This window comes from Promicromonospora thailandica, from assembly GCF_024171955.1.
Classification (GTDB): domain Bacteria; phylum Actinomycetota; class Actinomycetes; order Actinomycetales; family Cellulomonadaceae; genus Promicromonospora; species Promicromonospora thailandica.
In genome coordinates, this window is the sequence record NZ_JAMTCS010000005.1 from 1 (window position 1) to 57,671 (window position 57,671).

Here is a 57,671-nt window from a genome sequence, read left to right on the forward strand (position 1 = left end):
CATCACGCACCCGTCCGGGTGCTGGTGCCGGTGGTGACGGCCGGTTCCAGGGTGCGCAGGGCGTCCAGGCCGGCCATGGCCGACTCCGGGGTCGGGTCGCTGATGTCCCCGGCGATCCGACCGTCGGCGATCAGCACCACCCGGTCCGCGTACGCGGCAGCCGAGGGGTCATGGGTCACCATGATGATCGTGCGCCCCAGCTCCCGCACCGAGCGGCGCAGGAAAGACAGCACCTCGGCCCCCGAGCGCGAGTCCAGGTTCCCGGTGGGCTCGTCGGCGAAGACCACCTCCGGCTGAGCGATCAACGCCCGCGCGATCGCCACCCGCTGCTGCTGCCCACCGGACAGCTCCCCGGGACGGTGGGTCAACCGGCCCGACAGGCCCAGCGTCTCCACCAGGGTGGCCAGCCAGGCCTGGTCCACCCGCCCGCCGGCCAGCTCCACCGGCAGGGTGATGTTCTGCTCGGCGGTGAACATCGGCAGCAGGTTGAACTGCTGGAACACGAACCCGACCCGGTCACGCCGCAACCGGGTCAACGCCTTGTCGCCCAGCCCGGTGATCTCGGTCTGGCCCAGGAACGCCTGACCCCCGGTAGCCGAGTCCAGACCGGCCAGCAGGTGCATCAGCGTCGACTTGCCCGACCCCGACGGGCCCATGATCGCGGTGAACCGGCCCTGCTCGAAGTCCACGTCCACCCCGTCCAGAGCCCGCACCACCGCCTCACCACGGCCATACGTCTTGGTCAGGTCACGGGCCCGCACGGCACGGCCGGAACCGTCCGGGGCCGGGGCCGGGTCGCCGGCCGGGACGTACACGGTGGTGTCCACGAGATTCTCCTCGGTTCGATGCTGCGGGTGCTGCGGGCTGTCGCGGGTGCGGTTCGCCGTGGCGCTGCGTGCCGCGGCCGGGGCGTCACGCCCCGTCCGCCGCCCGGAAGTGGTCCGGCCTGCACCGGGGTGGGCCCCGGTTCGGCCGGCACCACTGAACCTACGGAGTCGCAGGTCTCGGGGACATCGGGCGTCGGCCTGATCCTTCACCCATCACGTCATCCCCTGGTCGTACGTCGCGTCGGGTCCGGGTAGGGGCACTCCCCCAGGGGTTGTGCCGTAGCGAGCGCGACGGCGCCCCTGTGGAGGCCAGGGTTGTGCACAGGTCACCCCGGATCGGTCCCCGCGCTCCCGGGCCCGGGGTCAGGCTGGGCGACATGAACGTGCTCGGGCTGTCGTCGTCCCCGCCCGTGCCGGTGCCCTCGTCCGCGGCGCCGGTACGGGCGGCGGTGCCTGCTGGGGTTGTGCCCGCCGAGGTGGTGCCCGCTCGCACCGGGGGTGCCGTGCGGGTGACGCTGCACCCCGGTGAGGACGTGCTGCTCAGCCCAGGCGCGCGGCTGGGCGAGGTACGGGCGCCCCTGGCGGCGCTCCTGCGCCGCCCGGAGCTGCGGTACGCGACGCTCGTCGTGGACGGCGAACGGCTCACCGACGAGCGGGTCGTGGGCGACCGCCCCCTGCTGCCGGGGGCGGTCGTCCGCACGGAGCCGCCCGGCCCGACCGGGAGGGTGCCGGAGGCGGGGGACACGGAGCTCGCCCGCGCCGCCTGCGCACCCTGGCTCGTCGTGCGCGTGACGGGTGCCGACGCCGGTGCCGTGGCCGGTGCGGCCGGACCCTGGCGGGCCCTGCTCACCTGGGCGCGGCTGCGCCGCGACGGCCGGCTCGTGCTCCGGCGCAACCACGGTCCCGCGGCCTGGCTCGCCCCTCCCGGCGCGGCGCCACGGGGCGGCCTGCCGTGGGCGTACGCGCTCCTGCCCGCGCTGGCGTCGCTCGGCCTGGCCGCTGCCCTGCGGCAACCGCTGCTCGCGGTGTTCTCCCTGCTCAGCCTGGTTGTGGCCGCGCCACAGCTCCGGGCCGCGCGGCAGCAGAGGGGCGGCTCCCCGGTCACACGCCCCCTGCCGGGCCCGGCCGGGGGCCTGCTCTGGGCCTACGCCGCCCTCCACGTCTCGTCAGGGGCCTGGGAGACGGCGCGCGCGGCGTGGTCGGCCGGGCCGGGGCCGGACCGGCACGGAGCCCCACCGCCGACACCCGACGACCTCGTCCCCGGTCTGCTCCGTGTGCCGCCGGGTCCGGGCGCGCACCTGCGCTCCGTGCCCGACGGCGACCCCTGGGAGGCCCTGCTGCACGACGGCGCCGTCGCGGTGCTGGGCCCCGACGCCGCCGCCCGGTCGGTCGCTCGCGCGCTCGTCGCCCGGCTCGCCGCGCGCGGCGCACAGGTGCTCGTCCACGGTGAGGTCCCGGGCTGGTCCTGGACGCGCTGGCTCCCGCCCGGCGGCCCCCGGGTCGTGGTCCGCGGAGCCACCCGCGGACCGATCGAGGACCGCGTCCCGGCCCCGGACCTGGTGGTCTCGGTGGGTGTGCTGCCCGCGGGGTGCCGCGCCGTCGTGCGCGTGCTCGACGCCCGCCGCGTACGCATCACCGGGCCCGACGGGACCACCCGCGTGGCGCCGCTGGTCGGCGTCACCGCCGAGCGGGCCGAGCAGCTGGCCCGGCTGCTCGCCGGTGCGGCCCGGCTCGGCCGTACCGCGACCCGGGGGCACACGGGCCTGCCCGGCGTGGTCCCCCTCACCGCGGTGCACGGCCTCGGCCGGACGCCGGACCCGGCCGCTCTCGTGACCCGCTGGAACGCGTCGCCCGACTGGTCGGTGCCCCTGGGCGTGGGCACCGACGGCACGTCGGTCCACCTCGACCTGGTGCGCGACGGGCCGCACCTGCTCGTCGCCGGCACCACCGGCTCGGGCAAGTCGGAGCTGCTGCAGACGCTCGTGCTCGGCCTGGCCCTGATCCGGTCGCCCGCCGACCTGTCCCTGGTGCTGGTGGACTTCAAGGGCGGGGCGAGCCTCGCGGCCTGCTCCGGGCTCCCGCACGTGGTGGGCCAGGTCACCGATCTCGACCCGGGCCTGGCGGGGCGAGCGCTCGCGGGCCTCCGCACCGAGCTGCGTCGCCGCGAACGCGTCCTGGCCGCTCACGGCGTTCCCGACGTCGCCCTGCTGCCGCGGGGCATCCTGCCCCGGCTCGTGGTGGTGATCGACGAGTTCCGCGCTCTGGCCGACGACCTCCCCGGCTTCCTGCCCGCCCTGCTGCGGACCGCCGCACAGGGCCGGTCGCTCGGGGTGCACCTCGTGCTGGCGACGCAGCGGCCTGGCGGCGCGGTGGGGCCGGACCTGCGCGCCAACCTCGGCGCGCGGGTGGCCCTCCGGGTCACCGACGTGCCGGAGTCGCGCGACGTGATCGACCACCCCGGCGCCGCGCACCTGCCCGTCACGACACCGGGCCGGGCCCTGCTCCGCCTCGGCTCGGCGCCGCCGGTGCCGTTCCAGTGCGCGCACGTCGCCGCGCCACACCCCGCCGAGGTCCCGCTGGTGCGCCGCGCCCCGTCCGGCGGCGCCGGCCGCGCCGTTCCCGAAGTGCCGCCCTCGCACGGTGGGCGGGACGGCGCGCAGCCCACCGCCCCCGGGCCCGACCCGGCCGGACTCCTGGTCACCGCCGTGCGGACCGCCGCCAGCCTGCTCGGGCACGTCCCGGGCACGCCACCGTGGCTGCCGCCGCTGCCCCGCCGTGCCACCCGCGCCGGCCTGCCCCCGCGCCGCCGCCGCGACCGCCACGGATTCGCGATCGCGCTCGGGGACGATCCCGGCCACCAGCGCCGCACCACCGTGGTGTGGAACCCGGCCGACGGGCACCTCGGGGTGCTCGGCCCCGCCCGCTCCGGCCGGACGACCGCCCTGGTCACGGTGGCTCTGGACGCGCTGGAACAGGGCTGGGCGGTGCACGTCGTCACGCGCGACGCCGCGGCGTTCGCCGTGCTGCACGACCACCCGGGTCACCGCGGCACCCTGCACCCCGACGACCTCCCCGGGGTGGCCGCGCTGCTCACCGGCCTGTCGGCCGGATCGCCCGCGACGACGGCGTCCCCGGAGCCGGCGTCCGCGACACCGACGTCCGCGGAGCCGGTCCGGACGCTCGTGGTCGTCGACGGCGCCGAGGACCTGCGGGGCGCGCTGCCGGCCGCGGCGCTGCGGTCCGGGCCCGCGTTCGCGGTCTCGGCGGACGGCCCGACCGTGGGCGGCCTGGCTGCGCGGGTGGGGCCCCGGCTGGTGCTGCTGGGGACCGACCGCGCCGCCGACGTCGTGCTGGGGGCACCCGCGACGCTCGCCGGGACGGGCGGGCCGCGGGGACGGGCGGCATGGTGCGACCGTGCGGAGCCGGTGCTGTGCCAGGTGCTCGAGCCGTGGAGGCTCGAGCCGTGAACCGGTCCGCGGAAGTCAGTCGGCGGAGCCGGTCCCCGCCGTCGCAGCGACCACCGACGGCGTCATCAGCAGCACCACCACGGCGATCGCGACCACGAGGGCGAGCCAGCCGCCCGCCAGGGCGAGCCCGGTGCCGCTCCCGACAGCGGCCACGGCGCCGATGACCTGGAAGAGCTGCCAGGTCATGACCGGTCCGCGACCCCATCGCCGACCTGCGAGAAGAGCCCTCGAGGAGGCGACGAGAACCCAGGAGACACCCAGCAGGAAGACAACCAGAAAGAGGCTCACTCCCAGTGACGTGGAACCACCCGTAAGGAGTTCGCCAAGTAACACCACGGCGAATGCCACGAGGCCCAGCACCTCAACGACGACGCCGATCACGAGGGCACGGAGAAACGCCGGAACACGATGCGCGAAAAAGGCTTCCAGTACGGGCACGACGGACTAGGATACTGGTGAGCGGGCAATTCACAATAGTGTGACGGATACCTCAGGGTTCACGGCTGAGAAACTTCGCCGTAACCCCTTGTGCGAGCGTTCACGAGCGTGTGAACCTAGATGCAGCAATCCACACACACCTCGAACAGACCCCCCGTCGGTCGCCGCTGGCGCACAGAGATCGAAAACGATCCCCTCCAGACCTGGGCGCCCCAGACGCACGACGACGATGCTCCCATGTGGCGAGCCGGACGGCGGGTAGTTCCTTCCAAGGAGTACGTGACCATGGACTGGCGCCACCGCGCAGCATGCCTCGAAGAGGACCCCGAACTGTTCTTCCCGATCGGCAACACGGGCCCTGCCCTGCTGCAGATCGAGGAGGCGAAGGCCGTGTGCCGTCGCTGCGACGTCGTCGACACCTGCCTCAAGTGGGCGATCGAGTCCGGCCAGGACGCCGGCGTCTGGGGCGGTATGAGCGAGGACGAGCGCCGTGCGCTCAAGCGCCGCACCGCGCGCGCTCGTCGCGCCGGCTGACCCTCCCGCAGCGGTTTCCGTGAGCCGCGCCTGAGCACTCCCCCTCCGCTCAGGCGCGGCTCACGTGTTTTCGGGGGCGCACGTCTGCGGGGCGCGCGGCGGCATGCCGAGGCCCCACCGGTCAGGAGCGTCCGGAGTCGCCCGCCCGCAGCACCAGCTGCAGCTCCACCTGGGTGCCGCCGCCCTCCCGGGCCGACCACTCGATGGTCCCGCCGAGCTCGTTGGTGACGAGAGTCCGCACGATCTGCGTGCCGAGACCGCTGCCGGGGCCGCGTCCCCCGTTCCCGCCGTTCTCGGGCAGCCCCACGCCGTCGTCCGCGACGACCACCCGCAGGTCGGCGTTCTCGCGCTCCACCACGATCTCGACCGTGCCCGACGTGCGGCCGACGAACCCGTGCTCGACCGCGTTGGTGACGAGCTCGGTGAGCACGAGGGCGAGCGGCGTCGCGTCCTGCGCCGGCACCATGCCGAACGACCCCGTCCGCACGGTGCGCACCGACGTGCCCGCCGAGGCGACGTCGGCGGTCAGCCGCAGCGCCCGGCCCACCATGTCGTCGAGCTCGACCTGCTCGTCGAGCGTCTGCGAGAGGCTCTCGTGCACCAGCGCGATCGTCGACACGCGCCGCATCGCCTCCTCCAGCGCCTCCTTGGCCGCCGGCACGTCCATCCGCCGTGCCTGGAGCCGCAGCAGCGCGGCCACGGTCTGCAGGTTGTTCTTCACGCGGTGGTGGATCTCGCGGATCGTCGCGTCCTTGGTGATCAGCTCGCGCTCCCGACGGCGCAGCTCGGAGACGTCGCGGCACAGCAGCACGGCACCGATGCGCTGCCCGCGGTCGGTCAGCGGCATGGCCCGCAGGGAGAGCGACACACCGTGCGCCTCGATGTCGGTGCGCCACGGCGCACGGCCCATCACCACGAGCGGCAGCGACTCGTCCACGGGCTGCAGCTGCTCCACGAGGTCCGCCGTGACCTCGACCAGGGACTGCCCCACGAGCGGCCCGATCACCCCGAGCCGGTGGAAGCACGACAGGGCGTTCGGGCTCGCGTACAGCACCTCGCCCTCGGAGTTCAGCCGGATCAGGCCGTCACCCACGCGCGGTGCGCCGCGGCGCGACCCGGTGGCCGCGTTGGGCAGCGGGAACTCGCCGCGCGGGATCATCGCCACGAGGTCGTCGGCGGCCTCGACGTAGTTCAGCTCGAGGCGCGACGGCGTCCGCCCCGAGCCCAGGTTGGTCTGCCGCGCGATCACGGCGATCGCCGTGTCCTTGTGGACCACGGGGATGGCCTCCTCGCGCACCGCGTACGCCCCGAACCAGCGGGGTTCGCGGGCGCGCTGCGCCTTGGCCTCGTCCATCGCCCGGGCGAGCTGAGGTCGCTGCCCCTCGGGCGCGAACGAGCCGACGATGTCGTCGTAGTGCACCGTCGCGCCCGTCGAGGGCCGGCACTGGGCGACCGCCACGAACCGCCCGTCGTCGGTGGGCAGCCACAGCACCAGGTCCGCGAACGCCAGGTCCGAGACCACCTGCCAGTCGCCGACCAGGAGGTGCAGCCACTCGACGTCGGCCGGCTCGAGGTCGGCGTGCTCAAGGATCAGGTCACTCATCGCGGACACGCGCCCCAGCCTAAGCCGTCACCGTTCCGTGGCCCGTCGGTAGCCCGCCGGTGGTGCGTCGGTGGTGCATCGCGTGCCGAAGGCCCCGTGCCCGGCGGCTGCGCGCAGTGCGTCGGTTAGAGTTCCACCACCGGCATGCCCCGTCGGCCGCGAGGAGGAAGCCCGTGCACCTGACAGTGGACCTGACGTTCCCCGCGAACATCGACGACGTCGCCACGATGCTCGCCGACGAGTCCTTCGTCCGGTGGCGCGCCCAGCGTTCCACCGGTTCCGTGAACGGCGCGGTCGAGCAGGCGGACGTCACCGGCACCGCCGAGGACGGCTTCACCGTGGTGGTCCGGCGCACGCTCCCGACCGACATCATCCCCGTGCAGGCCCGGCCCTTCGTGGGCGCGCACCTCGAGATCCGCCAGGCCGAGGCGTGGGAGGCGGCGTCCGAGGGCCGGCGCACCGGCACGGTCGCGGTCGAGATCCTGGGGGCGCCGGTGCGGGTCACCGCCACGGCGACCCTGACCACGCTGCCCGACGGCGGTACGCGGCTCACCTACGCGGGCGACGTGCGGGCGACCGTACCCCTGTTCGGTGCGGTGATCGAGGAGGCCGCCGTCACCGCGGTCCGCACCACCCTCGAGACCGAGGCCGAGGCGGGCCGCGACTGGCTCGGCGGACGGCGCACGGGAACGGCCTGAGCCGGTGCGCATCGGGTGGGCCGCCGGGACCGACGTGAGATCGGCCCTGCCGCCCACCGACGACGTTGTGCGAACATTCGTGTCTGATGTCCGCATTCTGTGCGCGGATATCGCACCCACCCCTTGACACGCTTGAGTCCTGACCACTGAGGAGTCCCAGTGCCCAGCAACATCGGACCGGTTCGACGCACCGCCGCGCGACGGCGCGCGGCCGTCGCCGCGCTGACGGTCTTCGTCCTGCCCCTCACGGCGTGCGGGTCGCTCCTGGGGCAGAGCCCCGCGGGCGACGACGGCGCCGACGGCCCGATCACCCTCACGGTGGCCACGTTCAACAACTTCGGCTACACGGACGAGCTCCTCGCCCGGTACACGGAGGAGAACCCGAACGTCACCGTCGAGCACGTCGTGGCCCCCACCTCGGACGAGGCCCGTCTGCAGATGCTCAAGGCGTTCACCACCGGTGACGGCTCCGAGCTCGCCGACGTGGTCGCGGCGGAGGTCGACTGGATGCCCGAGCTCATGGAGCACTCGGACCTCTTCGAGGACCTGACCGACCCCGAGGTGACCAAGCGCTGGGTGGACTGGAAGGTGGCCCAGGCCACGACGCCCGACGGCAAGCTGCTCGGCTACGGCACCGACATCGGCCCCGAGGCCATCTGCTACCGCTCCGACCTGTTCGAGGCCGCCGGCCTGCCGACCGACCGCGAGGCCGTGGCGCAGCTGCTCGGCGGCAAGAACGCGACGTGGGAGCGCTACTTCGAGGTGGGCCGGCAGTTCACCGCGCAGTCCGACGCCGCCTGGTTCGACGGCACGACCGGCACCTTCCAGGGCATGGTCAACCAGCTGCCCGCCGCGTTCGAGGACCCGGCGACCCGCCTGCCCACGGAGCTCGCGATCAACAACGAGGTCCGGGCGATCTACGACCAGATCACCGGTGCCGTCTCGGACGGCCTCTCGGCCGGCCTGGAGCAGTGGACGCCCGAGTGGACCGCCGGCTTCCAGAACAACGCCTTCGCGACCATGCTCTGCCCGGGCTGGATGATGGGGCCGATCGAGTCGTACTCCCCCGGCGTGCAGGGCTGGGACGTGGCCAACGTCTTCCCCGGCGGCGGCGGCAACTGGGGTGGCTCGTTCCTCGCGGTCCCGTCGGCCGGCGCCTACCGCGACGAGGCCAAGAAGCTCGCCGCGTGGCTCACCGCACCCGAGCAGCAGACCGCGGCCTTCACCGAGGCCGGCGCGTTCCCGTCGCAGCTCGAGGCGCAGGGGTCCGAGGCCGTCCAGGGGTACGTGAACCCGTTCTTCAACAACGCCCCGGTGGGCAAGATCTTCACCGAGCGCGCCCAGTCCATCGACGGCGCGCCGTACAAGGGCCCGTACTACTTCGCCATCCGTGACGAGGTCAACAACGCCCTGGCCGCGGTCGACGCCGGCAGCAACAGCCCCGAGATCGCCTGGAACCAGGCGGTGCAGACGACCAAGGACATCCGGATCAAGCAATGACCGGACCACGGTTCGCCCGCTCCCTGCCTTGACACGACGTGGTGAGCGGCGCAACCATCAGTGCCCGTGGGAGCGCTACCACCCCAGATGCTGGAAGCGCTCCCAGCACCGGTACGGCGCCGTGCCCGCACGCGACCACACCGAGCTCGAACCCTGTACGACCCGTTTCCCGCACGACACATCGCACGACAAGGGAGTCCCCAGTGCTGAGCAGTACCCGACCCATGCGGCGCCCCGTCGCCCGTACCCTCCAGGCCACCGCCGGCGTCGCCGCCGTCGCCCTCGCCCTCACCGCCTGCGGCGGCGGGTCCGACCAGGGTTCCGGCGAGGACGGTCCGATCACCCTCACGGTCGCGACGTTCAACGACTTCGGCTACACGGAGGAGATGCTCGACGCGTACACGAAGGAGCACCCGAACGTCACGGTCGAGCACGTCAAGGCCGCCACGACGGACGACGCGCGCAGCAACATGACCACGAAGCTCGCCGCCGGTGGCGAGGGTCTGGCCGACATCGAGGCCATCGAGGTCGACTGGCTGCCCGAGCTGTCGCAGTACCCCGACCTGTTCACCGACCTGGCCGACCCCGAGCTCGAGGGCCGCTGGGTGGACTGGAAGGTGCAGCAGGCCACCACGCCCGAGGGCAAGGTCATCGGCTACGGCACCGACATCGGGCCGGAGGCCATCTGCTACCGGTCCGACCTGTTCGAGGAGGCCGGCCTGCCGACCGACCGCGAGGAGGTCGCGGAGCTGCTCGGCGGCGAGGACGCCACGTGGGAGGACTACTTCGCCGCGGGCCGCAAGTTCGTCAAGAAGTCCGACGCCGCCTGGTACGACAGCGCCGCGGGCACCTTCCAGGGCATGATCAACCAGCTCCCGGCCGCGTTCGAGGACCCGGAGTCTGGCGAGCCGACCGACCTGGCGGAGAACACCGACGTCAAGGACATCTACGACGAGATCACCGCGTCGGTGGACGACGACCTGTCGGCGGGCCTCGAGCAGTGGGGTGACGACTGGGTGGCCGGCTTCCAGGCCGACGCGTTCGCCACGATGCTGTGCCCGGCGTGGATGACCGGTCCGATCGAGCAGAACTCCGGTGGCATCGAGGGCTGGGACATCGCCGATGTCTTCCCCGGTGGCGGCGGCAACTGGGGCGGTTCGTTCCTGACCGTCCCCGCCTCCGGCAAGAACACCGAGGCCGCCAAGGAGCTGGCCGCGTGGCTGACCGCTCCGGAGCAGCAGACCAAGGCGTTCGAGACCTCGGGCACGTTCCCCTCGCAGATCGAGGCGCAGGAGTCCGAGGCCGTGCAGAGCTTCACCAACGAGTTCTTCAACGACGCCCCGGTGGGTCAGATCTTCTCCACCCGCGCGCAGAAGATCGAGGGCGCCCCGTACAAGGGTGCGCACTACTTCGCCATCCGTGACGAGGTCACCAACGCGCTGAACCGGGTCGACCTGACCAAGTCGCAGACGCCCGACGAGGCCTGGGACGAGGCCGTCGAGAAGGCCGCAGCCCTCGGCTGACGCCGTACCCCCTGACGTGCCGGGCACACAGGTCACCCCCCGTGACCTGTGTGCCCGGCACGTCGCAGGAAGTGACCACACCGATGACGCGGCAGAAGACCGGGAAGATGACATGGCTGTCCTGACACCTCAACGATCGGCACCCGATGCGGGTGCGGCCGGGCGCGAGCCGCGCCGGCTGGGCTTCTCCCAGCGGCTGGGCCGCTGGGACGTGAAGCTGTCCCCCTACCTGTACATCTCACCGTTCTTCATACTGTTCGCGGTCACCGGCCTGTTCCCCCTGGCCTACACCGCCTACGTCTCGGTGCACGACTGGTCCCTGCTGGGCGGTCAGGGCGACTTCGTCGGCCTGACCAACTTCTCCGACGTGCTGGCCCAGCCCACGTTCTGGAAGTCCCTGGGCAACACCCTGTCCATCTTCGTGCTCTCCTCGGTGCCCCAGGTCCTGGTCGCGATCACGATCGCGGCCCTGCTGGACCAGAACCTGCGCGCCGCGACGTTCTGGCGCATGGGCGTCCTTGTCCCCTACGTCGTAGCACCCGTCGCGGTCTCGATGATCTTCGGCCGCCTGTTCGCCGACCAGTACGGCCTGATCAACTCCATCCTCACCCTGATCGGGATGGACCCCATCGCCTGGCACGGCGACCGCCTGGCCAGCCACCTCGCCATCGCCACCATGGTCAACTACCGCTGGACCGGGTACAACGCCCTGATCTTCCTCGCAGCGATGCAAGCCGTGCCCCGCGAGCTGTACGAAGCAGCCGTCATCGACGGCGCCGGCCGCATCCGCCAGTTCTTCTCCGTCACCGTCCCCCAGATCCGCGCCACCATCATCTTCGTGGTCATCACCTCCACCATCGGCGGCCTGCAGATCTTCGACGAGGTCCGCATGTTCGACGTCTACGGCCTGGGCGGACCCGACCAGAACTGGATGACCACCGTCGTCTACCTCTACGACCTGGCCTGGGGCGACCAGCACTCCCTCGGGCGCGCCTCCGCCGTGGCCTGGCTGCTGTTCCTGCTGATCATCCTCATCGGCCTGATCAACTTCCTGGTCACCCGCCGCATCTCCACATCGGACGCCGCCCCGAAGACCACCCGCAAGAGCAGCACCAGGGGGAACGCATGAGCTCCGTCGCCGTCACCGCCCAGACCGCAGGCCCCGCAGCCGCCCGCGCCGCCGCCCGCCGCCGGGCCCGGAAATCCTCCGGCGGTACCCGCCGCGCCGGCTGGATCGTCTACACCCTGCTCGGCATCACCCTGCTCATCTCCGCCTTCCCCCTGTACTTCACCCTCCTGCTCGGCTCGTCCGACCCGGTCGAGATCTCCCGCAACGCCGTACCCCAGTGGCTGCCCGACACCTCTCTGTTCACCCAGTTCGCCACCGTCATCTCCTCCACCCAGATCAACTTCTGGACCGCGCTGACCAACTCCCTGATCATCGCCGTCCTCGTCTCCGCCAGCGTGGTCCTGTTCTCCACCCTGGCCGGATACTCCTTCGCCAAGCTCCGCTTCCGCGGCCGAGGCCCCCTGCTGGTGTTCGTCATCGCCACCATGGCCGTACCCACCCAGCTCGGCGTCATCCCCCTGTACATCCTCATGACCGACCTGCACTGGATCGGCAAGCTCCAAGCCGTCATCGTGCCCGCCCTGGTCACCGCCTTCGGCGTGTTCTGGATGACCCAGTACCTGTCCGAATCCCTGCCCTACGAGCTCATCGAAGCCGCCCGCGTCGACGGCGCCTCTATGATCCGCACCTTCTGGTCCATCGCCCTGCCCGCAGCACGCCCCGCAGCCGCCATGCTCGGCCTGTTCACCTTCGTCCAACAATGGACCAACTTCTTCTGGCCCTCCATCGTCCTGAACTCCAACAACCCCACCCTGCCCCTGGTCGTCAAATCCCTGCAGTCCAACTACTTCGTCGACTACTCCCTGGTCATGGGCGGCGTCTTCCTGGTCACCCTGCCCCTGCTCATCATCTTCATCTTCGTCGGCAAACAACTCGTCGCAGGCATCATGCAAGGAGCAGTGAAGGGATGAGCCAGATGATCAGCGGGCTGAACCAGAGCTTCAAGACCGACCCGGCGGCTCCCCGCGTGCCCGCCCCGGGCATCGCGCTGCCGTACACGCCGACCGCGCCGCGCACCACGCCGTCGGCCAACGCGACCGGGACCGTCGCCTTCCCGGACGGGTTCCTGTGGGGTGCGGCCACGGCCGCCTACCAGGTGGAGGGCGCGGCGCACGAGGACGGTCGCGAGGACTCGGTGTGGGACGTGTTCGCGAAGGTGCCGGGCGCCGTCCTGAACCAGGAGGACGGCGAGGTCGCGTGCGACCAGTACCACCGCTACCCCGCCGACGTCGCGCTCATGAAGGACCTGAGCATCAAGGCGTACCGGTTCTCGACGTCGTGGTCGCGGGTGATCCCGGGCGGCCGCGAGGTCAACCCGGCCGGCCTGGCCTACTACGACCGGCTCGTGGACGAGCTGCTGGGCGCCGGCATCCTGCCCTGGCTCACGCTCTACCACTGGGACCTGCCGCAGGCGATCGAGGCCGAGTCGAACGGCTGGGTCAACCGCGACACCGCCTACCGGTTCCGCGACTACGCCGTCACGATGCACGAGGCGATCGGCGACCGCGTCGACGTCTGGACCACGCTCAACGAGCCGTGGTGCGCCGCGTTCCTCGGGTACACGGGCGGGCAGCACGCGCCGGGCCGGCAGTCCCGCGAGGACGGCCTGGCCGCCGCCCACCACCTCTCGCTCGCCCACGGCCTGGCCGTGCAGGCGCTGCGCGAGCGGGCGCCGGACGCGAACCTCGGCATCACGCTCAACTTCGAGGTCGAGGACCCGCTGAACCCGGACGACCCCGCCGACGTCGACGCCGCGCGCCGCCTCGACGGCGGGTTCACCCGCATCTTCGCCGACCCGATCCTGCGCGGCGCCTACCCGGCGGACGTGCTGGAGGACGTGCGCGAGTACGGCCTGGAGCGGCACATCCAGGACGGCGACCTCGAGATCATCTCGACGCCGATCGACTCCCTGGGCGTGAACTACTACCACGGCAACGCCGTGGCAGCGACGCCGCCCGAGCGGTCCCTGGACGGCGGGGCCCCGGTCACGCGTCCGTCGTCGAACCCGTTCCCCGCGGGCGACGGCGCGTACACGCACCCGCGCGGCCTGCCCGTCACCGACCAGAACTGGGAGGTGCAGCCCGAGGGCCTCACCCGGCTCCTGCTGCGGCTGCAGCAGGACTACACGGGCCCGCGCGGCATCGCCCTGTACATCACCGAGAACGGCAGCGCCTACGACGACGTCCCCGGCGCCGACGGGTTCGTGGACGACCAGGACCGGCTCGGGTTCATCGACGTGCACCTGCGCGCCGTGAAGGACGCGATCGACGAGGGCGCCGACGTGCGCGGCTACTTCGGCTGGTCGCTCCTGGACAACTACGAGTGGGCGTGGGGCTACGGCAAGCGCTTCGGGCTCGTGCGCGTCGACTACGAGACGCAGGAGCGTACCGTCAAGGCGTCGGGCCGCTGGTACGGTCAGGTCGCACGGGCCAACGCCGTTCCGGATCGTCCGGCGCGCCCTGACGACGACTCGAAGGCGGTTCCCCAGGCGTGACGACCTCAGGCCCACCCACTCTGGACGACGTGGCGCAGGCGGCCGGGGTCTCCCGGTCGACGGCGTCGCGCGCCATCAACGGTGGCCTGCGTGTCTCCCCCGAGGCGCAGGCGGCGGTGGACGACGCCGTCGCCCGCCTCGGGTACGCGCCCAACCGGGCCGCGCGCTCGCTCGTGACCCGGCGCACCGACTCGATCGCCCTCGTGGTGCCCGAGCCGGACCAGCGCATCCTCACCGACCCGTTCCTCTCCGGCACCCTCGCGGGAGTCAGCGAGGGGCTGGCCGGCACCGACCTGCAGCTCGTGCTGCTGCTCGCCCGGCCGGGTGAGCAGCGCGGGCGCGTGGGCCGCTACCTGCGCAGCGGCCACGTGGACGGCGTCATCGTGGCGTCGCACCACCGCGGCGACCACCTGGAGACGGAGCTCGGGCCGGCCGGCCTGCCCGCCGTCTTCGTAGGCCGCCTCTTCGAGCCAGACCCGCAGTTCTCGCGCGGGCTGCGCTACGTCGACGTCGACAACGTCACGGGCGGGCGGCTCGCCACGCAGCGGATGATCGACCGCGGACGGCGCCGCATCGGCACCATCACCGGCCCCCTCGACATGCCCGCCGGGGTGGACCGGATGATCGGGTGGCGCGACGCGCTCCGCGACGCCGGCCTGCCCGACGACGCGGTCGTCGAGGGCGACTTCACGGTGGCCGGGGCCGCGGTCGCGGCCGCGCGGCTCCTGGACCGGCACCCGGACCTGGACGGCATCTTCGCGGCGTCGGACCTCATGGCCGAGGCCACGCTGCGCGTGCTCGCCGACCGGGGGCGGTCGGTGCCCGGCGACGTGTCGGTGGTCGGCTTCGACGACCTGGGCATCGCCGAGACGACCTCGCCGCGCCTGACGACGGTGCACAACCCCGTGGTCCAGATGGTCGGCGCCGCCACGAGCATGCTGGTCGACCTCGTCGCGGGCCGCCCGGTCCGGGACGAGCGCCGCATCTTCGCCCCCCGCCTCATCGATGGCGAGTCCGCGTAGCCCTGCACCGCCGAAGTAGAACCAGGGCGAAGTAGAACCGGGGCGAAGTAGAACGGCAGCGCATCCGTGGATGCGCTGCCGTTCTACTTCGCTGCAGTTCTACCTCGCTGCAGTTCTACCTCGCTGCCGTTCTACTTCGCTGCAGTTCTACTTCGGCGGGGTCGGTCAGGGGCGGCGGAGGTGGCCGTAGCGGTGCATCGTGCGGCTGACCGCCTGCTCGCGCAGCATCGTCAGCAGCTCGCGCCGGCCGCTCGCCAGCACCGGACCGTCCAGCACCGTCACCGAGCCGAGGCGGCTCGCCGCGGCATCCCGCAGCCCCGGCGCCTCGCCCACCACGCGGATCCGGCCGGTCACCTTGCCGTCCGCCACGGCCTCGGCGAACGCCTCGTCCGACGTCTCCGATCCGACGACGGTCGCGGGCACCCCCGCACGCGCCGCGGCCGCCAGCACGCGCTGGACCTCGACGTCGGCCGCGCCGGCCCCGACCCGGACCGTGACACCCGGGACCGGCCGATAACGGAACACGTTCGACTCGACGCCCAGGCCCGACGGGTCGTGCTCCGGGGTGAACTCGGTGACCCAGGCGCGGGCGTCGTCGGCGCGGGCCCACGCGAGCCAGCCCGACGGGTCCTCGGTGCGCGACGGCACCTCGGGCGCGTCCTCCCAGCGGCCGAGCTGCGCGACGTAGTTGGGGCCACCCGCCTTCGCGCCCGAGCCGACCACCGACGCCTTCCAGCCGCCGAACGACTGGCGCTGCACGATCGCCCCGGTGATGTGCCGGTTCACGTACGCGTTGCCGACCTCGACGCGCTCGAGCCAGTGCTCCACCTCGGCGTCGTCCAGCGAGTGGATGCCGCCGGTCAGACCGAAGGACACTGCGTTCTGCAGTGCGAGCGCCTCGTCCAGGGTGCGCGCGGTCATGATGCCGAGCACCGGGCCGAACGCCTCGGTGAGGTGGAAGAACGAGCCGGGCCGGACGCCGTCCCGCACGCCGGGCGTCCACAGGCGGCCCTTGCCGAGGCCCGCCTCCTGCGCCGCGGCGTCCAGGCGACGCGGCCGCACGAGCCAGCTCTCGCCGTCCTCCAGCGTGGTCAGCGCGCGCAGCAGCTTGCCCTGCGCGGGCTCGGTGAGCGGGCCCATCACGGTGGCGAGGTCGGTCGCGGGTCCGACGGCGAGCGACGACACCGCGTCGACGAGCTGCCGCCGGAACCGCTCGCCGGTGACCGTGCGGGGGTCGCCCACCGAGCCGACGAGGATCACGAGCGACGCCGCGGAGCACTTCTGGCCCGCGTGCCCGAACGCGGAGCGGACCACGTCGGCGACGGCCAGGTCGAGGTCGGCCGAGGGCGTCACGACGATCGCGTTCTTGCCCGACGTCTCCGCGAGCACCGGCAGCTGGGGCCGCCACGACGCGAACATCTCGGCGGTCTCGATCGCGCCCGTGAGGATCACGCGGGACACGCCGTCGTGCGTCACGAGGCGGCGGCCCAGGTCGCCGTCGGGCACGCGGACGTACTGCGCGACGCTGCGCGCCACGGCCGGGTCCAGCCCGATCTCCGGTGCCACCTCGTCGAGCGCCGCGTGCACGGCCTCGACCGCGATCTCCAGGCAGCGCGGCGTGGGCGGGGCGGGCTTGGCGACCACGGCGGAGCCGGCCGCGAGACCCGCGAGCACACCACCGATCGGGATGGCGACGGGGAAGTTCCACGGCGGGGTGACCAGGGTGACGCCGTCCGGTGTGAAGTGCGCACCGGACCAGGCCTCCGACGTCGGGTCGAGCGCCTCGGCCGCCTGCGCGTAGTAGGCGGCGAAGTCCACGGCCTCGCTCACCTCGGGGTCCGCCTCGGCGACGGTCTTGCCGGCCTCGTGCACCATGGCGGCCACGAGGTCGGTGCGGGCCGCCTCCAGGTGCTGGGCTGCCGCGCGCAGCACGCGCCCGCGGTCCGCCGGGGAGACCTTGGCCCATGCCAGGCCCGCCCGCTGGGCGAGCGCGACGACGTCGTCCACCTGGGCGGACGTCGCGAGCGGCTCGGTGAGCGCCGGCACGTAGCCCGAGTGGGCGCCCGTGACCTGGAGCGCCCAGGCGCGGTGCTCGGCCACGGCGGGGTCCGTGTCGGCGGCGTTGCGGAACGGCCCGGTCACCGGCTCGGGTGCGCGACGGGGACGACGGCGCGGGGTGACGTCCTCGGGCGTGTAGTGCACGCCCAGCTCGACCGACGCACGGAACGCGGCCTCCTGCCGGTCCATCGCCGTACCCGTGGCAGACGACGACGCCGCGGGCGCGAACGCGGCGTGCAGGAAGTTCTGCTCGGCGGCGTTCTCCTCGAGCCGGCGCACCAGGTAGGAGATGGCGACGTCGAAGTCCTCGTCGCGCACGACCGGGGTGTAGAGCACGACCCGGCCGTGGTCCTTGGCGACCTCGTCGCGGACGGCGGCGGCCTCCGCGGGCGCCATGCCCTGGAGCATCTCGATGTCGAGCGCCTCGGACACACCGCGCGCGCGGCCGAGCAGGATCGCGAGCGCCACGTGGAACAGGTTGTGCGAGGCGGCGCCGATGCGGACGGCGTGCGCGCGCTCGGGGCGCAGGGCGTGGTCGAGCATGCGCACGTAGTTGGCGTCGACGTCGGGCTTGCTGGTGTACGGGGCCTGCGGCCAGTCGTGCAGCGCGGCCTCGACGTGCTCCATGGCGAGGTTCGCACCCTTGACGATGCGGACCTTGATGCGCGCGCCCCCGTCCGCGACACGCTGCGCCGCGAACCCGGTGAGGCCGTCGAGGGCGCCGAGGGCGTCCGGCAGGTAGGCCTGGAGCACGATGCCGGCCTCCAGGTCGCGGAACTCGTCGCGGCCCAGGATGTCGGTGAAGACCGCGGTGGTCAGCGCGAGGTCGCGGTACTCCTCCATGTCGAGGTTGAGGAAGACGCCGTGGTCGCGTGCCGCGCGGTACAGCGGCAGCAGCTGCTCGACGACGCGGTCGCGGGAGCCGTCGAGGTCCCAGGTGACGAGCTGCGCGGCGACGCTGGAGACCTTGATCGACACGTAGTCGACGTCGGGCCGCTCGACGAGCGCGATCGTGCGCGCCAGGCGGGCGGCGGCCTCGTCCTTGCCGAGCACGGCCTCGCCGAGGAGGTTGACGTTGAGCGTGTAGCCCTCGGCCCGGGTGCGGGCCAGGTGGGCGGTGAGGCCGGAGCCGGCGTCGGCCACGAGGTGCCCCACGAGCTGGCGCAGGCGCGCGCGGGCCGCGGGCACCACGATGCCGGGCAGCACGGGGGCGGCGAGCGCGCCGGCGCGGAACAGCGCGCGGTCGGTCGCGCTCAGGAACGAGGCGGCGCCGGCCTTCTTGCCGAGGCGAGCCAGGGCCTTGGCGGCGACCTGGGTGTCCTGGGGCCGGGCGACGTCGTCCACGAAGCCGACGGCGAGCTCGAGGCCCGCGGGGTCGGAGACGAGGGCGCCGAGGGCGGCCGAGGCGCGGGCGACGGCCTTGTCCGTCCTCGAGCCGGCGGCGGTAGCCGGTGTGGCCTGGGCGTCGCCGGTCGCAGCGCCGGTCGCGGTGCCGATCCAGGTGCGGGCGAGGGCGACGGCGTCCTCGACCAGGGTGTCGGCAGTGGGCTCAGCGGCGGGGACGGCGGCGGTCGGCTCGGTCGGGGCCGGCACCACGTCGTCCGGTGCGCCTGTGCCCCCGGTCGGGACGTCGGCAGATGCGGCGCTGTCGCGCCGGGCGGAGGTCTTCATGACACCAGGGTGCACCCGGTGCCGTTCGCATGTATTGGCAGGATCACTCGCTATCCGCACCGGTTTTCGCCAAGGCCCGCGCCGCCTGCCGGCCGGGCGCACCAGTAGCATCGGAGGCGCGATGAGCAACACGTCGAACGGCGCGGCTCGGCCGGAGGCGACGGCCCTGCTGGCAGCGCTGAACCCTGCCATGGTCGCCCTCATGGACGAGCTGTCCGGCGTCATGTTCTGCGCCAAGGACGCCGCCGGGCGGTACGTGGTGGTCAACCAGGTGTTCGTGGGGCGCACCCGCGAGCGCTCGCGGCGCGACGTGATCGGCAAGCGGGCAGTGGACCTGTTCGTGCCCGAGCTGGCCGAACGCTACGAGAGCCAGGACGAGCTGGTGCGCACCACCGACCGGCCGCTGCGTGGCGAGCTCGAGCTCATCCGGCACGTCGGCGGGGCGCCGGGCTGGTTCCTCACCTCCAAGCTGCCGCTGCACGACGAGTCGGGCGCCTACGTGGGACTGGTGTCCGTGTCGCAGGACCTGCGCTCGGGCGACGCCGACGACGCGACCATCCAGGCCATGGCCCGGCTCCGCGGGCAGATCGAGGAGCTGCTGGAGCACGGCGAGGTGCCCTCCGTGGCCGACCTCGCCGTGCTGGCGGGCTGCGCCCCCGCCTCGCTGGACCGGCGGGTGCGGCGTGTGTTCGGCCTCTCGCCGCGCCAGCTCGTGCTGCGGCTGCGGGTCGACCGCGCGGCCCACCTGCTCACCACCAGCGCCGTGCCGCTCGCGGACGTCGCCGCCGCCGCGGGCTTCTACGACCAGCCCTCGTTCACGCGCACGTTCGCGCGGCTGACCGGCGAGACGCCGTCGTCGTTCCGGAGCCGGTCGCGCCGTGACCGGCCGCGCCCCGCGTGAGCCCGGGGTGCGGGTGAGATCGTTTCGTTGAGGGATCCCCACAACGAACACCGGACAACCCAGGCGAGCCGGGACCACGACGCGGTCCGGCGCCGCCGCTTAGCCTCGACGGTATGACGACCCTCGCCTTCCCTCTGGTCCCGCGCTCCAACCCGCGCCGCGTGCTGGCCGACCTGCTGCCGGGCACTGTCGCACGCGACATCGCCCTCGTCGTGGGCGTCGCCGCGCTCACCGCCCTCGCGGCCCAGCTCCGCATCCCCGTCCCCGGCCTGCCCGTGCCCGTCACCGGTCAGACGTTCGCCGTGCTGCTCGGCGCTGCGGCGATCGGGCCGGTGCGCGGCGCGCTCGCGCAGGCGCTGTACCTCGCGGTCGGCCTGGTCGGCCTGCCGGTCTTCACCGGGGGCGCGGCCGGCGTGGAGGTCCTGTTCGGCGCGTCGGGCGGCTACATCGTCGGCTTCGTCGTGGCGAGCATCGTCGTGGGCGCCCTCGCCCGCCGGGGCCTGGACCGCGGCGTGCTCGGCACCGTCCTGGCCTACGCGGCCGGCACGGCCACGATCTACGCGATCGGCGTGCCGTGGCTCGCGGTCACCACGGGCATGGCCCCGGGCGCGGCGCTCATGGCGGGCGCCGTCGTCTTCCTCGTGGGCGACGCGATCAAGGCCGTGCTGGCCGGCGTCGTGCTGCCGGGGGCCTGGAAGCTCACCGAGCGCTGACCCCGCGGGCCTCCGCGACACCGCGCGGAGGCCCGTGCCGGCCCCCTCACCGGAAGTTCTCCGGTCACACACACCGCCGTCGGGCATTCACCCGTATCGAAGCGATACGGTTGATGCCGAGGCGCAAACCCCGCGCCGCGCAACCCGCGCCCCTGCCCCCACCGGACAGGCGCCGTTCTCCCCGGAGGACCCACGTGACGACGACAACGACGTCAGTTCCCCCTGCACCCAGCTTCGCCCCGTCCGACACGCCCGAGGAGGGGTCCGCCCTCGCGACCGCGCACGCGCAGCTCGCCACGGCGGCCGAGATCCTCGGCTACGACGAGGGCCTGCACCGGATGCTCGCCACCCCGCGCCGCGAGATCCACGTCGCGGTGCCCCTGCGCCGCGACACGGGCGAGACCGTGCTGTTCCACGGTTTCCGCGTGCAGCACAACGTCAGCCTCGGCCCGGGCAAGGGCGGCCTGCGCTACCACCCGTCCGTCGACGTCGACGAGGTGCGCGCGCTGGCCATGTGGATGACCTGGAAGTGCGCGGTGGTCAACCTGCCGTACGGCGGCGCCAAGGGCGGCGTCGCCATCGACCCCCGCGGCTACTCGCAGTCCGAGCTGGAGCGCGTGACCCGCCGGTACACGTCGGAGATCATGCCGATGATCGGCCCGGACACCGACATCATGGCCCCCGACATGGGTACCGACGCCCAGACCATGGCCTGGGTGATGGACACCTACTCGGTCAACCGCGGCTACACCATCCCCGCGGTGGTCACCGGCAAGCCGCTGGCCGTCGGCGGCTCGCTGGGCCGCGGCACGGCGACGTCGGCGGGCATCGTGCACGTCACGAGCGCCGCCCTCGCGGAGGCCGGCGTACCGCTCGCCAAGGTGTCCGTCGCCATCCAGGGCTTCGGCAAGGTGGGCTCGCACGCCGCCGAGATCTTCGCCGCGCGCGGCGCGCGCGTCGTTGCGGTCAGCGACCAGTACGGCGGCATCCGGGCCGACGACGGCCTCGACGTCCCCCGCCTCATGGAGCACGTGCAGCGCACCGGCTCCGTGGTGGGCTTCGACGGCGCCGACCCGGTGTCCAACACCGAGCTGCTCGCGCTCGACGTCGACGTGCTGGTGCCCGCCGCGATCGAGGGCGTGCTCGACGAGACCACGGCGGGCTCCGTCAAGGCCCGCTGGGTGGTCGAGGGCGCCAACGGTCCGACGACGGCGGCCGGCGACGCCCTGCTCGCGAAGAACGACGTCACCGTGGTGCCCGACGTGCTCGCGAACGCCGGCGGCGTGGTGGTCTCGTACTTCGAGTGGGTCCAGGCCAACCAGACCTACTGGTGGACCGAGCAGGAGATCGCGGACAAGCTGGAGCACCGCATGACCACCGCCTACGCGGAGGTGTCGGCGCTGGCCAAGCGCGAGGGCCTGTCCCTGCGCGACGCCGCCCTGGTGATCGGCGTCAAGCGGGTCGCCGAGGCCCACCAGATCCGGGGCCTCTACCCCTGACCTGCAGTTCTGCGGTCGGCTGCGAGAAGGACCCGGGGTACCGGTTCCGCACGGGACCGGTACCCCGGGTCGTTCTCGTCGTCGCCTAGGCTTCCCCGCGTGACTGAGCTTGTCGCGCGGCTGCGGGCCGCCGGGTGTGTGTTCGCCGAGGACGAGGCGCGGATCCTCCTCGAGGCCGCCGGGGGCGACGCCGGCCGCCTGGAGGAGCTGACGTCGGCCCGGGTCTCCGGCCTGCCGCTGGAGCACCTGGTGGGTTGGGCCGAGCTCGACGGCCGGCGATGGATCGTGGCACCCGGCGTCTTCGTCCCCCGGCAGCGCTCCGAGCTGCTCGTCCGCGAGGCCGCCGCCCGGGCCCTGGCCGACGCCGGGCCGCCGCGTGCGGTCGGCGCACCGGTGCTGCTGGTCGACCTGTGCTGCGGCTGCGGTGCGCTCGGCGGAGCTGTCGCCGCCCGGCTGCTGTCCGCGGGGCACGACGTCGAGCTGCACTCCGCGGACCTCGACCCCGCGGCCGTGGCCTGCGCGCACGACAACCTGACGGCGCTGGCCGGGGAGCATGCGGGGCCCGGTCGGCTCACGGCGTCGGCCTGCGCGGGCGACCTCGCCGGGCCGTTGCCGCAGGGGGTCCGCGGGCGGGTCGACGTCGTCGTCGCGAACGCGCCCTACGTACCGACCGTGGCCATCGGGACGATGCCGCCCGAGGCCCGCGACCACGAGCCGCAGGCCGCGCTCGACGGCGGCGACGACGGGCTGGCGATCCTGCGCCGCGTGATCGACCTGGCACCGACGCTGCTGCGCCCGGGCGGCCACCTGCTGATCGAGACGGGCGAGAGCCAGGTGAGCGCCGCCGCCGGGCACATGGTGGCCGCGGGGCTGCTCCCGACCGTCCTGGAGGACGACGACCTGGGCGCGACGGCCCTGGCCGGCACCCGCCCGCGCCGGTGACGGGCCACCGGTCCGCCGCCCTTCGAGACCGAGGTTGCTCCGCTCCGGGGCGGCCCAGAGCGAAGCAACCTCGGTCTCGAAGAGGGGCGGGGCCCGGTGTCAGCTCAGGGGCTGGCGGTCCGCCCAGTCGGCGAGGGTCGTGCGCGGGCCCGTGAAGAACGGGACCTCCTCGCGCACGTGCCGGCGGGCCTCGGTCGCCCGCAGGTCGCGCATGAGGTCGACGATGCGGTGCAGCTCGTCCGCCTCGAACGCCAGGATCCACTCGTAGTCGCCCAGCGCGAACGCCGAGACGGTGTTGGCGCGCACGTCCTTGTAGCCCGCGGCCGCCATGCCGTGGTCGCGCAGCATCGTGCGGCGCTCGGCGTCGGGCAGCAGGTACCAGTCGTAGGACCGCACGAACGGGTAGACGCACAGGTAGTCGCGCGGCGTCTCGCCCGCCAGGAACGCGGGCACGTGCCCGCGGTTGAACTCGGCGGGGCGGTGCAGCGCCGCGACCGACCACACCGGCTCCAGCGACCGGCCCAGCTCCGAGGCGCGCAGCCGCTGGTAGGCGCCCTGCACGGACTCGATCGACGGGCCGTGGGTCCACAGCATGAGGTCGGCGTCGGAGCGCAGGCCCCCCACGTCGTACCAGCCGCGCGTCACGAGGTCGCCCGACGTCGCCGCCGGGTCGGAGCCCCCGCCGACGGCGGACTCGGCCTCGGCGACGACGGCCTTGCGCTCGGCGTCGTCGGCCGGGAGCGTCTCGGTCACGGAGAAGACGGAGAACATCGTGTACCGGATGCCCTCGTTGATCGCCGCCGTGTCGATCTCGTGGCCGGTGTCTCCGTGGACGTGGTGGTCGTTCATGTGCTGCCTCTCGGTCACGGCCGCGTCAGCGGCCTCAGGAGTTCAGGTCGGTGCCGCACAGCGCCGGGATGCCGCTCGGCTCGCCGTCGCGCCGCAGGCAGCAGCCCGGTGCGCACACCGAGCGGAAGGCCGGGAGCGACCCCACGGTCGCCTCGGTGACGGGCTCGTCGCGGGCCAGGGCGGCGCGCTCCAGCAGGAGGTCGACCAGGCCGCGGACGAACGGCGCCCGCGTGCCGACGGTGCCGGCGCGCACCGCGGTGACGCCCAGCTCCTTGGCCGTGGCCAGCGCCTCGGTGTCGAGGTCGTACGCGACCTCCATGTGGTCGGAGATGAAGCCGATCGGCGACAGCACCACGTCGCGCACGCCGTCGGCGGCCAGCGCCTCCAGGTGGTCGTTCACGTCCGGCTCGAGCCACGGCTGGCTCGGCGGGCCCGAGCGCGAGCAGTAGGCCAGGTCCCAGGGCACCTCGTGCCCGAGCCGCTCGGCGACGCGCGCCGCCACGACCTGCGCCAGGTCCAGGTGCTGCTGGGAGTACGTGGCGTGCGAGACGCGCGACGCCGCTTCCATGGTGTCCGGGATCGAGTGCGTGACGAACACGAGCCGCGCGGCCGCGCCGGAGCCGCCGTTCGCCTCGAGGTCGGCGTAGGCCTCGACGACGGCGTCGACGTTGGCCTCGGCGAACCCGGGGTGGTTGAAGTAGGAGCGGATCTTGTCGAACTGCACACCCGTGGACCCGTCGGGGCCGAGCTGACCGCGCTCGTCGAGCGTGACCGCGAGGTCCTCGCGGTACTGGCGGCAGCCGGAGTACGAGGAGAAGGCGCTGGTCACGAGCGCGACGGCCCGCTGGGCGCCGATCTTCTCCAGCTCGTCCACCGCGTCGTTCGTGTACGGCTCCCAGTTGCGGTTGCCCCAGACCACCGGCAGGTCGATGTTCCGCTCCGCGAGCTCCGCCTCGAGCGCCGCCTTCAGCGCGAGGTTCTGCTCGTTGATCGGGCTCTTGCCCCCGAACCCGTAGTAGTGCTCGCCCACCTCTTCGAGCCGCTCGTCGGGGATGCCCTTGCCCGCCGTGACGTTGCGCAGGAACGGCACCACGTCCTCGGGCTTGTTCGGGCCGCCGAAGGAGTACAGCAGCAGGGCGTCGTACGGCGCGGCGGCGTGCGCCGCGGACTGGGGGATGTTGGCGGGCATGCCTCCATCCTTCCACCGTCCCGGGGCGCGGCACGCCCGGAGGCGGACGAACGGGACGTGACATCGATGCGACGCGCTGTCAGAACGCGCTGCCGGACGCGGGACGGAACGCCAGGTCAGAACACCAGGTCGGCACTCCCGCGCACCCCACCCGCCCCGAGCCGTGCGCGCAGCCCGGGCAGGGCGCCCAGCAGCAGCTCCGGTGCCGGGCTGCGCGTCACCATCGACATGGTCACGCGCCCGCGCACGGGCGCGGGCACGGTCCGGTCCCCCGGGGCGGCGTACCAGCGCGCCACCATGTCCGGGACGACGGCGGCGCACCGCCGATCGCGTGCCGTCCGCACCGCGGCCTCGGCCGTCGCGCCGGGCCGGGCCTGCGCGCCGAGCTCGGTGAGCCGGCGGTGCAGCGCGTCGCCGCTGAGGTCGAGCGGGCAGTAGACCACGGTCTGCCCGGCGTACGGCCGACGGCCCGACCCGGGCTCGGGGGCGCCGTCGGGCAGGAGCGTGACCAGGTCGTGCCGCCCCAGCTCGGTGACCACCAGGCCGCGCGCGATGGGCACCTGCTTGGCGATGCCGGTGAAGGCCGCGTCGAGGGTGCCGCGCTCGACCCACTCCAGCAGCCTCGGCCCGTGGTCCACGACGGGCTGCACCACGACGTCGTCGAGCAGCACGTCGAGCGCCGCGAACAGCGTGCCCGCGATGCTCGGGAACGCGCCGACGGAGACCGTGCGCGACTGGGCCGCCGCGAGCGCCCGCTCGACCATCGCGGCCAGGTGCTCCAGGACGTGCGCGGCCTGCTCGCTGAACTCCCGCCCCGCGGCCGTGGGGCGGGCGCCGGTGGTGTCCCGCTCGAACAGCGCGGTCCCAACGCGCCGCTCGAGCGCCGCGAGCCGCTGGCTGGCCGACGGCTGGCTGACCAGCAGCTCCCGCGCCGCGGCGCCGAGCGACCCGTGCCGGGCGACGGCGTCGACCAGCCGCAGGTCGTCGACCGTGGGGTATGAGCTCATAGCACCAGCCTATGTGCCGTCATGTCCGCCAGCCGTCTACCGCGCGACACCGCGGTCCCCGCACCATGGCGACGTGCGCCATCCTCACCTCGTCACCCTGACCGTCACGACCTTCGTCACCTGGACCGGCCAGCGCGTCACCGCCGTCGCCCTGCCGCTGGTGGCGCTCGAGCAGACGGGCGACGCCTGGACCACGGGGCTGGTGGGCGGCATCGCGGGGCTGCCGCTGCTCACCTCCGGCTGGTGGGGGCGGCGTCTGCGGTCGCGTCTGACGTCGGGCCGCGCGCTGGCGCTCCTGCTCGCCGTGCAGGCGCTCGGGCTCACCCTGGTTCCGGTCGCGGCGGCGACGACGGGCGTCGGCGCCGTGGTGCTGTGCGCCACCGGCCTGGTCACGGGCGCGACCTCGGCCCTTCTCTCCCCCGCGCAGCGCGCCCTGACCGCCGACCTGGCCGAGCTGCCCGGGCACGCCCCGGGCACGGGCGCGCGGGCGCTGGCGTGGCAGGACCTCGGGCACCGCGTGTCGATGGTCTTCGCCCCGGCGCTCGGGGCGTGGCTGCTGGTGGTGTGGGGCACGGAGCCCCTGCTGTGGTGCGAGGCCGGCGCCGTGGCGCTGGCCGCCGGGGCGATGCTGACCGTGCCGGGCGTGGGTGCCGGGGCGCAGGGCGCCGCGGCGGACCGCGCGCCCGAGCCCGCGCCCCCGCTGCGCGCGGTGCTGCGCGGCAACCCGGACCTCGCCGCGGGCCTCGCGCTGGCCGGTGTCGGCGGTTTCACGTGGTTCGCGTTCGCGCTGGGCCTGGCCCTGCTGGGCGCGGACCTCGGCCGGCCGGGCGAGCTGATCGCCACCGGCATGGCGGGCTACGGCGTCGCGACGGTCGCCGGTTCGCTCGTGGCCCCGGCCGTGGTGCACCGGATTCCGCACGTCCCCGCGATCCTGGCGTCCTGGGTGATGTTCGGCCTCGCGTACCTGGCGCTGCCCGTGGCGGCGCCCGACCTGCTGGCGGTGGGCGTGGTGTCCGCGGTGGGCGGCATCACCATGCCGTTCGGCATCGCCGCGCTGAACGCCCTCGTCGTGGACCGGACCACGGGCGCCGGACGGCGGACGGCGTTCACCGCGGAGACGGTGCTGCACGCCGGCGGGGCGTCGGTCGGCCTGCTCGTGGGCGGGGCGTTGATCGGGGCGTTCGGCGCCGGGCCCGTGCTGGTGGTGACCGGCCTGATGCAGGTGCTGGCCGCGGCGGGCGCCGCCGTCTGGCTGCGCGCACGCCCCCGGGAGCCCGCGGTGCCGGCGCTCAGCGCCGCGCGGCCGCCGTCAGGCTCGTGACCGCGGCCGCCAGGTCGCGCAGGCGCGTCCCCGTCCGGGAGATCAGGTCGTCGAGCTCGACGGGGCCGGGCGCGATCGAGAACGCGGCGGCGATCCCGGCGGCCCGCGCCTGCGCCTCCGGCAGCAGCACCTGACCGGCCACGACGACGACCGGCGGCCGCGTGGGCGACGCCGCCGCGAGCCGGGCCACGCCGTCGGCAACCTTGCCGTTGACCGACTGCGAGTCGAACGAGCCCTCGCCCGTGATCACCAGGTCGGCGTCGGCGAGGGCCGCCGGCAGGCCGATCGTCTCGGCGACGAGCACGGCGCCCGGCGTGGTCTCTGCGCCCAGCACGGCGACGAGGCCGGCGGGCACGCCGCCGGCCGCCCCCGCGCCGGGGATCTCGGCCACGGCGTGCCCCGTCTCCCGCTCCAGCACCTGCGCCCAGTGGCGCAGCGCGTCGTCGAGGTACTCGGCCACCCCGTCACGGGCGCCCTTCTGGGGGCCGAAGACGTGCGCGGCGCCGTGCTCGCCGACGAGGGGGTTGGTCACGTCGACCGCGAGGCGCCAGCGCACCTCGCGGGCGCGCGGGTGCAGCCCGGCCAGGTCGAGGGAGGCCACCGACGCGAGGCCCTCGCCGCCGTCCGGCACCTCGCGGCCGTCGGCGTCCAGGAGCCGGGCGCCGAGCCCGGACAGGATGCCGGAGCCGCCGTCGGTGGACGCCGAGCCCCCGAGGCACAGCAGGATCTCGGCGACGCCCGCGTCCAGCGCGGCGCGGGCGACGTCGCCCGTGCCGCGGGTGCTCGCGTGCAACGGCTGGAGCGGCACGTCCGAGACGCCGGGCAGGCCGCTGGCCTCGGCGAGCTCGACGACGGCCGTGCGGCCGTCCGGCGACAGGGCCCAGCGCGCCGTGGTCGGACGGCCGATCGCGTCGACGGTCGTGACGGTCCGCGGCGCACCGCCCCAGACGGCGAGCAGCGCCGTCAGGGTGCCCTCCCCGCCGTCGGCCATGGGCAGGCGCGTGACGACGGCGTCGGGGGCGATGTCCAGCACCCCGTCCGCGACGGCGGACGCGACCTCGGACGCGGACAGGCTGCCCTTGAAGGAGTCGGGGCAGACGACGACACGCAGCGGCTCCACGCGCCGATCGTAGGCGGTCGGGGCGGTCAGGCGGCCAGGATTTCGGCCACCGGGACGACGGCCGTGCCCAGGGCCGCCGCGACGCCCGGGTTGGTGACCTGCCCCGCGTGGGTGTTCAACCCCTGGGCCAGGGCCGCGTCCGCGCGCAGCGCGTCACGCCAGCCGCGGTCGGCGATCGCGGCGACGTACGGCAGGGTCGCGTTGGTCAGCGCCCGGGTCGACGTCGCGGGCACCGCGCCGGGCATGTTGGCCACGCAGTAGTAGAGGGTGTCGTGCACGGCGAAGGTGGGTGCGTCGTGCGTGGTGGGCCGGGAGTGCTCGAAGCAGCCGCCCTGGTCGATCGCGACGTCGACGAGCACGGCGCCCGCGCGCATGGTCTTGACCATCTCGTCGGTGACGAGCCGGGGCGCCGCGGCGCCGGGCACCAGGACGGAGCCGATGACGAGGTCGGCGGACTCGACCTGCTCGGCGACGTCGTAGGTGGTGGAGGCGCGGGTGGCGACGGCGCCACCGAACCGGGCCTCGATCCGGCGCAGCGCGGGCAGCGAGACGTCGAGGACGGTGACGTCGGCGCCCATGCCGAGCGCGTTGGCCGCCGCGTGCTCGCCGGCCACGCCGCCGCCGAGCACCACGACCTTCGCCTTGGGCGTGCCGGGCACCCCGCCCATGAGCACGCCGGTGCCGCCCTGGGGGCGCATGAGGTGGTAGGCGCCGACCTGCGCGGACAGACGCCCGGCGACCTCGCTCATCGGGCTGAGCAGCGGGAGGGACCCGTCCGCGAGCTGCACGGTCTCGTAGGCGACGGCGGTGGTGCCGGCGCCGAGCAGGGCGTCGGCGCAGGGCCGGGAGGCGGCGAGGTGCAGGTAGGTGAAGAGGGTCAGGTCGGACCGCATGAAGCCGTACTCGGGCTCGATGGGCTCCTTCACCTTGACCAGCAGCTCGGCGGAGCCCCAGACCTCGGCGGCCTCGGCGACGACGCGCGCGCCCGCGAGGCGGTAGTCGTCGTCCGCGAAGCCCGACCCCTCCCCGGCGCCGGACTGCACGAGCACGTCGTGGCCACGACGGACCAGCTCGTGCGCACCGGACGGCGTGACCGCCACGCGGTGCTCGTTGTTCTTGGTCTCGGTAGGAACGCCTATGTTCATGGACTGACGGTAGGCACGCGGCGATGTGCGGGTCCAGGACACATTCCCGAATAGAATGTTCGGCTTCCCTGCACAAGAATGCTCGCATGCTGAACCCCTGGCGACTCCGGCTGCTGCACCAGCTCCACCTGCTCGGCACCGTCCGCGCCGTGGCCGAGGCGACCCGTCTGAGCCCCTCCAGCGTGTCCCAGCAGCTCGCGACCCTCGAGGCGGAGACCAGGGTGCAGCTCTTCGAGCGGTCAGGACGGCGCATCCGGCTGACCCCGGCCGGTGTCACGCTCGCGGGCCACGCGTCCGACATCCTCGACCGGATCGCGACGGCGGAGGCCGACCTCGCGGGCCTGTACTCGGAGCCCACCGGCGTGGTGCGCCTCGCGGCGTTCACCAGCGCCTTCCACGGCATCGTCGTCCCCGCGGTGGCCGACCTCGCGGCCGAGCACCCTCGCATCTCGGTACAGCTCACCGAGGCGGAACCCCTGGTCAGCCGGCCCGCCGTCCAGCGGGGCGAGGTCGACGTCGCGGTGTGCGCGGACTTCCCGGACGCCCCCGTACCGCCCGACGCCGACCTGGCGCGCCTGCCCCTGACGGGTGACCGCGTGGTGCTGGTGACGGCGCGCGACACCGCGGCCGGGCCGCGGGGCCGGATCGACCTGGCCGCCCTCGCCGACGAGCCGTGGGCGTTCGAGCATCCCGGCGCGCACCTCGCCGACCTGGCCGAACGCCTCTGCCGCCGGGCAGGGTTCACGCCTCGGACGGTGGCCCGGTTCGAGAGCCACGGGACGCTCCTGAGCCACGTGGAGGCCGGCCTCTCGGTGACGCTCCTGCCGATGCTCGCCGTCCACGACCGGTACGCGGTGCGCACCCTGGACCTCGTGGACCCGCCCCGTCGGGACATCCATCTCGTGACCCGGCGCACCACCCTCGACCGGGCGGCCGTGCGGGTGGTGGTCGACGCCGTGCGGCAGCGCGCGCGGGCGTCCTGAACGACGTCGGCGCAGGTCAGCCGGGTTGTGTCACGTCAGAAGTCGTCGATGTCCGACTGGGCTGCACGGAGGGTCTCCGTCAGCTCGCGCAGGCGCGTCAGCTCGTCGGCGTCCATCGCCGGGGCCACGTAGTGCGCGATGGAGCGCACGTGCCGGCGACCGAGCTCCTTCTGCGTGGCCGAGCCCTCCTCGGTGAGGCTCACGAGCACCCCCCGGCCGTCCTCCGGCGCGGGGTGGCGGCGCACCAGCCCGCGCTTCTCGAGACGCTCCACCATGCGCGACAGCGAGGACTGCGCCATGAGGATGTTCTCGTTGAGCTCCCGGAGCCGGAGCGTCTCCCCCGGCGCCAGCGCGAGCGTGAACAGCACGTCGTACTCGCGCATGCTCAGGTCGCCCCAGATGTCGTCCGCCAGGAGCCGGCGCATCACCGTCACCTGCGCACGGAACAACGACTCCCACGCCTCGGCCGCCTCACGAGCCGACGGCACACGTCGCTCGGTCATCAGCGCGCACTCCGTCTCATTCACGGCACGCTACCTGACTGAACTTTCACTTACCTACCTGGGCCGGTGGTGGTGAATTTCATCATGTGGATTCCGTGTCCGCACGGCTCCCGGAGCGTTCGCGACGGGCGGGCTCAGCGGCCGAGCCGGCGCTCGCGCAGCGAGAAGTCGCGCAGGGCGCGGAGGAAGTCGACCCGGCGGAACGCGGGCCAGTAGGCCTCGCAGAAGTAGAACTCGCTGTGCTGGCTCTGCCACATGAGGAAGCCGCCGATGCGCTGCTCGCCCGAGGTTCGGATGACCAGCTCCGGGTCGGGCTGCCCCTTCGTGTACAGGTGCTCGGCGATGTGCTCGACGTCGATCGACTCGGCGAGGTCGGCCAGCGTCGCGCCGTCCTTGGCTCGCTCGGTGAGGTAGGCGCGCACGGCGTCCGCGATCTCGGTGCGCCCGCCGTAGCCGATCGCCACGTTGACCTGCAGCCCCTTCACGCCGGCCGTCCGGTCGGCCGCGGCCCGCAGGGCCGACGCCAGACGGCCGGGGAGCAGGTCGAGCCGGCCGATGACCCGCAGGCGCCAGCGGCCCGACTCGGCGAGGTCGGTGACCGCGTCCTCGATGATGTCGAGCAGGTTGCTCAGCTCGTCGGCCGACCGGCTCAGGTTGTCCGTCGACAGCATCCACAGCGTGACGACCTCGATGCCCAGGGACTCCGCCCAGCCGAGGAACTCCGCGATCTTGTCGGCGCCCCGCCGGTGGCCCGTCGCCGCCGTCTCCCCGAACGAGCGCGCCCAGCGGCGGTTGCCGTCGAGCATCACGCCGATGTGCCGGGGCAGCGTCGCGCCGTGCAGCGCGGACGCCAGACGTCGCTCGTAGAGGCGGTACAGCGGGCTGGGCAGGCGCACGGATACCTCAGGAGGGCTCGGGGCCGCGGGCGCCGCGAGTCGCGGCCCGCACGGCAGCTCTGACCCGGGTGGATCACCCGGTGGGACGGGGACAAAGGTACCCCTCGATCAGGGGCGCACCCGCGCGCCGGAGCCCTTCGACGGCCCCCGGCGGGCGACTCGCGCCAACCCGGCGCAGGATCTTCACATGGCCGCTGTGGGGCACGCCGAGGGCTAACCTACGCTTGAGTAAGTTACGCAACCGTAGGTAGTGCCCGGAGCCCGGGTACCGAGAGGAGAACATGTGGTAGCTCGAGCAGACGGTCCGCACCGTCCGGCCGACGGCCGCCTCGACGACGTCACGAAGACGGACGGCGCGAAGGCCGACGACAAGGTCACGGGTGCGGTGGACGCCCTCGCGGCGTCCGTGTCCTCGACCGTCGAGAAGGTCGAGCGGGAGATCAAGCCGAGGCTGCGGGGCTGGATCCACGCGGGCACGTTCCCCGTCGCACTGGCCGCGAGCATCGTGCTGATCGCGCTCGCCCCCACGCCGGCCGGCAAGATCTCGGCCTCCGTGTTCGGGCTCAGCGCCTGTCTGCTCTTCGGCATCTCCGCCGTCTACCACCGTGGCAACTGGTCACCTCGCGCCGACGCGGTGCTCCGGCGTCTGGACCACACCAACATCTTCCTCATCATCGCGGGCACGTACACGCCGCTCGCGGTGCTCCTGCTGCCCCCGGACCAGGCGACGGTCCTGCTGATCCTGGTCTGGAGCGGCGCCCTGGTGGGGCTGCTCGCGCGCGTGTTCTGGCTGAACGCGCCCCGCTGGGTCTACGTGCCGGTCTACCTCGCGCTCGGCTGGGTCGCGGTGGCCTACATGGGCCAGTTCTGGGCGACCGGCGGCCCCGCCGTGGTGTGGCTCATCCTGGCCGGCGGCGTGGCCTACACCCTCGGCGCCATCGTCTACGGCACCAAGAAGCCCGACCCCAGCCCGGCGTGGTTCGGCTTCCACGAGATCTTTCACGTGTTCACGGTGCTCGGCTTCGCGTGCCACGTGGTCGCGATCTACCTGGCCAACCTCGCCATCTGAGCCTGACGGCTCTCTGCCGGCCGTGCGCTCAGCGGCCGTTGAGGCCGGCGAGGAACAGGTCCTCGAAGAGGGCGCCGTCCCCCGCCGTGCTCACGTGCTGCGGGGTGCCGTCCGGCACCTCGACCGTGCGCCCCGCCGACGGCCCGCTCCGCACCACGTCGACCGGGCGCACCCGGTAGTCCACGGCCTCACCGGTCACCAGCGACACCGCCGCGAGGGCGTCCCACCAGTACATGACGCCGAGCTCGACGAGCTCGGGCATGCCCGGCTGGGTGACGATCGCATGGACCGTGCGGGCCTCGTACGTCGCGGCCCGCGCGCCCAGCCGGTCGACGTAGGCGGCGGTGATCGGCGCGTGGTCGGTGGCGTCGAGGGCGACGACGCGCACGCGGGCGTGCGGCACCCCGGCCAGCACCCGGTCGGCCGCCCCCGGGTCGATCCACAGGTTGACCTCCTGGGTGTTGTCGAACCCCTCGGTCGTGGACCCGAACAGGTTGCCGCCCACGTCGAACGCGCCGCCCATGACCACGACCCGGCCGAGGCGCCGTTCGACGGTGCGCGGGCTCATCCGGTCGAGGGCTGCCGCAAGGTTGCTCAGCGGGCCGGTGGTCAGCACCGTCACGGGCCGGTGCGCGGCACGGACGGTCCGCGCGATCAGGTCCGCCGCGGGGAGGTCACCCGGTCGGTCGGGCACGTCCGCGTCGTCCAGCGCGCCGCTCAGCACCTGCTCGAACAGCACGCGCGCCTCCGGCGGCGGCTCGTTGACCCACTGCTCGGAACCGTCGGCGACCGGCACGTGCGACAGGCCGCAGCGGTCCAGGATGGTCCGTGCGTGCGTGAGGGAGCGGCCGGGGGTGCCCACGCCGTTGTTGACGACGGTGACCGCACGCAGGTCGACGAGGCCCTGCTTGTCGGCCTGGCAGAGGTACAGGAGCGTGGCCGCGTCGTCGAAGTCCAGGTCGGAGTCGTAGACGACGGGTACGGGCCCGTGGCCGGCGGGCTCCCGGGCCGTCTCGGCCGCCGCGGGCGTCACCGCGCCCCCGGCGAGCCCCAGGGCGAGCGCCCCCGAGGCCAGCACCCGCGCGTGCCTGCGAACGCCCACCATGACTCGCTCCCTCCGACGCCGGACGGAGCCATCGTGGCCGACGGCGCGGCGCGTGCCCACGACCTTCGACGCTGCCCGAAACCCGTCACCGGCCCGCCGGCACCACCGTGTAGCGGCGGTTCGCCAGCGACGGGTTGGCCGCGCGGACCTCGGCGATCGTGGCCGGGTCGAGCTCGACCGTACGGAAGGTCTGCTCCTCGCCCAGCTCCAGGACGACGCCGCCGTCCGGCCCGGCCACGAGCGTGCGGCCCGTGACGCCCGGGCCGGTCATGCCGACCCCCACGACCGCGGCCGTGTTCTCGATGGCCCGGGCCCGCAGCAGCGTGTGCCAGTGGTCGGCCTTGAGCGGGCCCGCGACCCACGCCGCCGGGTACACGAGCACGTCCGCACCCGCGTCGACCAGCCGCCGCGCGGACTCGGGGAAGCGCAGGTCGTAGCAGGTCAGCACGCCGAACGTGAGCCCACCGAGGCGGAGCGTGACAGCGTCGGCGTCGGCCGGCCCGGGCTCCAAACGTTCGGACTCGCGGTAACCGAACGCGTCGTACAGGTGCACCTTGCGGTAGACACCCGCGAGATCGCCCGAGGCGTCCACGACGACCAGGACGTTGACCGCCCGGACGCCGTCGGCCCCGGGGAGCGTGACGCCCGCGACCACGGCGATGCCGCGCTCTGCCGCCTGCTCCCGCAGGAGCGTGACGAACGGGCCGTCGGCCGGCTCCGCGTGCTCGGGGCCGACACCCCGGCGGTCGTACGCGGAGGCGTACTCGGGCAGCACGAGGAGGTCCGCGCCGGCGGCCGCCGCCGCGCCGAACGCGTCCAGGGCGGTCCGGCGGTTGACGGCGTGGTCGCCGGAGACGGCGACCTGGGCGACCGTCACCCGGACGACGCCGCTCACGGCGTCCCCCGGCGTGACGGGAGGGGCGCCCTCGTCAGTCACCCGAACCGCCGCTGCCCCTGTCGGACGATCCTGCGGGTGGAGCATCCGGGCCGCTCGAGCCCGCGTCCCGGCCGTCCGCCTGCCCCGGTGCGGCCTCGTCGGCGCGACGGAAGCTGATGACCTCCGGCTCGGGGACCGGCAGCCCCTGCTGCCGGGCGTTGTGGCCGGTGCGGCGCAGGTGCTTGCTCATGTTCAGGAAGAGCAGCACGCAGGCGACGGCCAGCGCGAAGGTGACGAGGAACCCGATCAGGCCCGGCGAGACCTGCCACTCCTCCAGGCCGGGACGTAGGTTGTCCTCCGTGGGGTTCGGCGAGGGCTCGGTCGCGAACGCGAGCGCCGCCGCTGCCAGGCGGCTCATGCGAGCACCCCCGACCGGACGCCCTCGAACAGGTCGTGCTCGTACTCCCCCGCGGCGCGTTCGGGGAGCGGTACGCGGGACTCCGCGAGCTCGTACTCGTCCCACGGCCACACGTCGGCCTCGAGGTCGCGCGGCACGGCGAAGAAGAACCCGGCGGGGTCGATCTGCGAGGCGTGCGCCGTGAGCGCGGCGTCCCGCTGCGGGAAGTAGTCGGCCACGGGCACCAGCGTGGTCACCTGACGCTCCGGGATCTCCCGCGCGTCGTGGCTCTCGATCCACTCGCCGAACGGCGACTCCAGGCCGGCGCCCTGCATCGCCTCGTGCACGGCACGGAAGCGGGCCATCGAGAAGCCGTGGTTGTAGTAGAGCTTGAGCGGCTGCCACGGCTCGCCCGTGCCCGGGTAGCGGTCCGGGTCGCCCGCGGCGTGGAAGGCCTCGAACGACACCTCGTGGCACTTGATGTGGTCGGGGTGCGGGTACCCGCCCGACGGGTCGTACGTCGTGATGACGTGCGGCCGGAACTCGCGCACCGCCTGGACCAGCGGCGCGGCGGCCTCCTCGAGCGGGACCAGGGCGAAGGACCCCTCGGGCAGCGGCGGCAGCGGGTCTCCCTCGGGCAGGCCCGAGTCCACGAAGCCCAGCCAGCGGTGCCGTACCCCGAGGGCCTCGGTCGCCTGCGCCATCTCCAGGCGACGGACGGCGCGGCGGCCCTCGACCGACTCGAACTCGTGCCCCTGGGGCACCTCGAACGAGGGGTTCAGGATGTCGCCCCGCTCGCCCCCGGTGCACGTCACCACCAGGACCTCCACCCCCTCGGCGGCGTAGCGGGCCGTCGTGGCGGCGCCCTTGCTCGACTCGTCGTCCGGGTGCGCGTGCACCGCCATCAGACGGAGCGGCTCGCGCTCGGGTACGGACACTCGGTCCTCCTGTGTGGGATGCGTACTGGGACACTCGCTCTGGGACAATCGACCCATGGACCATCATGGTCCACGGACAATCTTGCTACGAACCACTGACACCCCGAGCCTGAGCGAGCCGTGATGACCGACCCTGAGAACGCCTCCCCGACCGGCGCCACGCCTCCCGCGGCGGCGCGGACACCGGACCTCGCGGAGCGTTACGGCCGGTCACGACCCGTGCCGCGGGCAGCAGGCCGGCCCGCGGGCGACGACGACCCGTGGGACGAGAGCGACGACGTCCGCCCCCGGCCGAAGCTCTCGGTGGGCGCCCGCGTCGCGGTCGCCACGGCCCTGGCCGCGGGCGTCGCGATCGCCGCGTGGTTCACGATCGTCGACACGCGGCGCGACCCCGTGACCTTCACGGACGTCGGTTTCTCGGTGGCGAGCGCCGAGGAGGTGGACGTCACGTTCGACGTGAGCATGCCGCCGGGCACCGCGGCCGTGTGCACGGTGACCGCCCTGAGCAGGAGCTACGCGGAGGTCGGCGCGGTCGACGTCGAGGTCGGTCCCGCCCAGGAGCGGACCACCCGGCACACCGTGACGATCGCCACCACGGAGCTCGCGACCACCGGCCTCGTCGACCACTGCGACGTGCGCTGAGGGCGCCGAGGGCAAAGGACGTACATAGTCCGCTCACAGCGGAAACCCTGACCGCCATGGCAAAGGTTTCCCAGAAATTGGTATTCTCGTCGTTTCACACGCTGTGTTGACCGGCTGGCGCGCGTGCCCGTTCCGCTCGTTCGGCCGGGACCTGCGCGCTGCCGCAATCTGTGGCTCGACGGAGCAACGACGAAAGGAGAGCCCCCGTGGCCGAAGCCTCTGTCACCTGGCTCACCCAGGAGGCGCACGACAAGCTCAAGGCGGAGCTGGAGCATCTTTCCGGCCCCTACCGGGCGGAGATCACCGAGCGCATCGCCGCTGCCCGCGACGAGGGCGATCTCAAGGAGAACGGCGGCTACCACGCCGCGCGCGAGGAGCAGGCCAAGAACGAGGCACGCATCCTGGAGCTCACCGAGAAGCTCCGGAACGTGCAGGTCGGCACCCCGGCGGACGACGGCAAGGTGGAGCCCGGCATGGTCGTGACGGCGCTGGTCGCCGGCGACGAGATGAACTTCCTCTTCGGTTCGCGCGAGATGGCGGGGTCCACCGACCTCGACGTCTACTCGCCGACGTCGCCGCTGGGCGCCGCCATCGACGGCAAGTCGATCGGCGCCAGGACGAGCTACACGGCACCCAACGGTCGCGACATCACCGTGGAGATCACGGGCGCCAAGCCCTTCCAGGGCTGAGCCCTCCCCGACGGACCTGTCAGACGTACGGATCACTCCGGTGACCTGAGCGTCTGACGGGTCCGTTCTGCGTCGAGGCGCTGCTCGAGCAGGCGGCGGTCGCCCTCGCGGTCCACCCGGGCCAGAGCCCGGTGGTACTCGGTCACCGCCTCGGCGGACCGGCCCGCCCGGCGCAGCAGGTCCGCCCGCGCCGCCGGGAGCAGGTGGTAGGCCGACAGCTCCGGAGCGGAGCCCATGTGGTCGAGCGCGGCCAGGCCCGCCTCCGGCCCGCGGGCCATGCCCACCGCCACCGCACGGTTGAGCGCGACGACGGGCGACCCGGTCATGTCCAGCAGCACGTCGTAGAGCGCCTCGATCTCGGCCCAGTCCGTCTCCTCGGCGGACGGCGCCCGCGCGTGCAGCGCCGCGATCGCCGCCTGCACCTGGTACGGCCCCGCCCGCCGGGCCGCCAGCGCACCGTCCAGCACCGCCAGGCCCTCGGCGATCTCGGCGCGCCGCCACAGCGTCCGGTCCTGCTCCTCGAGGGTGCGCGGCACCTCGCCCGGCGGGCGACCGAGCCGGGCCTCGCGCCGGGCGTGCTGGAGCAGGAGCAGCGCCAGCAGGCCGCGGGCCTCGGGCTCCTCCGGCAGCAGCCGGGCCACGAGACGGGCGGTTCGGAGCGCGTCGTCGGCCAGGGGCCGGCGCGCGGCGACGCCCCCGTCGCCCGTGTCGCCGACTGGTTCGGCCCATGCGTCGTAACCCTCGGTGAAGAGCACGTACAGGACCGCGAGCACCGCGGAGACCCGCTCGTGCAGCAGCTCCGGCGGGGGCACCCGGAAGGAGATGCCCGTGGCCCGGATCTTGCGCCTGGCCCGCGTGAGTCGCTGGGCCATCGTCGTCTCCGGCACGAGGAAGGCCCGGGCCACCTGCGCCGTCGTCATGCCGGTGAGCGAGCGCAGGGTGAGGGCCACCCGGCCCTCCAGCGGTAGCGCGGGGTGGCAGCAGGCGAAGACCAGCCGGAGCAGGTCGCCGTCCGGGTCGTCGACGTCGCTGCCGGGCCAGCCGTCGTCCGGATCCGCCGGAGCCCCGCCGAGGCGTTCGGTCAGGCGGGCGGCCGCCGCCACCTTCCGCGTCTCGACCGCCCGGCGCCGCAGCCGGTCGAGCGCGCGGTTCCGCGCCGTGGTGGTGAGCCAGGCGCCGGGCCGGGCGGGTACGCCGTCGCGCTGCCAGGTACGCAGCGCGACGGCGAAGGCCTCCTGGGTGCAGTCCTCGGCGAGGTCGAGGTCACCCGTGGCGCGTGCGACGGCAGCCAGCACGTGGCCCCACTCGTCGCGGAACGCGGCGGTGACGGCGGCGCCGACGTCGGTCACGCGTCGCCCGGGCCGCCGTCGGCGTCTCCCTCGAGGCCGAGCGGCCAGAAGGGGCGCAGCTCGATCGCGCCGGTGTGGGCCATCGGATGGGCGGCGGCGATCCTGATCGCCTCGTCGAGGTCGGGGGCGTCGAGCACGTCGAAGCCTGCGACGACCTCCTTGGTCTCGGAGAACGGGCCGTCGGTGACGATCACCTCCCCGGCGCGCACCTGGACGCCGACGGCGTCCGCGGGCGGCCGCAGCCGGTCACCGAGCACGGCACGGCCGGCGCCGTAGGTGTCGCGGACCCAGTCCTCGATCGCGGGCACGCCCTCCGGGTCCTGCGGGGCGTCGGGCGTGGACAGGACGAGCATGAGGTAACGCATCGTGGCTCCCTTCCGGGGTGGCGACCCCGGTGTCATGGTCGCGCGGCCGGACGGCCGCGTCACCCTGACGACGAACGGGCGGACGTCCGCACGACACCCGCGCCCCGACTAGAGGGCGACGACCTCGTACCCCTCGGACTCCAGCCGCTCGACGACGGCAGTGCGGTGCTCGGCGCCCTTGGTCTCGAGCTGCAGGTTGACCCAGACCTCGGACACCGAGAGCGACACGTCGGTGCGCGTGTGGTCGACCGCCACGATGTTGGCGCCCGCGGCGGCGATGCTGTCGACGAGCCCGGCCAGCGCGCCCGGCCTGTCCGCGAGCCGCACCTGGAGCTTGAGGTACCGGCCCGCCGCGACGAGACCGTGCTGGACCACCCGGAGCAGCACGAGCGGGTCGATGTTGCCGCCCGAGAGCACCGCGACGACGGGTCCTTCGAACGAGCCGCGCTCGGCCGCCATGATCGCGGCGACACCCGCGGCGCCCGCCGGCTCGACCATCAGCTTGGAACGTTCGAGCACCGCGAGCAGCGCACGGGAGAGCTGGTCCTCGGTGACGGTGCGGACGTCGACGCCCTGCTTCTGCACGATCCCGAAGGGCACGTCGCCCGGCAGGCCGACCGCGATGCCGTCGGCCATCGTCGCGCCCAGCGCGCCCGGCAGCGGCTTGCCCGCCTGCAGCGAGCCCGGGTAGGCCGCGGCCGACGCCGCCTGCACGCCCACCACCTTCACGTGCGGTGCGGCCTCGGCCAGCACCGCGGCGATGCCCGCGACGAGCCCGCCCCCGCCCAGCGGCACGACGACGGTCGCGACGTCCGGCACCTGCTCCAGGATCTCCAGGGCCACGGTGCCCTGACCCGCCACGACGTCCACGTGGTCGAAGGGGTGGATGAGCACCCGGCCCGACCTGGCCGCCTCGACGCGCGCGGCGGCCAGGGCCTCGTCGACCGACGTGCCCACCAGGCGCACCTCGGCCCCGTACCCCCGCGTCGCGGCGACCTTGGGCAGGGCGGCGTCGACGGGCATGTACACGACGGTGTCGATGCCGAGCATGCCGGCCGCGACGGCGACACCCTGTGCGTGGTTGCCGGCGGAGGCCGCCACGACGCCGCGCTCGCGCTCCGCGGCCGACAGCCGGGCGAGCCGCACGTAGGCGCCGCGCACCTTGAACGAGCCCGCACGCTGCAGGTTCTCGCACTTGAGCAGCACCTTCGTGCCCGTGATGGCGGAGAGCGCGCGGCTCTCCGTGACGGGAGTACGGGTGATGACGCCGTCGAGCATCTCTGCCGCGGCACGGGCGTCGGCGGCGGTCACCGTGAGGTGGCCGCCGTAGGACTCCAGGTCGAACGGATCCAGTGGCACAGCGGGCATGGTGCCCGACTGCGGCCCCAGATGCACGTTCAGCGGGCCGGATCGCCCTCCGGCGTGCCCACGCCGTCGACGTCCTCGTCCTCACCGCCGCCGTCGGCGGGCACCGCGACCGGCGACGTCGCCGTCCCGGGCGCACGCCGCAGGCGCAGCGGTATCGGTGGCGCGTCGGCGGCCCGCCAGCGGATGGGCAGCGCGTCCTCGTCGCCGAGCTCGGGGAACTTGTCGTGGCCGTTGAGGTACAGGATCACCGTGTTGAGCACGGCGGCGAGCGGCACCGCGAACAGGGCACCGACGATGCCGGCGGCGTACGACCCGGCGGCCACCGCGAGGATCACCGCGACGGGGTGCAGCGAGACGGCCTGGCCCATGAGGAAGGGCTGCAGGGCGTGCGACTCGATCTGCTGCACGAGCAGCACCACGCCGAGCATGATGAGGGCGGCGACCCACCCGTTCGAGACCAGCACCACGACGACGGCGATCGCGCCGGTCACGATCGCACCGACCACGGGCACGAAGGAACCGACGAACACCAGGATCGCGATCGGCAGCGCCAGGGACGGCACGAAGAAGACCGCACCGATCCCGATGCCGAGGGCGTCGACGGCCGCCACGAGGATCTGCGTGCGCGTGTAGGCGGCCAGCGTGACCGCGCCACGCCGCCCCGCCTGGTTGACCCGCTCCCGGGCCGACTTGGGGAGCAGGCCGACGACCCAGCCCCAGATGCCGCGCGGGTCGTGCAGGAAGAAGAACGTGCAGAACAGCGCGATCAGCGCTCCGACGAGCACGCTGCCCGCCGTGGCCGCCGCGCCCAGGGCACCGCTCACGATGGCGCTCTGCTGGGCCTCGAGCTGGTCGAGGATGTCCTGGCTGTAGCTCTGCAGCTCGTTCTCCAGGCCGAACGTCGCCGAGATCTGCTGCCAGAGCTCGTTGAAGCCCGTGACCGCCTGCGTCCGCAGGTCGGCGAACCCGTTGGCGATGGACTGGCCCGCCAGCGTGATGAGCCCGACCACGACGACGATCAGGCCGATCAGCGAGATGCCCGCCGACAGCCCGCGCGGCACGCGCAGCCGCTCGTTGAGCAGCCGCCGCACCGGCGTCAGCATGATCGTCAGCAGCAGCGCCACCGCGACGGGGACCACGATCGTCTTGAGCAGGGCCAGGAGCCACAGGGCCGCCGCGATGAACGCCCCGATGAGGAGCATGCGCCACGACCAGGACGCGGCGGCGCGGATCGCGGGAGGAACGGCAGCCGTCTCGTCGGTGGGTGGCGCGGTGGTCTGGCCTGACGTCACGCTGGTCTCCTTGCTCTGCGACACGTTCAACTCCTGCTCAACGCCCTGCTCGACACCCTAGGGGAGCACATCCGCCGCACGCCGGCCTGCCCACGCGCCGCACGGAAGGTGCACGGTGCGATCACGATCCCGACAGATCCCTCAGGTCTCGAGCGTCCGCCTCTGGGGGTGCACGGTCTCTCCGCGCTCCAGCATGGCGACGAACTTCGCGATGTTCCGCGCCCGGGTCTCCGGCTTCTTCACGCCGGTGACCCGGAACAGGATCGCGAAGCGGTTCTGCGCCGTGAGGATCTCGAACATGGCGGACGCGCGCGGGCTGGCTGCGAGCGCCTCGGCGAGGTCGGGCGGCACCTCGAAGTTCTTGTTGACCTCGTAGGCGGCCTCCCAGCGGCCGTCGCCGCGGGCCCGGTCGATCTCCGTCTGCCCGCGGGGGCGCATGCGCCCCTCGGCGACCAGGCGTTCCGCGATGCGCACGTTCCGCGCGGACCACCGGCTGCGCTGCCTCCGGGGGCAGTACCGCTGCAGGCTGCTGACGTCGTCCCGGCCGAGCGCCTGGGCGTCGATCCAGCCGCTGCACAGGGCCTCCTCGAGGGCCTGGTCGCGGGTCAGCGTGGTCGGCGCGGCCTTGTCCTTGCGCGCCAGCACCAGCCACACGCCGTCCGAGGAGGACTCGTGCTCGTCGAGCCAGGCGCGCCAGGCGGCGACGTCGGGGAGGAGGATCTGGGGCTCGGTGGTGGCCATGGACGGAACGCTACGCGGAGCCACCGACATCCGGCCCGGACGTGCCCCGCCCGTCCCGCGGCGCGAACGCCCGGAGCGCGTCGACGTCGCTGTTCGCCGAGGTCACGTACTCGCGGGCCCACTGCTCGGCGTCGGGGTACCCGCTCCCGGCGACGACGGCGGCCACCGCGGCCTCGACGTCGACCGGGGTGTGCCGCAGCTCGACCTGGCCGTCCCGCAGGAGCGCCCACGACCCGCCGGCGCGGCCGTACGGCATGCCCACGCTGCCCGGGTTGACGCACAGGCGCCGGTCGACGAGGCGGGCGAACGGCATGTGCGTGTGGCCCATGACCACCGTGGTGACGTCCGGGTCGAGCCCGCCGAGCACCTCTGCCCAGCGGTCGAGGGAGGAGTCGACGAGCACGACCTCCTCGTCGTCGCGGGGCGTGGCGTGGCAGAACACGACGCGGCCGAACCCGCGCACCCGGAGCTGGGCGGGGTGGGGCAGGCCGGCGAGCAGCGCGACGTCGTCGGGCCGGAGCTGGGCGGCCGCCCAGGGGGCGACGGGGTCGGGGATGCCGGTGGTGCCGCCGCGGGCGAGCGCGACGAGCTCCCGGTCGGCGTTGCCGCGGACCAGCAGGGCTCGCTCGCCCAGGGACCGCAGCCGGTCCAGCACGGCGCGGGGCTGCGGTCCGGCGACGTGGTCGCCCGTGACGACGACGCGGTCCGCGGCCGCGACGTCGGGCTCGGCCAGGACTGCGTCGAGCACGGGGAGCACGCCGTGCACGTCCGACAGGACGGCGACCGTCCGGGCGTCTTCGCTCATGTCCCGACCCTGGCGCGGGCGGGCGGCGTCCGCCAGGCGGTTCTGCCGACGGCAGACGGGGGCCCGCGGAACACCACCAGAGCCGTCCGTGTTGTCATGGGTAAACGTGCGCAGCACGAATGAGACCCAAAGGATGTGTGTTCGATGACGTTCCTGAACTCTCTCTTCGGCCCCGGCTCCGGTTCGAGCAAGACCACCATGGTGGCGCCGGAGGACGCGCTGCCGGGGCGTTCCGCCCCGGTGCTGCAGGCACCGCGCCCGCACACCGTGCTCGGCTCGTCGATCACGGGGCCGTGGGCTCCCGGCACCCGGGTCCTGTACCTGGCGATGGGCTGTTTCTGGGGCGCCGAGGAGATCTACTGGCAGGTTCCCGGCGTGGTGAGCACCGCCGTCGGCTACATGGGCGGCACCACCCCGAACCCGACGTACGACGAGGTCTGCACCGCGCGGACCGGCCACACCGAGACGGCGCTGGTGGCGTACGACCCGGAGCAGGTCAGCGAGGCCGAGCTGCTCAAGATCTTCTGGGAGCGGCACGACCCGACGCAGGGCTTCCGCCAGGGCAACGACGTCGGCACCCAGTACCGCTCGGCGGTCTACTGGACCACGCCGGAGCAGGCCGAGGTGGCCCAGGAGACGGCGAAGCGCTACGCCGAGGTGCTGAGCGCGAAGGGGTACGACGCCATCACCACGGAGATCGCGCCCGCCGCCGAGGCCGGCCCGTTCTTCTACGCCGAGGACTACCACCAGCAGTACCTGTCGGCCTCGAAGAACCCGAACGGCTACCGCTGCCACGCGACCACGGGTGTCCCGTTCCCCGACGCCGCCTGACCGCGCCGGGCACCCGGTGAGTGTCGGTGGCGGGACGTAGGGTCACCGACATGATCCGGGTCCCCGCCACCGAGCTCACCGTCGCCCACGAGGACTGGTACGCGCGCGACCTGTCGGGCGAGGACCACATGGCCACGCTCTTCACGGACGTCGACCTGACGGAGGCCACGGGCACCGGCGCCACGTTCGACTCCTGCGTGTTCCGTGGGGTGCGCTTCAACAGCGCCCACCTCACGGAGCTCGCGTTCACCTCGTGCGTCTTCGACTCCTGCGTCTTCTTCGACGCGACGCTCGAACGCTGCAAGCTCGTCGGCTCGCAGTTCGCGCACTGCCGCTTCGACCTCCTGAAGGTCGACGGCGGCAACTGGTCCTTCACCACCCTGAGCCGCGCCGCGCTGTCGGGAGCCCGGTTCGACGGCGTGCGCCTGCGCGAGGCGGACCTGTCCGAGGCCGTGGCGCGAGGCGCCGTGCTGGCCGGCTGCGACCTGTCGGGCGCCGACCTGGACCGGGTGGACCTCACCAGCGCCGACCTGCGCGGCAGCGACCTGTCGGCGCTCGACCCGCTCACCGCGACCCTCACGGGGGCGGTCGTCGGCGAGGCCCAGGCGCTCGCCCTGGCCGAGGCGCTCGGCGTCGTGGTCCATCCCGACTGAGCCGCCTGCCCGGCCCATGGATCGGTTCGATCCGCCGGTGCCGCGCAGCCTATGCTCGGTCCGCTCGCCACACGGACCAGGCACCCGAGCTAGAGGGACGAGGATCGACGATGATCAGCCGCGAACTGACCGACTGGAACCTGACGGCCACCGGAGGACCGGTCCGCGAGGACCTCGTGGGGGTGACCGTCCCCGCGCGCGTGCCCGGCACGAACCACACGGCGCTCCTCGACCGAGGGCTGATCCCCGACCCGTACCTGGGCACCAACGAGACCGCGCTGGCCTGGATGAAGCGGACCACCTGGCGGTACTCGACCACCCTCGACGAGCCGGCGGCCGGGCCCGACGAGCGCGTGGACCTCCTGTTCGAGGGAGTCGACACGGTCGCGGGGATCTCGCTGGGCGGCGCCGGGCTGGGCCGGACCGCCAACATGCACCGCTCCTACCGGTTCGACGTACGGTCGCTCGTCGGCACCCCCTCCGAGCTGGTGGTCGACCTCGACTCCGCCGTCGCGACCGCCGAGGCCGAGGCGGAGCGCCTCGGTACCCGGCCGATGGCGTACGACCAGCCCTTCAACATGGTCCGCAAGATGGCCTGCTCCTTCGGCTGGGACTGGGGCCCCGACCTGCAGACGGCCGGCCTGTGGAAGCCCGTCCGGGTGCAGCGCTGGCGCGTTGCCCGGCTCGCACGCGTGACGCCCCTGGTCACCGTGGTCCCGGGCCACGTCGCGCCGGCCGACGACGAGCCGGTCGCCCCGGGCCTCTCGGTCGCCGACGAGGCGGGTCGCCGCACCGGCATCGTCGACGTGCGGGTCGAGATCGAGCGCAGCGGGCTGGGCGACGCCGTCCCGCTCACCCTCGACGTCGCGGTCGGGGACCGGGGCGTCACCACCGGCGTGCCGGCCGGCTGGGACGGCGGCACGCTCACCGTGCGGGTGCCGGTGCCGGACGTCGACCTCTGGTGGCCGGCCGGGTACGGCGAGCAGCCCCTGTACCCCGTCGAGGTGGCGCTCCACGAGGGTGCCGGCGCGGACCGCTCGGCCGCCCTCGACACCTGGTCGGGCCGGGTCGGGTTCCGCAACGTCGTGGTGGACCGTGAGCCGGACGAGCACGGCACGCGCTTCGTGTTCCACGTCAACGGCCGGCCCGTCTTCGCCCGCGGCGCGAACTGGATCCCGGACGACCACCTGCTGACCCGCATCACGCGCGAGCGCCTCGAGCAGCGCGTGGACCAGGCGCTCGGCGCGCACCTCAACCTGCTGCGGGTGTGGGGCGGCGGCATCTATGAGAGCGACGACTTCTACGACGTCTGCGACGAGAAGGGGGTCATGGTCTGGCAGGACATCCTGCTGGCCTGCGCCGCCTACCCGGAGGAGGCGCCCCACTGGGCCGAGTTCGAGGCCGAGCTGCGGGAGAACGCGTCCCGCCTGGCCCCCCACCCGTCGCTCGTGCTCTGGAACGGCGGCAACGAGAACCTCTGGGGGCACGAGGACTGGGGCTGGAAGGAGCGGCTGGGCGACCTGACCTGGGGCGCCCGGTACTACGACGAGCTGTTCCCGAAGGTCCTGGCCGAGGTCGACCCCACACGGCCCTACTCCGACGGCTCGCCGTACTCCCCCGGTGCCACGCCCGAGGAGCGGCACCCGAACGACCCGGACCACGGCACGCACCACCAGTGGGACGTCTGGAACCGGATCGACTACAGCCACTACCGCGACGACGTGCCGCGGTTCGCGTCCGAGTTCGGCTTCCAGGGCCCCGCGACGTGGGCGACCCTCGAGCGCGCGATCCTTCCTGACAGCGCTGCCGTGCCGGAGGGCTTCAAGGAGTCGGAGGTCTTCCTGCTGCACCAGAAGGCGGTCGACGGCAACGGGAAGCTGGACCGCGGCCTGGCCCCGCACATCGACGTGCCGGACGACTTCACCGACTGGCACTGGGCCACGCAGCTCAACCAGGCGCGTGCCGTCCGGTACGCCGTCGAGCACTACCGCTCCTGGTGGCCGCGCACGGCCGGCGCGATCGTGTGGCAGCTCAACGACTGCTGGCCGGTCACCTCGTGGGCCGCCGTGGACGGCGACGGCCGGCGCAAGCCGCTCTGGTACGCCCTGCGGCACGCGTTCGCCGACCGGGTCGTGACCGTGCAGCCGCGCGGTGCGGGCCTGGTCGCCGCGCTGGTCAACGACTCGGACCAGCCCTGGACGGGGCAGGTCGAGGCGGTCCGCACCACGCTCGCCGGCGAGGTGCGGGCGACGTCGGACGTCACCGTGACGGTCGAGCCGCGCTCCGTCGCGGTGGTGCCGCTGGACGGCGACGTGGTCGCCGTGACCGACCCGGCCGACGAGGTGCTCACCGTGACCTTCGGCGGCGCGCGCGGGCTGCACCGGTGGGCCGAGACCAAGGACCTCGCGCTCGACCCGGCCCCGCTGCGCACGACCGTGACGGCGCAGGACGGCGGCTACCGGGTCGAGGTCACCGCCACGTCGCTCGCCCTCGGCGTGACCGTCCTGGCCGACCGCCTGGACCCGGACGCACAGGTGGACGACCAGGTGGTCGATCTCCCGGCGGGGGCGACGGCCGTGTTCCACGTGACGGGCCGCGACCTCGACCCGGAGGCACTGGTCGCACAGCCGGTGCTGCGGACCGAGAACGACCTGGTGCGGGCAGCGGGCTGACCCGCGCGGAACCGATGTCAGAGGCCGCGCGTACGGTGGTGGCCGAGGGGGCGAGAGGACGACACATGAACAGCCTTTCCGAGGGATCCAGCTGGTCCGTGCTGCGCCGCGACGGCGTGAGCGTCGTGGTGGCGCACCCGGAACGCGGTCTGCCGCTGGTGCTGCACTGGGGCGCCGACCTCGGCGAGCTCTCGCCGGGCGACCTGCTCGCCCTCGACGCGGCGACCAGCCGCCAGACCGCGCCGGGCACGCTCGACGCGGCGTGGCGGCCCTCCCTGCTGCCGCAGGAGGCGGACGGCTGGGCGGGGCGCCCGGGCCTCCTCGTGGTGGCCGACGGCGTGCCGCTGTTCACGCGCTGGACCGTCACGGAGGCCGAACGCGACACGGCCGAGCTGTCGGTCACCTCACGCGACGCGGAGCTGGGTCTGACCCTGCGGACGCACCTGGAGATCGGCACGGGCGGGCTGGTGCTGCAGCACCACGAGCTCACCAACGACGGCGCCGTCCCGGTCGACGTGCACTGGCTCGAGGCCACGCTCCCGGTGCCGCGGAACGCGGACCACCTCACGCAGTTCAGCGGCCGGTGGTCGCGCGAGAAGGTGCCGGTCACCACGGCGATGCCGGGCGGGAGCACCGCCCGGCAGACCCGGCGCGGGCGGTCGGGTCACGACGCGCCGTGGGTGACCGTGGCGTCGTCGGGCACGCCGCGCCACCGGACCGGCGAGGCCTGGGCCGCGCACCTCGGGTGGAGCGCCGATGTCACCCACCGCGTCGACCACCTGACCGAGCACGTCACGCTGCTCGGCGCGGGCGAGCTGCTGCGGCCGGGCGAGCTCCGGCTGGCCCCGGGCGAGACGTACCGCGCGCCGGTGGCGTACTTCGCGTGGTCCGCCGCGGGCCTCGACGGCGTCTCGGACCGGTTCCACACGTGGCTCCGGGCCCGGCCGCAGCACGTGACCAGCCCGCGCCCGCTCGTGCTGAACACCTGGGAGGCCGTGTACTTCGACCACTCCCCGGCCAGGCTCGAGCGGCTCGCACGCCGTGCCGCGGCCGTGGGCGTGGAGCGCTTCGTGCTCGACGACGGCTGGTTCCACTCCCGGCGCGACGACACCTCCGGCCTGGGCGACTGGGTCGTGGACCGTGACGTGTGGCCCGACGGCCTCGACCCGCTCGCGGGCCTCGTGCACGAGCTGGGGATGGAGTTCGGCCTCTGGTTCGAACCCGAGATGGTCAACCTCGACTCCGACCTCGCGCGCGCCCACCCCGAGTGGATCCTGTCCAACACCGCGTCGGTGCCGTCGCCGGACGGGCTCTCGTTCCGCACGCAGTACGTGCTGGACCTGGCGAACCCCGAGGCGTGGGAGCACGTACGCGGTCAGATCTCGGCGCTGGTGACGCAGCTCGGCATCGACTTCATCAAGTGGGACCACAACCGCGACCTCACGGAGCCCGTCCACCACGGCGCCGACGGCGTGGGGCGGCCGGGCACACACGCGCAGACCCGAGCTGCGTACGCGCTGATCGCGCGGCTCAAGGCGGACCACCCCGGGCTCGAGATCGAGTCCTGCTCGTCGGGCGGCGCCCGGACCGACCTGGGCATCCTGGAGCACACCGACCGCGTGTGGGCGTCGGACTCCAACGATCCCCTGGAGCGCCAGGACATCCAGCGGTGGACGTCGCTCGTGCTGCCGCCCGAGCTGATCGGGGCGCACGTGGGGCCGTCGCCCGCGCACTCGTCGGGGCGCGTGACCGAGCTCTCCTACCGGGTGGCCACCGCCCTCCAGGGGCACGCGGGCTTCGAGTGGGACCTGCTGAGCTGCACCGACGACGAGCTGGTCGCCGTCGCCGCGTACGCGGCGCTCTACAAGGAGCTGCGGTCCCTCGTGCACACCGGCACCGTGGTGCACGCCGACACGGTCGATCCGGCGCTGCGGGTGACCGGCTTCGTCGCACCGGACCGGACGGAGGGGGTCTGGACCTTCGCCTCCGTCGCGTCGCCGCAGGACGCCCTGACCGAGCGCATCCGCCTCGACGGGCTCGACCCGGCTCGCCGCTACAGCGTGCGGGTCCGGGACGAGGTGGGGTCGGCGAAGTGGCTCGGCGGGATCACACCGGGCTGGCTCGGCAAGGAGGCGGTGGACGTCCCGGGCTCGGTACTGACCGACGTCGGGCTCCAGCTCCCCACGCTGTGGCCGATGCAGGCGCTGATCGTCCACGCGACGGCGCTGCCGTAGGCCGGACACCGGACCGCCCCGGTGCTCGCTCCGCGGAGCGAGCACCGGGGCGGTGCGCACGAGTGATCAGCTGCCGAGAGCGCCCTTGCGCCGGAGCACGATCAGCGTGACACCGCCGCCGACGAGCGCGAGCGCGATGAGCGTGAAACCGATGACGGTGCTGGCACCGGTAGCCGCGAGCTCCTCGGGCTCGTCCTGGGCGGGCGCGGCCTCGCCGGGTGCAATCTCGTCGGACACGGCCTCGCCCGGGGCTGCCTCGTCGCTCGGCGCCGGGCTCTCGACCGGGACACCCTCGCCCGGCGCCGTCGTCTCCGGTGCGGGCTCCTGCGCGGGCACGCTCGGCTCCGGCGTCGCCTCGTCCTGCGCGTCGGTGTAGGAGACGGCGTAGTGGCTGATCGCCCGGCCGCCGCCCCAGGGGTAGGTGATCGTCACGGACTCGGCGGGCTCGTCCAGCGTGACGTAGTACGCGCCGCCCTTGCCCGCGCCCTGGTTGACGGAGCCGGCCTTGACGCAGTAGCCGGAGACGAGCTGACCCTCGGGAGCCTCGACGGTGAGCTCCATCGGCTCACCGTCGGTGTCGATCTTGCCGGAGTCGTAGCCCGCACAGACCTTCACGCCGTCCAGGTACTGCTCGGAGCTGCCGGACACGGGCGCGGCGAACGCGGCAGCCGGGGCGGCGACGAGGCCTGCGGCCAGGAGCGCCGAGGCTCCCAGGACAGTGATCTTGCGCACGGGGCGCTCCTTACGACACGGGGGTTCGGTCGCGCGCCCACCGTCGGGCGCGATCCCCGGAGCGTAGCGAGAATGGCGCAGATCGCCAATATCCGTTTATCTCAGCAAAATGCCTTACACGGGCTTTTATCGGACACTACCTGCCTTTGCCCTTTTTCTTCCCCTTGGCCGCCGAGCGCGTGCCCTTACCTCGCGGCACGGCGCCCCGCGCCGTCGTACCGGTCCCGCGCCGTCCGCCGCCGGACCGGCCCGTGGTCCCGCCCGACTTCGCAGTCCCTGACTTCTTCGCCCCGGCCCGCGTCTTCGTGTCCTCGCCCCGGCCGCCCACGCCACCAGCCGTGGCGCGGGCCGGGCCGCCCCGTCCGCGCGAGCTGTTCACCGTGCGACCGCGGACGATCCCGATGAGCTCCTCCACCAGGTCGGTGGTGCGCTCGACCGGCCAGACCAGCCCGACGGGCGCCGTCGGCCCGTCGGAGAGCACGCGACAGGTGACGTCCTTGCGCCGGTGCAGGCGGGCGAGCGACATGGGCAGCACGGCGACGCCCACGTTGGCGGCGACCGTCGAGACCGCGTCGGCCGTGGTCGGAACGCGCTCCAACGGGTTGCCGTCCGGATCGGTCGGCACCACACCCGGCACGGGGTGCGTGGCGAACAGGACATCGTCCGCGGGCACCCAGACCGGGTCCTCGGCGATGTCGGCGCTGCTCACGGTCTCGTCGTCGGCCAGCGCCGCGAGAAGGTGGTCGCGCGAGAAGCACACCACCGGCGCCTCCTCGTAGAGCGGGATCGCGGAGAAGACCTCCTTGTCCACGGGCAGCCGGCCGACGGCGGCGTCGACCTCCCCGGACTCCAGGGCGGACGGTACGGCGGACGCCTCGACCTGCACGAGCTCGAGCTCGACGTCCGGCAGCCGCTCACGCCACACGCCGGCCCACTTGCCCGGCGTCGCGCCCGGCACGTACGCGAGACGAAAGGGCGCGGCCGGCTCAGGTTCACTCACCCCCACAGGCTACGGCCCTCCCGGCCGCGAGCCCGTGCGCCCGACGCCGACCCGCCGACCTGCGCCGGCCCCCGCCGGCGCCGGCCCTCGCCGGCGCCGACCGTCACGGGCGCCGACTGCAGACGTCCTCACACCGCCCGGCCGACTGCAGACTTCCTCCCGCCGACAGCCGTCGACTGCAGACTTCCTCACGCCGACAGCCGTCGACTGCAGAGTTTCCGACGCCATGACGCCTGTCGGCCGAGAGAAACTCTGCAGTGGGCGACTGCGGTCAGCGGCTGCAGTCAGCGGCTGCGGTGGCGACCGTCCCGGGCGACACCGCTACGCGAGCGAGACGCCAGCGCCGTCGTCAGCGCCGTCGCCGACTGCAGACTTCCTCACTCCGCCCGGCCGACTGCAGACTTCCTCCCGCCGACAGCTGTCGACTGCAGAGTTTCCGACGCCACGACGCCTGTCGGCCGAGAGAAACTCTGCAGTGGGCGACTGCGGTGGCGACCGGACTGCGACCGCCCCGGGCGACACCGCCACGCGAGCGAGGGGCCATCGCTGACTGCAGACTTCCTCACGCCGACAGCCATCAACTGCAGACTTCCCCACGCCGTGACGCCTGTCGGCCGAGAGAAACTCTGCAGTCAGCGGCTGCAGTGGCGTGCCGCGGTGGCAACCGGGCAGCCAACCTCCCCGGGGGCCACCGAGGGCGAGGCGTCACACCGAGGCCGGGAGGTGGATCGCGGCCGGCAGCCGTTCGCCCGGACGCCAGGCCAGGCGGCGCAGGTGTTCCGCGACCTGGCGACCGATGTCGCCGTCCGTGCTGTCTGCGGGAGCGGGGAATCGCAGGAGCACCACGCGGCCGGTGCCGACGAGTCGGTTCTGGCGCGCCGCGTCGTCCGCGAGCATCTCGTTCCCGGCGTGGAACTCCCTGCCGTCAATCTCGACCACCAGGTAGCGCCCGTCCGGGAGCACCCAGCAGAAGTCGACCCGGGCGAGGAACCGGCCGTCCGCCCAGAAGACGATCTGCTGACCGTCGGGCGCAACCCCGTGGTCGACGAGCGACAGCCGGGCGAACGTCTCTGCCGGCGAGCCGTCGCTCCCGCTCACGAGCTCGAGCCATGGACGCGCCGAGACGACGCCACGCCGGCGCCGGATCACCGCCCGGATGCGGGCCAGGTCCGCGGGGCGGATCTTCTCCTCGCGCAGCGCATCACTGATCGCCGCCACCGCGTTGTCGCGCGGGAGCGTCAGCAGCGCCTGGCCCAGCGCGTGCACGATCTCGGCGACGTCGCGCCCGTGCCGCCGCACCACGGGAAACGTGCCGTACCGGCGCAGGACCGTGCCCGGCCGGACACCGGCGTCCATGTACCCGGGCCGGGAGACCTCCGGCCGCAGCTGCACGGGAAGGCCGCCCACGCCCAGCAGCGCCAGCGCGCACCCGCCGGTCGCGACGCCGTCGGCGTAAGCGAGCAGGCCGATCCACGCGGCCCGACGGCGGACGTGGTCGTGGCGGCCCTCCCGGAGTCGCTCCTGCACCGGCACCGCGCAGGTGTCGTACACCCCGCGCGTGACGCGGGTCCAGGTGTGCGCGCGGACCAGCCGGTGCACGACCTGGCTGCCGATCCCGGCCTGCGTGCACTGGGCGATGCTCACCAGGCCTTCCTGGCGGGAGGCCAGCTCCCAGACCTCGTCGGGGATGTCCCGTGGATACCTCACCCAGAGATCAGAGCCCATCCCGCCCGACGGCGGTGGCCGGGCGATGGGCACCTGTGGACGACGACGCCTGTGGTCGACGTCCGACCGTTGCACCGCCGTGGCGAGGGTCCGCCCACGACCCGATCAGTCCCGTCAGCGGTCCGCGACTGCAGAGCTGCTGACGTCCGGAGCGTCGGGCGCCCGGACAAAGTCTGCAGTCGGCCGCAGCACGCGTCCGGAAGTCTGCAGTCGGGTCCGAGGGCGGCGTCCGGAGCAGGTGGCGGCCCGCACCGAAGTACCCTGGGACCATGAGCTCCTCCTTCGCCTCGCAGCGGTTCAAGCCGTCCAACGCCGCCAAGCGGCTCGGCGTCTATCTGCCTGCCACGCCACAGGAGTTCCAGGACACCCCGCTCACGCGCGCGGAGCTCGAGGAGCTGGAGACCAACCCGCCGGAGTGGCTGGCCGATCTGCGCCGTAACGGCCCGCACCCGCGCCCCGTGGTGGCCGGGCGCCTCGGCATCTCCATCGCCGGCCTGGCCCGAGGCGGCGTCACGGACCCGCTGACCACCGAGCAGATCAACGAGCTGCGCGAGGACCCGCCGGAGTGGCTCGTCCACGAGCGCCAGGTCGCCGCGCAGGTGCGTGCCGAGGAGGAGCGCCTGGAGGAGGCGCGCAGGTCGGCGGAGAAGAAGACCCGCTCCGCGCGGTGAACCCGGAGGTCGAGTCCGCCCTCGCCGCGCTGCGGCCGTACCCCGAGGACGGTTCGCGCGCCGACGGGCCGGTCGCCGTCGATGCCACCGACCGTCTGCTGCTCGACGAGGCGGCCACGCTGCTCACTCCCGAAGATGACCGCGTGGTCATCATCGGCGACCGGTTCGGGGCGCTGACCCTCGGCGCCCTCGCCCTCGGCGCCCGCCATGTCGACGTGCACACCGACGCGGTCACGGCGGAGACCGCCCTCCGCGCCAACAGCGACCCCGCGGCCCGCACGGCAGACAGGCCCGACGCCGACCCGACCCCCGGCTACACCCTCCACGACAGCCTCTCGCCCGACCTCCTCCGCGGCGCCCGCCTCGTGCTCCTGCAGCTGCCCACGTCGCTCGCGGAGCTGACCGAGATCGCCGAGCACGTCGCCCGCGAAGCGGACCCCGCGGTCATCTTGCTCGCCGGCGGGCGGGTCAAGCACATGACCCGCGCCATGAACGACGTGCTGGGGGCATCGTTTCGGCAGGTCAGCGCGTCACTGGCCCGGCAGAAGTCGCGGTTGCTGATCGCCCGGGAGCCGCGGCCCGACGTCGGACCGCTCACCTATCCCGTCACGGCGCGGCTCACCGATCCCGAGATCGCCCACGCCCTCGCCCCCGCGAGGCAGGCGGCTGGCCTCGCCGTCGTCGCGCACGGTGCCGCGTTCGCCGGCGCCGGCCTGGACCTGGGCACCCGGTTCCTCCTGGCCCAGGCGCACCGCTGGCCGGCGTCGCCCGCGGTCGCCGTCGACCTCGGCTGCGGCACCGGAATCCTGGCCGCCGTGCTGGCGCTGCGCTCCCCGGCCACGCGGGTGATCGCGACCGACCGGAGCGCGGCGGCCTGCGCGTCCGCCCGCGCGACGCTCGCCGCGAACGGCGTCGCGGGCACGGTGCTGCGGGACGACGCCGGAGCGGCCCTGGCCGACGACTCGGCCGACCTCGTGCTGCTCAACCCGCCCTTCCACGACCGGGCCGCGCTGAGCACCGACGCGGCACACCGGATGTTCGCCACGGCGGGCCGCGTGCTGCGTGACGGCGGCGAGCTGTGGACTGTCTTCAACACGGGCCTGCACTACCGCAACGCCCTGGAACGGGCCGTCGGGCCGACGGAGCATGTCGCCCAGAACACGCGGTTCACCGTGACCCGGAGTGTGCGGAAACTACTTACCGACGTGTCAGTAGAGGCCGGTTAGCCTGGCGAGGCGCCCACACCGGGCGCGCCCGCACGGCAGCACGACCGGACTTCACCGGCCTGCCCCGAGCCGAAGGAACTGTCGATGAGGACACTCCGCACCACCCTGCGCGGCGCCGCCGTCGCGGCGGTCGCAGCGTCGCTGGCCGCGGGAGCGGCGGTGACGGCACTGCCGGCCACCGCGAGCCCCGCCGACGGACAGGGCAGGGCGATTGCCCCCGCCGCCACGCCGAAGGACCCGACGCAGGCCCAGCACACGCACGCCACCCAGAACAAGCACAAGGGTGGCAAGCACCACCCCGGCAAGCACCGTCCCGGCAAGCACAAGGGCAAGCACAAGCCGAAGCAGGCCGTCGACCCGGACTTCGGGCCCAACGTCACCTTCATCGACCCGAGCTGGAGCACGGACCGGATCAACTCGTTCCTCGACACGGTGAACGACGAGGCGGAGTTCAGCCTCGACCGGCACCAGGTGTTCTTCGAGCCGGGCACGTACGGCAGCGCCGCCGGGCAGGACGACCCGGCCACCGCCACCGGCATCGTGAACGCGGAGGTCGGCTACTACGAGTCGATCGCGGGCCTCGGTTCCCAGCCGGGCGACGTGCTCATCAACGGCGCGCTGCACGTCGAGCCCGTCGTGGGCTGCCCGGACCAGCCGTGGGCGTGCGCCGACCCGGGCTCGCTCACGCGGTTCTGGCGCTCCATGTCGAACCTCGCGTTCAACCCGATCCAGCGCCCCGTCGGCGAGGACGCCGCACGGCCGTTCCCGGCGGGCGTCGTCGAGCCGCACCAGATGCGGTGGGCGGTCTCGCAGGCCGCGCCCATGCGCCGCGTCGACGTGCGGGGCAGCCTGACCGTGTTCGGCCGGTACGGCGAGTTCGCCTCGGGCGGCTACCTGGCCAACTCCCGCGTGTCCGGCACCATCGCCACCGGCTCCCAGCAGCAGTGGTACACCCGCAACAGCGAGGTGGGCACGTGGGACGGCGGGGTGTGGAACATGGTGTTCTCGGGTGTCCAGGGCGCCCCGGCCACCGATTTCGGCCAGGACCTCTCCGGTGGCGCCAAGGGCGTCAAGACCACCCTCGAGAGCACGCCCGTCAGCCGGGAGGCGCCGTTCCTCCTGCGCGGCTCGGACGGCGAGCTCAAGGTCTTCGTGCCGCACGCCAGGACCAGCAGCCGGGGTGTCGACTGGGGCACGGACGCGGCGTCGGGCCGCACCATCCCGATCAGCGACGTGTACGTGGCGCGGGCCGGCACGGACACCGCCGCCTCGATCAACGCGGCCATGGCGGGCGGCAAGCACCTGCTGCTCACCCCGGGCGTGTACGAGCTGGACGCGCCGATCCGCGTGGACCGCGCCCGGACGGTCGTGCTCGGCCTCGGGTACGCGTCGCTCACGCCGACGGCCGGCAACGCCGCGCTCGAGGTCGGCGACGTGCCCGGCGTCGTCGTCGCGGGCATCACGGTGGACGCCAACACGCCGGAGTCGGAGACCCTGGTGCGCGTGGGGACGTCCGGGAACGGGGCCGGCGACGCCGCCGACCCGACCACGCTCAGCGACGTGTTCGTCCGCGTGGGCGGCCCGTGGGCCGGCAAGGCGGTCACCTCGATCGAGGTGAACAGCGACCACACGCTGCTCGACCACATCTGGGCCTGGCGCGGCGACCACGGCCAGGGCATCGGCTGGGACACCAACACGGGTGCGCACGGCGTGGTGGTCAACGGTGACGACGTCACCGCGACCGGGCTGTTCGTGGAGCACTACCAGGAGAACCAGACGGTCTGGAACGGCGAGCGCGGCCGCACGGTCTTCTACCAGAGCGAGATCCCCTACGACCCGCCGTCGCAGGCGGCGTACATGGACGGCGGCCGGCTGGGCTGGGCGTCCTACCGCGTGGCGGACGGCGTGACCGACCACGAGGCGATCGGCCTCGGCGTGTACTCGTTCTTCAACCAGGGCGTGGACATCCGGGTCGAGTCGGGCATCCAGGTGCCGAACACGCCCGGCGTGCGGTTCCGCTCCATGACGAGCGTGTTCCTCAACGGCTCGGGCGGCATCAACCACGTCGTCAACGACACGGGCGCCCCTGCGGTCGGCAGCTTCGCCAGCCCGCAGGTGGTCAGCTACCCGTAGAACACGTGAGTGCGGGATCTTCGCCCTTCTGGCACCCAGAAAAGGGCGAAGATCCCGCACTCAGCGGGGTCACTTGACGGCGACGATGTCCACGACGAAGACCAGGGTGTCCGTGCCGCCGATGC

Annotated in this window: 50 protein-coding genes (1 of these 50 running past the window's edge); 25 read left to right on the top strand and 25 right to left on the bottom strand. The window is 73.6% G+C overall.

The features are described from left to right. Positions 1-2 precede the first annotated feature (2 nt). Positions 3-827, bottom strand: coding sequence for an ABC transporter ATP-binding protein (locus APR03_RS08840; RefSeq protein ID WP_372494812.1), 825 nt, complete (start codon positions 825-827; stop codon positions 3-5). Between the two features lie 377 nt (positions 828-1,204). On the opposite strand from APR03_RS08840, the gene APR03_RS08845 reads away from it, so the two are divergent. Continuing rightward, positions 1,205-4,294 carry an FtsK/SpoIIIE domain-containing protein gene (locus APR03_RS08845; protein WP_253834800.1) on the top strand — a complete coding sequence of 1,030 codons (3,090 nt, stop codon included), beginning with the start codon at positions 1,205-1,207 and terminating at the stop codon, positions 4,292-4,294. A 15-nt stretch (positions 4,295-4,309) separates the two neighbouring features. Here APR03_RS08845 and APR03_RS08850 read toward each other — a convergent pair whose 3' ends face one another. Next, positions 4,310-4,480 (bottom strand): hypothetical protein, encoded by a 171-nt coding sequence (locus tag APR03_RS08850; protein WP_253834802.1) that lies wholly within the window; start codon positions 4,478-4,480, stop codon positions 4,310-4,312. 537 nt (positions 4,481-5,017) lie between these two features. Here APR03_RS08850 and APR03_RS08855 point away from each other — a divergent pair. Further along, positions 5,018-5,266 (top strand): WhiB family transcriptional regulator, encoded by a 249-nt coding sequence (locus APR03_RS08855; protein WP_026365970.1) that lies wholly within the window; start codon positions 5,018-5,020, stop codon positions 5,264-5,266. A gap of 121 nt (positions 5,267-5,387) precedes the next feature. On the opposite strand, the gene APR03_RS08860 is transcribed toward APR03_RS08855, so the two are convergent. Continuing rightward, positions 5,388-6,869: a sensor histidine kinase gene (locus APR03_RS08860; protein WP_253835420.1), complete on the bottom strand. Its 1,482-nt coding sequence runs from the start codon at positions 6,867-6,869 to the stop codon at positions 5,388-5,390. Between the two features lie 173 nt (positions 6,870-7,042). Here APR03_RS08860 and APR03_RS08865 point away from each other — a divergent pair, with 173 nt between their 5' ends. The 7 genes from APR03_RS08865 (at position 7,043) to APR03_RS08895 (ending at position 15,235) form a co-directional block, all read left to right on the top strand. Further along, positions 7,043-7,567, top strand: coding sequence for a DUF2505 domain-containing protein (locus APR03_RS08865; RefSeq protein ID WP_253834803.1), 525 nt, complete (start codon positions 7,043-7,045; stop codon positions 7,565-7,567). Between the two features lie 159 nt (positions 7,568-7,726). Further along, positions 7,727-9,067 carry an ABC transporter substrate-binding protein gene (locus APR03_RS08870; RefSeq protein ID WP_253834804.1) on the top strand — a complete coding sequence of 447 codons (1,341 nt, stop codon included), beginning with the start codon at positions 7,727-7,729 and terminating at the stop codon, positions 9,065-9,067. Between the two features lie 224 nt (positions 9,068-9,291). After that, complete coding sequence (locus APR03_RS08875; protein ID WP_253835422.1) at positions 9,292-10,590, top strand: ABC transporter substrate-binding protein; 1,299 nt, start codon at positions 9,292-9,294, stop codon at positions 10,588-10,590. A 112-nt stretch (positions 10,591-10,702) separates the two neighbouring features. Then, a complete protein-coding gene (locus tag APR03_RS08880; protein WP_253834805.1) occupies positions 10,703-11,719 on the top strand; it encodes a carbohydrate ABC transporter permease in 1,017 nt (338 codons plus the stop codon). Continuing rightward, a complete protein-coding gene (locus APR03_RS08885; protein ID WP_253834806.1) occupies positions 11,716-12,630 on the top strand; it encodes a carbohydrate ABC transporter permease in 915 nt (304 codons plus the stop codon). Before APR03_RS08880 ends, APR03_RS08885 begins: the two co-directional genes overlap by 4 nt. Positions 12,631-12,635: 5 nt before the next feature. Beyond that, complete coding sequence (locus APR03_RS08890) at positions 12,636-14,213, top strand: GH1 family beta-glucosidase (RefSeq protein ID WP_372494825.1); 1,578 nt, start codon at positions 12,636-12,638, stop codon at positions 14,211-14,213. Then, positions 14,210-15,235: a LacI family DNA-binding transcriptional regulator gene (locus APR03_RS08895; RefSeq protein ID WP_253834808.1), complete on the top strand. Its 1,026-nt coding sequence runs from the start codon at positions 14,210-14,212 to the stop codon at positions 15,233-15,235. Before APR03_RS08890 ends, APR03_RS08895 begins: the two co-directional genes overlap by 4 nt. Positions 15,236-15,400: 165 nt before the next feature. On the opposite strand, the gene APR03_RS08900 is transcribed toward APR03_RS08895, so the two are convergent. Continuing rightward, positions 15,401-18,964 (bottom strand): proline dehydrogenase family protein, encoded by a 3,564-nt coding sequence (locus tag APR03_RS08900; protein ID WP_253834809.1) that lies wholly within the window; start codon positions 18,962-18,964, stop codon positions 15,401-15,403. A 121-nt stretch (positions 18,965-19,085) separates the two neighbouring features. On the opposite strand from APR03_RS08900, the gene APR03_RS08905 reads away from it, so the two are divergent. The 4 genes from APR03_RS08905 (at position 19,086) to APR03_RS08920 (ending at position 23,019) form a co-directional block, all read left to right on the top strand. Continuing rightward, positions 19,086-19,865, top strand: a complete 780-nt coding sequence (locus APR03_RS08905) for a helix-turn-helix domain-containing protein (RefSeq protein ID WP_253834810.1) — start codon at positions 19,086-19,088, stop codon at positions 19,863-19,865. A gap of 113 nt (positions 19,866-19,978) precedes the next feature. Next, positions 19,979-20,578, top strand: a complete 600-nt coding sequence (locus tag APR03_RS08910; RefSeq protein WP_253834815.1) for a biotin transporter BioY — start codon at positions 19,979-19,981, stop codon at positions 20,576-20,578. A gap of 194 nt (positions 20,579-20,772) precedes the next feature. After that, positions 20,773-22,077 (top strand): Glu/Leu/Phe/Val family dehydrogenase, encoded by a 1,305-nt coding sequence (locus APR03_RS08915; RefSeq protein ID WP_253834817.1) that lies wholly within the window; start codon positions 20,773-20,775, stop codon positions 22,075-22,077. A 99-nt stretch (positions 22,078-22,176) separates the two neighbouring features. After that, positions 22,177-23,019, top strand: a complete 843-nt coding sequence (locus tag APR03_RS08920) for a putative protein N(5)-glutamine methyltransferase (RefSeq protein WP_253834819.1) — start codon at positions 22,177-22,179, stop codon at positions 23,017-23,019. A 99-nt stretch (positions 23,020-23,118) separates the two neighbouring features. On the opposite strand, the gene hemQ is transcribed toward APR03_RS08920, so the two are convergent. The 3 genes from hemQ to APR03_RS08935 all read right to left on the bottom strand — a co-directional run bounded on the left by hemQ (position 23,119) and on the right by APR03_RS08935 (position 26,064). Further along, a complete protein-coding gene (hemQ, locus tag APR03_RS08925; protein ID WP_253834821.1) occupies positions 23,119-23,868 on the bottom strand; it encodes a hydrogen peroxide-dependent heme synthase in 750 nt (249 codons plus the stop codon). 34 nt (positions 23,869-23,902) lie between these two features. After that, positions 23,903-25,057: a ferrochelatase gene (locus tag APR03_RS08930; protein WP_253834823.1), complete on the bottom strand. Its 1,155-nt coding sequence runs from the start codon at positions 25,055-25,057 to the stop codon at positions 23,903-23,905. 116 nt (positions 25,058-25,173) lie between these two features. Further along, entirely contained in the window at positions 25,174-26,064 is an 891-nt protein-coding gene (locus APR03_RS08935) for a LysR family transcriptional regulator (protein WP_253834825.1), read from the bottom strand. A gap of 73 nt (positions 26,065-26,137) precedes the next feature. On the opposite strand from APR03_RS08935, the gene APR03_RS08940 reads away from it, so the two are divergent. Continuing rightward, positions 26,138-27,385 (top strand): MFS transporter, encoded by a 1,248-nt coding sequence (locus APR03_RS08940; RefSeq protein ID WP_253834828.1) that lies wholly within the window; start codon positions 26,138-26,140, stop codon positions 27,383-27,385. Here APR03_RS08940 and APR03_RS08945 read toward each other — a convergent pair. Further along, complete coding sequence (locus tag APR03_RS08945) at positions 27,354-28,505, bottom strand: glycerate kinase (RefSeq protein WP_253834832.1); 1,152 nt, start codon at positions 28,503-28,505, stop codon at positions 27,354-27,356. The genes APR03_RS08940 and APR03_RS08945 overlap by 32 nt on opposite strands. 26 nt (positions 28,506-28,531) lie before the next feature. After that, positions 28,532-29,650 (bottom strand): alanine dehydrogenase, encoded by a 1,119-nt coding sequence (gene ald / locus APR03_RS08950; RefSeq protein WP_253834833.1) that lies wholly within the window; start codon positions 29,648-29,650, stop codon positions 28,532-28,534. A gap of 86 nt (positions 29,651-29,736) precedes the next feature. Between ald and APR03_RS08955 the strand changes: the two genes are divergently transcribed. Continuing rightward, complete coding sequence (locus tag APR03_RS08955) at positions 29,737-30,633, top strand: LysR substrate-binding domain-containing protein (protein ID WP_253834834.1); 897 nt, start codon at positions 29,737-29,739, stop codon at positions 30,631-30,633. Between the two features lie 35 nt (positions 30,634-30,668). Here the strand turns inward: APR03_RS08955 and APR03_RS08960 are convergent, their stop codons facing one another. Both APR03_RS08960 and APR03_RS08965 read right to left on the bottom strand, forming a co-directional pair. Continuing rightward, entirely contained in the window at positions 30,669-31,136 is a 468-nt protein-coding gene (locus tag APR03_RS08960; protein WP_253834843.1) for a MarR family winged helix-turn-helix transcriptional regulator, read from the bottom strand. 134 nt (positions 31,137-31,270) lie between these two features. Continuing rightward, positions 31,271-32,032: an isoprenyl transferase gene (locus tag APR03_RS08965; protein WP_253834844.1), complete on the bottom strand. Its 762-nt coding sequence runs from the start codon at positions 32,030-32,032 to the stop codon at positions 31,271-31,273. 283 nt (positions 32,033-32,315) lie between these two features. On the opposite strand from APR03_RS08965, the gene trhA reads away from it, so the two are divergent. Next, complete coding sequence (trhA, locus tag APR03_RS08970; protein WP_372494814.1) at positions 32,316-33,101, top strand: PAQR family membrane homeostasis protein TrhA; 786 nt, start codon at positions 32,316-32,318, stop codon at positions 33,099-33,101. A 28-nt stretch (positions 33,102-33,129) separates the two neighbouring features. Here the strand turns inward: trhA and APR03_RS08975 are convergent, their stop codons facing one another. The 4 genes from APR03_RS08975 to mca form a co-directional block, all read right to left on the bottom strand. After that, complete coding sequence (locus tag APR03_RS08975) at positions 33,130-34,206, bottom strand: nucleoside hydrolase (RefSeq protein WP_253834845.1); 1,077 nt, start codon at positions 34,204-34,206, stop codon at positions 33,130-33,132. An 85-nt stretch (positions 34,207-34,291) separates the two neighbouring features. Continuing rightward, on the bottom strand, positions 34,292-35,143 hold the full coding sequence (locus APR03_RS08980) for a carbon-nitrogen hydrolase family protein (RefSeq protein WP_253834846.1): 852 nt from the start codon (positions 35,141-35,143) through the stop codon (positions 34,292-34,294). Next, complete coding sequence (locus tag APR03_RS08985; protein ID WP_253834848.1) at positions 35,136-35,501, bottom strand: hypothetical protein; 366 nt, start codon at positions 35,499-35,501, stop codon at positions 35,136-35,138. The genes APR03_RS08980 and APR03_RS08985 overlap by 8 nt, the downstream gene beginning before the upstream one ends. Continuing rightward, positions 35,498-36,385, bottom strand: coding sequence for a mycothiol conjugate amidase Mca (gene mca / locus APR03_RS08990; RefSeq protein WP_253835426.1), 888 nt, complete (start codon positions 36,383-36,385; stop codon positions 35,498-35,500). The genes APR03_RS08985 and mca overlap by 4 nt, the downstream gene beginning before the upstream one ends. Before the next feature lie 156 nt (positions 36,386-36,541). Here mca and APR03_RS08995 point away from each other — a divergent pair, with 156 nt between their 5' ends. Together APR03_RS08995 and greA are read left to right on the top strand one after the other, a co-directional pair. Further along, entirely contained in the window at positions 36,542-37,060 is a 519-nt protein-coding gene (locus tag APR03_RS08995; RefSeq protein WP_253834854.1) for a DUF4307 domain-containing protein, read from the top strand. Positions 37,061-37,266: 206 nt separating this feature from the next. Further along, positions 37,267-37,749 carry a transcription elongation factor GreA gene (greA, locus tag APR03_RS09000; protein ID WP_253834858.1) on the top strand — a complete coding sequence of 161 codons (483 nt, stop codon included), beginning with the start codon at positions 37,267-37,269 and terminating at the stop codon, positions 37,747-37,749. A 32-nt stretch (positions 37,750-37,781) separates the two neighbouring features. On the opposite strand, the gene APR03_RS09005 is transcribed toward greA, so the two are convergent. The 6 genes from APR03_RS09005 to APR03_RS09030 form a co-directional block, all read right to left on the bottom strand. Next, complete coding sequence (locus APR03_RS09005) at positions 37,782-39,098, bottom strand: RNA polymerase sigma factor (RefSeq protein ID WP_253834860.1); 1,317 nt, start codon at positions 39,096-39,098, stop codon at positions 37,782-37,784. Then, entirely contained in the window at positions 39,095-39,463 is a 369-nt protein-coding gene (locus APR03_RS09010) for a YciI family protein (protein WP_253834866.1), read from the bottom strand. Before APR03_RS09010 ends, APR03_RS09005 begins: the two co-directional genes overlap by 4 nt. 108 nt (positions 39,464-39,571) lie before the next feature. Further along, entirely contained in the window at positions 39,572-40,831 is a 1,260-nt protein-coding gene (gene ilvA, locus APR03_RS09015) for a threonine ammonia-lyase (protein ID WP_372494815.1), read from the bottom strand. A gap of 29 nt (positions 40,832-40,860) precedes the next feature. After that, a complete protein-coding gene (locus APR03_RS09020) occupies positions 40,861-42,123 on the bottom strand; it encodes an AI-2E family transporter (RefSeq protein ID WP_253834870.1) in 1,263 nt (420 codons plus the stop codon). A gap of 141 nt (positions 42,124-42,264) precedes the next feature. After that, positions 42,265-42,864: a YdeI/OmpD-associated family protein gene (locus APR03_RS09025; protein ID WP_253834872.1), complete on the bottom strand. Its 600-nt coding sequence runs from the start codon at positions 42,862-42,864 to the stop codon at positions 42,265-42,267. A 10-nt stretch (positions 42,865-42,874) separates the two neighbouring features. Next, positions 42,875-43,669 carry a metallophosphoesterase family protein gene (locus tag APR03_RS09030; protein WP_253834874.1) on the bottom strand — a complete coding sequence of 265 codons (795 nt, stop codon included), beginning with the start codon at positions 43,667-43,669 and terminating at the stop codon, positions 42,875-42,877. Between the two features lie 144 nt (positions 43,670-43,813). On the opposite strand from APR03_RS09030, the gene msrA reads away from it, so the two are divergent. From msrA to APR03_RS09050, 4 genes are all read left to right on the top strand, one after another. Continuing rightward, positions 43,814-44,500 (top strand): peptide-methionine (S)-S-oxide reductase MsrA, encoded by a 687-nt coding sequence (gene msrA, locus APR03_RS09035; RefSeq protein WP_253834885.1) that lies wholly within the window; start codon positions 43,814-43,816, stop codon positions 44,498-44,500. 50 nt (positions 44,501-44,550) lie between these two features. Then, the gene (locus APR03_RS09040; protein ID WP_253834887.1) at positions 44,551-45,153 is read left to right on the top strand and encodes a pentapeptide repeat-containing protein; all 603 of its coding nucleotides are present in this window, start codon (positions 44,551-44,553) and stop codon (positions 45,151-45,153) included. 110 nt (positions 45,154-45,263) lie between these two features. Then, a complete protein-coding gene (locus APR03_RS09045) occupies positions 45,264-47,825 on the top strand; it encodes a glycoside hydrolase family 2 protein (RefSeq protein ID WP_253834889.1) in 2,562 nt (853 codons plus the stop codon). A gap of 65 nt (positions 47,826-47,890) precedes the next feature. Continuing rightward, positions 47,891-50,059: an alpha-galactosidase gene (locus APR03_RS09050; RefSeq protein WP_253834891.1), complete on the top strand. Its 2,169-nt coding sequence runs from the start codon at positions 47,891-47,893 to the stop codon at positions 50,057-50,059. A 66-nt stretch (positions 50,060-50,125) separates the two neighbouring features. On the opposite strand, the gene APR03_RS09055 is transcribed toward APR03_RS09050, so the two are convergent. The 3 genes from APR03_RS09055 to APR03_RS09065 all read right to left on the bottom strand — a co-directional run bounded on the left by APR03_RS09055 (position 50,126) and on the right by APR03_RS09065 (position 53,498). Then, positions 50,126-50,791 carry an LPXTG cell wall anchor domain-containing protein gene (locus tag APR03_RS09055; protein ID WP_253834893.1) on the bottom strand — a complete coding sequence of 222 codons (666 nt, stop codon included), beginning with the start codon at positions 50,789-50,791 and terminating at the stop codon, positions 50,126-50,128. A 136-nt stretch (positions 50,792-50,927) separates the two neighbouring features. After that, on the bottom strand, positions 50,928-51,791 hold the full coding sequence (locus APR03_RS09060) for a LysR family substrate-binding domain-containing protein (protein WP_253834896.1): 864 nt from the start codon (positions 51,789-51,791) through the stop codon (positions 50,928-50,930). A gap of 705 nt (positions 51,792-52,496) precedes the next feature. After that, entirely contained in the window at positions 52,497-53,498 is a 1,002-nt protein-coding gene (locus APR03_RS09065) for a type IV toxin-antitoxin system AbiEi family antitoxin domain-containing protein (protein WP_253834898.1), read from the bottom strand. 287 nt (positions 53,499-53,785) lie between these two features. Here APR03_RS09065 and APR03_RS09070 point away from each other — a divergent pair, with 287 nt between their 5' ends. The 3 genes from APR03_RS09070 to APR03_RS09080 all read left to right on the top strand — a co-directional run bounded on the left by APR03_RS09070 (position 53,786) and on the right by APR03_RS09080 (position 57,546). After that, positions 53,786-54,187, top strand: a complete 402-nt coding sequence (locus tag APR03_RS09070; protein WP_253834900.1) for a DUF5997 family protein — start codon at positions 53,786-53,788, stop codon at positions 54,185-54,187. Continuing rightward, entirely contained in the window at positions 54,184-55,413 is a 1,230-nt protein-coding gene (locus APR03_RS09075; RefSeq protein WP_253834905.1) for a class I SAM-dependent methyltransferase, read from the top strand. Before APR03_RS09070 ends, APR03_RS09075 begins: the two co-directional genes overlap by 4 nt. Positions 55,414-55,497: 84 nt before the next feature. Next, positions 55,498-57,546 carry a pectate lyase-like domain-containing protein gene (locus APR03_RS09080; RefSeq protein ID WP_253834907.1) on the top strand — a complete coding sequence of 683 codons (2,049 nt, stop codon included), beginning with the start codon at positions 55,498-55,500 and terminating at the stop codon, positions 57,544-57,546. A 69-nt stretch (positions 57,547-57,615) separates the two neighbouring features. On the opposite strand, the gene APR03_RS09085 is transcribed toward APR03_RS09080, so the two are convergent. Then, on the bottom strand, positions 57,616-57,671 hold the final stretch of the coding sequence (locus tag APR03_RS09085; RefSeq protein WP_253834909.1) for an FKBP-type peptidyl-prolyl cis-trans isomerase. The gene runs 346 nt beyond the window's last position; only the last 56 of its 402 coding nucleotides appear in the window; its start codon lies off the right edge, out of view — the gene reads right to left on this strand; its stop codon occupies positions 57,616-57,618.

Coding starts and splice junctions, on each gene's coding strand:
- APR03_RS08845 (WP_253834800.1), top strand. CDS start 1,205: ATGAACGTGCTCGGGCTGTCGTCGTCCCCGCCCGTGCCGGTGCCCTCG.
- APR03_RS08850 (WP_253834802.1), bottom strand. CDS start 4,480: ATGACCTGGCAGCTCTTCCAGGTCATCGGCGCCGTGGCCGCTGTCGGG.
- APR03_RS08855 (WP_026365970.1), top strand. CDS start 5,018: ATGGACTGGCGCCACCGCGCAGCATGCCTCGAAGAGGACCCCGAACTG.
- APR03_RS08860 (WP_253835420.1), bottom strand. CDS start 6,869: ATGAGTGACCTGATCCTTGAGCACGCCGACCTCGAGCCGGCCGACGTC.
- APR03_RS08875 (WP_253835422.1), top strand. CDS start 9,292: ATGCGGCGCCCCGTCGCCCGTACCCTCCAGGCCACCGCCGGCGTCGCC.
- APR03_RS08880 (WP_253834805.1), top strand. CDS start 10,703: ATGGCTGTCCTGACACCTCAACGATCGGCACCCGATGCGGGTGCGGCC.
- APR03_RS08885 (WP_253834806.1), top strand. CDS start 11,716: ATGAGCTCCGTCGCCGTCACCGCCCAGACCGCAGGCCCCGCAGCCGCC.
- APR03_RS08890 (WP_372494825.1), top strand. CDS start 12,636: ATGATCAGCGGGCTGAACCAGAGCTTCAAGACCGACCCGGCGGCTCCC.
- APR03_RS08900 (WP_253834809.1), bottom strand. CDS start 18,964: ATGAAGACCTCCGCCCGGCGCGACAGCGCCGCATCTGCCGACGTCCCG.
- APR03_RS08905 (WP_253834810.1), top strand. CDS start 19,086: ATGAGCAACACGTCGAACGGCGCGGCTCGGCCGGAGGCGACGGCCCTG.
- APR03_RS08910 (WP_253834815.1), top strand. CDS start 19,979: ATGACGACCCTCGCCTTCCCTCTGGTCCCGCGCTCCAACCCGCGCCGC.
- hemQ (WP_253834821.1), bottom strand. CDS start 23,868: ATGAACGACCACCACGTCCACGGAGACACCGGCCACGAGATCGACACG.
- APR03_RS08930 (WP_253834823.1), bottom strand. CDS start 25,057: ATGCCCGCCAACATCCCCCAGTCCGCGGCGCACGCCGCCGCGCCGTAC.
- APR03_RS08935 (WP_253834825.1), bottom strand. CDS start 26,064: ATGAGCTCATACCCCACGGTCGACGACCTGCGGCTGGTCGACGCCGTC.
- ald (WP_253834833.1), bottom strand. CDS start 29,650: ATGAACATAGGCGTTCCTACCGAGACCAAGAACAACGAGCACCGCGTG.
- APR03_RS08955 (WP_253834834.1), top strand. CDS start 29,737: ATGCTGAACCCCTGGCGACTCCGGCTGCTGCACCAGCTCCACCTGCTC.
- APR03_RS08960 (WP_253834843.1), bottom strand. CDS start 31,136: ATGACCGAGCGACGTGTGCCGTCGGCTCGTGAGGCGGCCGAGGCGTGG.
- APR03_RS08975 (WP_253834845.1), bottom strand. CDS start 34,206: ATGGTGGGCGTTCGCAGGCACGCGCGGGTGCTGGCCTCGGGGGCGCTC.
- APR03_RS08985 (WP_253834848.1), bottom strand. CDS start 35,501: ATGAGCCGCCTGGCAGCGGCGGCGCTCGCGTTCGCGACCGAGCCCTCG.
- mca (WP_253835426.1), bottom strand. CDS start 36,385: ATGGCGGTGCACGCGCACCCGGACGACGAGTCGAGCAAGGGCGCCGCC.
- APR03_RS08995 (WP_253834854.1), top strand. CDS start 36,542: ATGACCGACCCTGAGAACGCCTCCCCGACCGGCGCCACGCCTCCCGCG.
- APR03_RS09010 (WP_253834866.1), bottom strand. CDS start 39,463: ATGCGTTACCTCATGCTCGTCCTGTCCACGCCCGACGCCCCGCAGGAC.
- ilvA (WP_372494815.1), bottom strand. CDS start 40,831: ATGCCCGCTGTGCCACTGGATCCGTTCGACCTGGAGTCCTACGGCGGC.
- APR03_RS09025 (WP_253834872.1), bottom strand. CDS start 42,864: ATGGCCACCACCGAGCCCCAGATCCTCCTCCCCGACGTCGCCGCCTGG.
- APR03_RS09030 (WP_253834874.1), bottom strand. CDS start 43,669: ATGAGCGAAGACGCCCGGACGGTCGCCGTCCTGTCGGACGTGCACGGC.
- msrA (WP_253834885.1), top strand. CDS start 43,814: ATGACGTTCCTGAACTCTCTCTTCGGCCCCGGCTCCGGTTCGAGCAAG.
- APR03_RS09040 (WP_253834887.1), top strand. CDS start 44,551: ATGATCCGGGTCCCCGCCACCGAGCTCACCGTCGCCCACGAGGACTGG.
- APR03_RS09045 (WP_253834889.1), top strand. CDS start 45,264: ATGATCAGCCGCGAACTGACCGACTGGAACCTGACGGCCACCGGAGGA.
- APR03_RS09050 (WP_253834891.1), top strand. CDS start 47,891: ATGAACAGCCTTTCCGAGGGATCCAGCTGGTCCGTGCTGCGCCGCGAC.
- APR03_RS09070 (WP_253834900.1), top strand. CDS start 53,786: ATGAGCTCCTCCTTCGCCTCGCAGCGGTTCAAGCCGTCCAACGCCGCC.
- APR03_RS09080 (WP_253834907.1), top strand. CDS start 55,498: ATGAGGACACTCCGCACCACCCTGCGCGGCGCCGCCGTCGCGGCGGTC.